This is a genomic window from Pseudomonas sp. LW8 (assembly GCF_041956865.1).
In the GTDB taxonomy this organism is placed as follows: domain Bacteria; phylum Pseudomonadota; class Gammaproteobacteria; order Pseudomonadales; family Pseudomonadaceae; genus Aquipseudomonas; species Aquipseudomonas siliginis.
Map to the genome: position 1 here is coordinate 4,447,484 of NZ_CP168138.1, position 56,664 is coordinate 4,504,147.

A 56,664-nucleotide genomic window follows, 5' to 3' on the forward strand; every position below is an offset into this window, starting at 1 on the left:
CCGGAAGAACCGATCCTCGCCGTGCGCCTCGACATCGACCCGACCGAAATCACCGCGCTGATCGCCGACGCTGGCCCGATGGGCGTACCGACGCGGCCGACCGGACGCGGTCTGTACGTGGAGAAAATCGACAGCGCCATGCTCGACGCAGTGCTGCGGCTGGCCCGGCTGCTCGACGCGCCGAAAGACATCGCCATGCTCGCGCCGCTGATTCGCCGGGAGATTCTCTATCGCCTGCTGCGCAGCCCACAGGGCCATCGTCTGTATGAGATTGCGATTGCCAACAGTCAGAGCCATCGCATCAGCCAGGCCATCAAATGGCTCAACGGCAATTTCGAGCAACCACTGCGCATCGATGATCTGGCGCGGGAAGTGAACCTCAGCGTGTCGACGTTGCATCATCGCTTCAAGGCGATGACTGCGATGAGTCCGTTGCAGTATCAAAAACAGTTGCGCCTGCAAGAGGCGCGTCGGCTGATGTTGACCGAAGGGCTGGAAGCGTCGGCGGCGGGGTATCGGGTGGGCTATGAAAGTCCGTCGCAGTTCAGCCGCGAGTACAGCCGACTGTTTGGTGCGCCACCGTTGCGGGACCTGGCGCGGTTGCGGCTGTCGGTGTGACTCCATAGAAGCCCCTCACCCTAGCCCTCTCCCAGAGGGAGAGGGAACCGATTGGGGGATATTGGAGAGGTTCAGCGACTTGCGATATCGGTGCTGAATCCGGAATCAGCCAAGCCAGGCCAACCCGCCGTTGGATTGATGACCTTCAAATCCATAATCGACTCGGTTTTTCAGGTCGACGGAGAACGCAAGACACCTCGGTCAGCTCCCTCTCCCCCCGGGAGAGGGCTGGGGTGAGGGCAGGCTTCTACACCGCGCGCACGACGTGCTTGATCTCCAAAAACGCCGCCAACCCCCAAGGCCCCAGCTCACGCCCGACACTGCTCTGCTTGTACCCACCCCATGCCGCCTGCGGGAAGATCACCTGCGGTGCATTGATCCACACCAGCCCTGCCTGCAAGGCATTGGCCACACGATCTGCTGCGGTGGCATCGCGTGTCACTACGCTCGCGACCAGGCCGAACTGGCTGTCGTTGGCCAAGGCAATCGCTTCAGCCTCACTGGCGAAACTGCGCACACACACCACCGGCCCGAAAATCTCTTCACGCCATAACGCGCTGTCCAGCGGCACGTCGGTGAACACCGTCGGTTGCAGGAAATAACCGCGCGGCAAATGCGCCGGACGATTACCGCCGCACACCAACCTCGCCCCGGCGCTCAAACCGCGATCAATATGCCCAAGCACCCGCTGGTACTGCGCCTGATTGACCAGCGCGCCCATCTCCACGTCCGGATCGAACGGATCGGCCACTCGAATCGCCTCTGCGCGCTTTTGCAGACGCTGAAGAAACTCATCCATCAATTCCTCGGCAACCAGCACCCGACTGGTGGCCGAGCACATCTGCCCGGCGTTGAAGAACGCCCCGCCACAAGCCAGTTCCACCGCCAGCTGCAGATCAGCATCCGCCAGCACCAGCAACGACGATTTGCCACCCAGCTCCAGGCTCACACCCTTCACGGTTTCGGCAGCGCGTTGCATCACCTGCACACCAACAGCGTTGCTGCCGGTAAAGGAGATCTTGGCGATGCGAGGATCGGCCGACAACGGCGCGCCTACCGCCAGACCAGTGCCGCAGACCAGATTGAACACGCCGTCGGGCAAACCGGATGCAGCGATGATCGCGGCCAGTTCCAGCTCCGGCAACGGCGTCACTTCAGAAGGTTTCAGCACCACGCAGCAACCGGCGGCGAGCGCCGGGGCGAGCTTCCAAGCGGTGGTGACCATGGGGAAATTCCACGGCACGATCAGCCCGACCACACCGCATGGCTCACGACGCAGGCGTGCGCTGAAGTCATCGCTGGGCAGCAGCACGTTGCTGTCCTGCCCGGCGTCGAGGCCTTCGGCGAGTTCGGCGTAATAGTCGAAAGTGGCGATCACGTCATCGACATCGATGGCCGCTTCAAACTGCGGTTTACCGTTATTACTCGACTGCAGATTCATCAAGTGATCGCGACCGTTGCGCACGCCGTTGGCAATGTTGCGCAGGATCGCAGCGCGTTCGGCGCCGGTGGTTGTCGACCAGTGTTTGAACGCCTCGGTCGCCGCGCTGATCGCCTGGTCGACGGCCTGTTCGTCGCCGCCATTGACGGTGGTCAGCAGCGCTTCGGTAGCGGGGTTGATCACCCGCAGATGTTCGCGGCCTGACGACCATTGGCCGTTGATGTAGAGGCCGTCGAGTGTGGTTGGAAAGCTGATCATTGGGCCACCGCCTGCATCCACTGGTTCTGGTCGATTTCAATCAGCGTCGGGCCTTGCCGGTCCGTCGCTTTACGCAGCGCTGCGCGCAATTCGTCGATATTGCTGATGGCTTGCGCGGCGCAACCGAGGCCCTTGGCCACGGCGACGAAGTCCGGGGTGTAGATGTCCACGCCAACCGGTTCGATGGCGCGGTTGACCATGTACTTTTTGATCTCTTCGTAACCCTGGTTATTCCACAGCAGCACGATCACCGGCACCCGTGCTTCAACGGCGCTGGCCAGTTCCGGCAGGGTGAATTGCAAGCCGCCGTCACCGATCAGGCACACCACCGGCGGGCGCGCGCCGTTGTCGTGTTGTCCACCGAGCCACGCACCGATCGCCGCCGGCAACGCATAGCCGAGGGTGCCGTAACCGGTGGATGCGTTGAACCAGCGGCGTGGACGCTCGGGGTTGAACGTGAGGTTGCCGGTGTACACCGGTTGCGTGGAATCGCCGACGAACACCGCTTCGGGCAATTCGTGCAACACGGTTTCGAGGAAACGCGTTTGCGCCAGCGTCGGCGCATCCCAGCTCGCCGCCAATTCATTACGCAGGCGCGCGGCGCGAACATGGCCCCAATCATTACGGCGCTCGGCCAGCGGCTTTTGCGTCAGCGTGCTGAGCAAGGCTTGCGCGGCGTTGCGCGAATCAGCGACCAGTGCGACGTGCGGCGGGTAGTTGCGCACGGTCTGATCGGCATCGATGTCGATGCGCAGCAGCTTGCCGGGAATCTCGAAGCCGCCGGCGAAGGTCACGTCGTAATCGGTCTCGGCCAGCTCCGTGCCGATCGCCAGCACCACGTCGGCTTCAGCGACCAGTGCGCGAGTGGCGACCAGGCTTTGCGTCGAACCGATCAACAACGGATGGCTGGTCGGCAGCATGCCTTTGGCGTTGATGGTCAGCGCCACTGGAGCGTCGAGCAGTTCGGCGAGTCGGGTCAGCTCCGGCGCCGCGTCGATAGCACCGCCGCCAGCAAGAATCAGTGGACGTTGCGCGCTGGCCAGCATTTCGCTCATGCGGCTCACGGCAGCCGGTGCGGCGCCGGCGCGATCGATATTCACCGGCAGGCTGGCGAGCAATTCATCGGCCTCTTCCACCAGCACGTCCAACGGAATTTCGATGTGCACCGGACGCGGTCGCCCGGCCTGGAACAGCGCGAAAGCGCGAGCAAGCACCACCGGCAGTTCGGCAGCGGACATCAGCGTGTGCGAGAACGCTGCGACGCCGCCGACCAGTGCGCTCTGGTTCGGCAGCTCATGCAACTTGCCGCGCCCACCGCCCAACTGACTGCGCGACTGCACGCTGGAGATCACCAGCATCGGAATCGAATCGGCGTAAGCCTGGCCCATGGCCGTGGTGATATTGGTCATGCCCGGGCCGGTGATGATGAAACACACACCGGGTTTGCCGCTGGTACGCGCATAGCCGTCAGCCATGAACCCGGCGCCCTGTTCGTGGCGAGGCGTGACGTGGTTGATGCTTGAACGCGCGAGGCCTCGGTACAGCTCGACGGTGTGCACACCGGGAATGCCGAACACCTGCTCGACCCCGTAATTTTCCAACAGCCTGACCAGTACTTCGCCGCACGTTGCCATATTGATTGCCCTTTCATTCACTGAACACTCCCTGTGGGAGCGAGCCTGCTCGCGAATAAGCGGTCCAGCCAACATCCGTGTCGAACCTTGAACCGTCTTCGCGAGCAGGCTCGCTCCCACAGGGTCCGTGGAGTGCCCATTGGAACGGTGCGCAACTGGCAGCAACAATCGATTAAAAGTCATACTAGCCATGTCCCCACGTCATACCTCGGATCGCCATGAAACGCCTGCCACCCCTGCCCGCTCTGCATACGTTCTGGATCACCGCGCAATGCTGCAATTTCACTCGCGCCGCCGAGCAGTTGCACATCACTCAGGGCGCGGTGAGCCGGCAGATCGCCGGGCTGGAAGAACAGCTCGGTTATCCGCTGTTCATCCGTCTGGCCCGAGGTCTGGCGCTGACGGCTGAAGGCCGCGAATGGCTGCCACAAGTGGAGAAGGTTTTCGGGCTGATCAGTGAAGCGACCGAGCAGATCGGGCTCAAACACCAGACGTTGCAACTCAAGGCCCCAAGCTGCGTGATGCGTTGGCTGCTGCCGCGTCTGCTGCAATGGCAGAAGGAACGCCCGGACGTGCCGGTGAAATTGACGGCCTCGCTGCAACACGGTGTGGATTTCCAGCGCGAGCAATTCGACGCCGCCGTGATCTACGGTCCGCCGCCGGACAATTCGCCAGGCGCACTGCATCTGTTCGACGAGCAACTGACACCGGTCTGCTCACCGCAACTGCTCAAAGGTTCGCCGGCGCTGAATTCACCGCAGGATTTGCAGGAGCATCTGTTATTGCACCCGACCCACGACATTCAGGACTGGTCGGTGTGGCTCGATGCAGCGGGATTGCGATTGGGCAACCTTGGCAGCGGGCAGCATTTCGAAACGCTGGATCAGGCGATGTCGATGGCCTCGCACGGCACGGGGGTGGCGATCGGGGACTGGTCGCTGATTGGTGATGATCTGAACGCTGGAAGACTGGTGATGCCGTTTGCGTTGAAGGTGAAGACGGGGTTGGCGTATTACGTGGTGGTGCCTGCTGGAGCCGAACCCTCGCCGCAACTTGAGGAGCTGATGCTCTGGCTGGTTGAGCAGGCTCATTTGCGCTGAAGCCTCTCCCCTCACCCTAGCCCTCTCCCCAGGGAGAGGGAACTGATTGGGGATACTCAAGAAATTCATCGACCTGACACAGCCACGCCAAATCCATAATCGACACGGCCGTTCAGGTCAATGCGTGACCCAAGACAACTCGGTCGGCTCCCTCTCCCCAGGGAGAGGGAACTGATTGGGGATACTCAAGAAATTCATCGACCTGACACAGCCACGCCGAATCCATAATCGACACGGTCGTTCAGGTCAATGCGTGACCCAAGACAACTCGGTCGGCTCCCTCTCCCCCGGGAGAGGGCTGGGGTGAGGGGAAAAGGCTTGACTCAATACCCGACGGTAAAACGCTGGCGCGAATGCTTCGGCGTTTCCACTTCGTCGATCAGTGCAATCGCGTAATCGGCAAAGGTGATCCAGCTGCGCCCTTCGGCACTGACCAACAGATGATCCTTGCCGACGCGGAATGTGCCACTGCGCTCACCCTCGACGAACTCCGCCGACGGCGACAAAAAGGTCCAGTCCAGTTCCTGCTCGTGACGCAACGCATCAAGAAACTCAGCACCTGCGCTCGCCTCGGCTTTGTATTCGGCCGGGAAACCGGCACTGTCGATCACTCGCGTGTCATCCGGCAGCAACAGCGAACCGGCGCCGCCGACCACCAGCAAGCGCTTCACGCCCGCCTGCTTCACCGGTCCGACAATCGCCGAGGCCGGGACGGAGGCGAAATGCGCTGCGCTGATCACTGCGTCGTGACCGGCCACCGCCGCTTGCAGCGCCGCCGAATCCAGTACGTCGAGGCTCTTGCTGACGACACCGGCACGGCTGCCGATCTTCGAGGTATCGCGGGCAATGGCGGTGACGCTGTGGCCGCGACGCAGGGCTTCTTCCAGCAATTGGCTACCGGCACGGCCGGTGGCACCAATGATTGCGATCTTGCTCATGACATTCTCCAGTTGGCTTGAAAATGCTGCGTGTTCAGGTTCGGCTTACCACTGCATCTCGCCCTTGGCGACTTTTGCGCTGAGTTCCAGCGAGCTTTCCTCGCCGAGTTGCGGGTAGCGTTTTTTCATCGCAACGATCAGTGCAGCAGAGTCTTTGGCCTTGGCGGTTTCGGCATCGAAGGCCTTGATGTAATCAGCGGTGAATTTCACGCTGGCCAGCGAGCGGCTGCTGTCACCCAGGTAATGACCGGGCACCACGGTTTGCGGTTTCAGGCTTTCGATGGTGTGCAGGGTGTGCAGCCAGTCGGCGTGGGATTGCGCGGTCTGGGTGTCGGCCATCCACACATGAATGTTCTCGGCGACCACTACGCCACCGACCACTGCTTTGAGCGACGGGATCCATACGAAGCTGCGATCCGGTTGCTTGCCGTCGAGGCCGATCACCTGCAATTGCTTGCCTTCGAGGGTCAGGCTGTCGCCCTTGAGCACGTCCGGGACGATGGTTTTCGCCGGCACGTCGGCGCCCATTTTCGGCCCCCAGTAGGCCAGTTTGCCGTCGACGGTGTGCTTGATGTGATCGACGGTCGGCTGCGAAGCCAATACTTTGGCTTGCGGGAATGCCTTGGTCAGGGTGTCGAGGCCAAAGTAGTAATCCGGGTCACCGTGGCTGATGTAGATGGTAGTCAACTGCTTGCCGCTGGCGCGGATTTTTTCCACCACTTGCTCGGCCTGGGAATTGCCGAATTGCGCATCGACCAGAATCGCTTCTTTCTCACCGCTGACCAGCACCGAGCTGACCGGGAAAATCGCCTGGGTGCCCGGGTTGTAGACATCGAGGCTCAGCTCGGCGGCGGATGCGTGGGCGGCAAAGCCGAAAAATGCTGCGGCGAGCAGAACGCGTTTGAAGGGGGTAAAGCCGATCATGTGTTGCTCCGGATTGCGAATGCCAGTCTGGCGATGCAACAGAGCTTAGTTGCCAGACTCAGTACAAAAAATGCGATGCTTGGACATAGTTTGTTTCTGAAAGCGGGCAAATCATGGATCGGCTTCAAGCAATGCGGGTATTCGTCACGGTCGTGGACCTGGGCAGCCAGTCGGCGGCGGCCGACCACCTCGACCTGTCGCGGCCGGTGGTGTCGCGCTATCTGGCGGAGCTGGAAGACTGGGTCGGCGCGCGGCTTATGCACCGCACCACGCGCAAATTGAGCCTGACCGCCGCCGGCAGCGAAATCCTCCCGCGCTGCCGGCAGATGATCGACCTGTCGCACGACATGCAGGCCGCCGTCAGTGAACCCCATGACGCGCCGCGCGGATTGCTGCGGATCAGCGTCAGCACCTCGTTTGGCCAAGCGCAACTGGCCGATGCGATGGCGGCATACGTCAAGCTTTACCCCGGCGTGAGCATCGATCTGCAGATGCTCGACCGCACGGTGAATCTGGTCGATGAGCGCATCGATCTGGCGATTCGCACCAGCAATGATCTTGATCCGAATCTGATCGCCCGGCGCCTGACCGTGTGCCGCTCGGTGGTCTGCGCAGCACCGGCGTATCTGCTTGAGCATCCGGCGCCGCTGCGGGTGGAGGAACTGAGCCGACACAACTGCCTGACCCATTCCTATTTCGGCAAGAGCCTGTGGCATTTCGAGGAGGATGGCGAACCGGTTTCGGTGCCGGTGCAGGGCAATATCAGCGCCAACGAGGCCAGCACCCTCCTGCGCGCAACCCTGGCCGGCGCGGGCGTGGCGATGCTGCCGACCTACCAGGCTGGCGTGCATATTCACAGCGGCGAACTGCTGCGTTTGCTGCCACACGCAGAACCGCGCCAGATGAATATCTACGCGGTGTACGCCTCACGCAAACACATGCCGGCGGCACTGCGCAGCATGCTCGACTTTCTTGTGCAGCGCTTTCCCGAGGCCCCGGCCTGGGATGCCGGCCTGTAAACCCGATCCCTTGTGGGAGCGAGCCTGCTCGCGAAGAGGCCAGTACATTCAACATTGATGTCGCTTGGACCACCGCCTTCGCGAGCAGGCTCGCTCCCACATAGGCATCAATTCGCTGAATGGCCGGCTAAATCCTCAAGCGCACTCGCTGGCAAGTGCGCGCCGCTGACCTATGCTCAAAGTAATACCGCAAGGTAGACGTTCAGAGGTCGAACACCATGAACATCAAAACAAAAAGATACGCCGCCATCTTCATCACCTGCGCCGCCACGCTGGCGCTGTACGGCACCGCTGCCTGGCGGGTCGAGCAGTTGCGCCAGCTGCCGCGTGAGTATGCGAGCTGCAACTATGAGCGGTGTATTCCGCACAATGCCACGCTGAACGCATTGCGCTGATAGACCTGCGCTGGAATGCAACTGCTGTGGGAGCGAGCCTGCTCGCGAATGCGCTGTGTCAGCCAGCCTAGTTGCTGAATGAAAGACCGTATTCGCGAGCAGGCTCGCTCCCACAGGGCTCATCAGCGCATCAGGATTGTTGCTCGGCCTTCAAGCGGTCGCGGAATGCCTTTGGCGAAATCCCCACCCGGCGACGGAACAGGCGCGTGAAGTTGGTCGGATCGGAAAACCCCAACAGCTCCGACATCTCGTAAATCGTCATGCTGGTGTAGGTCAGCAGGCGCTTGGCTTCCAGCAACTGACGCTCGTGCATGATCTGCAACGCCGGTTGCCCGGCCAGTTCACGGCAGGTGCCGTTGAGATGCGACACGGAGATGCCCAGGCGATGGGCGAGGTCTTCGACCTTGACGTGCTGGCGGTAAGTCTCTTCCACCAACTGAATGAAACCGTTGAGGTATTCGCGCTGGCGTTGCGGCCGTTGGCTGGCCTTGTGGCGGACGATCGCCTGGCGGCTGACCCAGACCATGATCACGCTGACCAGCGAATGCATGAGCATTTCCCGCGCCGGTTGATGGCCGTTGTACTCGGCCTGCAAGGCTGAAAACAGGCTGTTGAGATAATCGCCATCCTTGCCCGCCGGGTAGTTTTCCGCCCGAGCCAAGGCGTGTACCGAATCACCCAATTGCGCCTGCAAATGATTGATCAGCGGTGTGGCCAAGGTGACGATGAAGCCTTCAACATCCTCGGAAAAACGAAACCCGTGCACCGATAACGGTGGCAGCACCTGAATCGCTGGCGTCTCGAGTTGCGTGCGCTGGCCTTCGATTTCAAGCTCTGCCTGACCTTTGAAAACGAACAGCAGCTGGCACAGATCCGCGTGGCGGTGAGGTTTGATTTCCCATTGATGTTCGCGACTGCGCGAGGAAATGGTTTCACAGTGCAGCAAGTCCGGGGTCGGCCAGTCCAGGCTTTCACCGTAGAGCTTGAACACCGGAATAGAAGGCAGGGCAGGCTTGTTCATACTTCAATCCAGGCCTCTGGTTTTTGGGCGATAATCGCACCGATTGGCAGAATGTACAGGTATCGGCTCAGTTTTCACCTTCAATTGACAGACCCGCAAGGGAAAAATGCAAGCACTCGATCCATAAAATCATTCACCGGCTGTTGCTGCGTGAAGCTTGCGAGTCATAAAAACAATGAAAACCCTGAAAACCCAAGTCGCCATTATCGGCGCCGGTCCTTCCGGACTGCTCCTCGGCCAGCTGTTGCACAACGCTGGCATCGAAACCCTGATCCTCGAACGCCAGACGCCTGATTACATTCTTGGGCGCATCCGTGCCGGTGTGCTTGAACAAGGCATGGTAGAGCTGCTGCGTGAGGCGGGCGTCGGTCAGCGAATGGATGCCGAAGGCCTGGTTCATGGCGGCTTTGATCTGGCGCTGGACGGGCGTCAGGTGCACATCGATCTGCACGCTCTGACCGGCGGTAAAACAGTAATGGTCTACGGTCAGACCGAGGTCACCCGCGACCTGATGGCCGCTCGTCGGGATGCGGGGGCGCCGACAATTTATCAGGCAAGCAATGTCGTTCCCCACGGCATGAAAAGCGACGAAGCTTTCGTCACCTTCGAAAAGGACGGTGAAAGCTGGCGCGTCGATTGCGATTACATCGCCGGTTGCGATGGTTTCCACGGCGTCGCCCGGCAGTCGATTCCGGCCGATTGCCTGAAGATCTTCGAGCGGGTCTACCCGTTCGGCTGGCTGGGCATTCTCGCCGACACACCGCCGGTTCACGACGAATTGGTCTATGCCCGCCACGAGCGTGGCTTCGCTTTGTGCAGCATGCGTTCGGCCACCCGCACCCGCTATTACCTGCAAGTCCCGGCAGATGAAAACGTCGATGACTGGAGCGATCAGCGTTTCTGGGATGAGCTGAAAAAACGCCTGCCGGATGCCCTCGCGGAAAAACTGGTGACCGGCCCTTCGATCGAAAAAAGCATCGCGCCGCTGCGCAGTTTTGTCGTCGAACCGATGCAATACGGCCGGATGTTCCTGGTCGGCGACGCCGCCCACATCGTCCCGCCCACTGGCGCCAAGGGCTTGAACCTGGCGGCCAGCGATGTCAGCACGTTGTTCAATATTCTGCTGAAGGTCTATCGCGAAGGCCGCACTGATCTGCTGGAAAAATACTCGGAAATCTGCCTGCGCCGGGTGTGGAAAGCCGAACGGTTTTCCTGGTGGATGACGTCGATGCTGCATCGCTTCGACGATCACGATGAGTTCAGCCAGCGCATCAGCGCTTCGGAACTGGACTATTTTGTCAGCTTGCAAGCCGGGCAAAAAACCATTGCAGAAAATTACGTCGGGCTTCCGTACGAGGCTATCGAATAGCTTCCTACCGACTTACACTGCGAGCATCCACCCGCGCGCGATGGCCGCGCGGGTCCATCAATGCCCGCAGGCTCGCCCGTGACCACTCTCAATCAACCTGAAACGCCCAAACCGGCCATTCGCAGCGTGCTGGTCGCCTTGATGATGGCGATCTTCCTCGGTGCGCTGGACCAGACCATCGTCGCCGTATCGATGCCGGCGATCTCCGCGCAATTCAAGGACGTCAGCCTGCTGGCCTGGGTGATTTCCGGTTACATGGTGGCGATGACCGTGGCGGTGCCCATCTACGGCAAACTCGGCGACCTGTACGGGCGGCGCAAACTGATGTTGTTCGGCATGGGCCTGTTCACCCTCGCCTCGCTGTTCTGCGGTATGGCGCAGAGCATGGAGCAACTGGTGCTGGCGCGGATCCTTCAGGGCATCGGCGCCGGCGGCATGATCTCGGTGAGTCAGGCGATCATCGGCGACATCGTCCCGCCACGTGAACGCGGGCGCTATCAGGGTTACTTCAGCAGCATGTACGCCGTGGCCAGCGTCGCCGGCCCGGTGCTCGGCGGCTACATGACCGAATACCTGTCGTGGCGCTGGGTGTTTCTGATCAACCTGCCGCTGGGGCTTGGCGCGTGGTGGGTGGCACGGCGCAACCTGCGCGGCTTGCCGATTCCGCAGCGCAAACCGGTGATCGATTACCTCGGCACGGTGCTGATGATCATTGGTCTCACGGCGTTGCTGCTCGGCATCACCGAAGTCGGCCAGGGTCATTCATGGCGCAGCGGCGAAGTGCTCGGCCTGTTCGCCTGCGCCGTGGTGGTGCTGGCGCTGTTCGTCTGGCATGAACGCCGTGCACGTGAGCCATTGCTGCCGATGCACTTGTTCACCAATCGCAGCGCGCTGCTGTGCTGGTGCACGATCTTCTTCACCAGTTTCCAGGCCATCTCGCTGATCGTGCTGATGCCATTGCGTTTCCAAAGCGTCACCGGCGCTGGCGCCGACAGCGCAGCGCTGCACTTGCTGCCATTGGCGATGGGCTTGCCGATCGGTGCCTATTTCGCCGGCCGCCGCACCTCGATTACCGGACGCTACAAACCGCAGATTCTCACCGGGGCGATCCTCATGCCGATCTCGATTCTCGGCATGGCCTTCAGTCCGCCCCAAGCAACCTTGCTCAGCGGTCTGTTCATGCTGCTCAGCGGCATCGCCGGCGGCATGCAGTTCCCGACCTCGCTGGTCGGCACGCAAAACTCGGTGGAACAACGCGACATCGGCGTCGCCACCAGCACCACCAACCTGTTCCGCTCACTGGGCGGCGCGGTGGGCGTGGCTTTGATGTCGGCGCTGCTGCTGGCGTTGCTGCACCATTCCAGTTTCGCCCACCTGGCGAACAGTTCGCTGATCAGCGAAGGGCATTCGGGCAACGTCCTGCTCGATGGCCTGAACGCCGCACCCGGTGAAGCGCAGAACGCTTTGCGCGCGGAGCTGCTGGTGACCTTCCGCCACTTGCTCTGGGTCAGCACGGCAGTGTCGTTGCTGGGGCTGGCAGCGGCGATTGCCATGCCGAACAACCTGCTGCGCGGACGGGAGCACGGCGCGAAATAATTGCCGCAACAAATACCACTGTGGGAGCGAGCCTGCTCGCGAATGCGCGGTGTCAGCCGACACATAGCTGAATGACACACCGCTTCGCGAGCAGGCTCGCTCCCACAAGGGAACGGTGTTCTCTCAAGGGCTGTAGTAGCCCACCGCGACGAGGAAATGCCCGACCTTTTTCAGGTACGCATGCTTGTCCTCGATCTTGCCGGTCACCGGGTTTTTCCAGCGGTATTCATATTCGCCTTCATCCTGCTTGCCGATCAGCGCCAGAATCGGCTCGCCCACCGGTTTGCCTTCCGGGTCCTTGACCTTGCCAAAATCAGTGTTGATCAAGCGCAGATTGGTGCCGTGGGCGACATAACGCTGGTTGTTCAGATCGACCACGAAGACATACAGGTCATCCTGCAGATATCCGCCCTTGAGCGAGTTGATCGCAACCAGCGTGCCCTTCTCGTCCTTGCCCAGATCCGTCGCGGCTTTGTCCAGCAAGGCCTTGGCCTGCTCAGCCGAAGCCCGTGGCAAGTAGTAACCCACCGCGAGAATGCGCTGCCCGACGCGCTGATAAAACACATGCTTGCGCTCGACCTTGCCGTCGGCCCAATTCTGCCAGCGGTATTCGGCCTGCTGGATGCCGTTGCCTTCCGGCACTTTCAGCGCATCCTTGAACGCCTTCTGCAGATCCGGCCCGAGCACTTCGCTGACATCACGGCCGATCAGCGCCGATGACGGCCCGCCACTGGCAAGCATGACGCCTTTGGTGTCGAGGACGAACACGTAGCGATCCTTGTCGACGAACTCACCCTGGCGGCTGAAGGCGGCGAAGGCCTTGTCGCCATTGTCGTGGTAGTAGGCCAAGGCTTTTTCCAGCAGGGCGATGGCCGCCTGACTGTCATCCTTGGCGGCGGTGGCGGCGCTGGCCTGGCCGAAACCGGCCAACAGAATCAGGCCGAGCCAGGCCACTTTATGCAAAAACCCCATAGCGCATCCCTCGTTCTTTTTGGTGTCTCAAGAGCGTAGACGGCTTGGGCTGATGTACGAGTATTCAGAATGATGCAGGGGATTACAGGCCCCTGTGGTGAGGGGACAAAGCCCTCCGGGCAACAGATCAGTCGCTACGGGCGGGAATTGATCTGCTGCTGGAGATTCTGGATCTGCGCCTGCAAGGTGTTGAGGTTGCGGGTCATCTGCGCGCGGAACGCATCGAACTCGGCGGTATTGCCGCCACCCTGCGGCGCTGCCGGGCGATTGTCCTGCTGACTTTTCAGCACCACGATGTCCTGCTCCAGACGATCGATCGCCGCGCTCGGGTTGCCCTGTTTCTTCAGCGCGGCGATATCGGCACCGAGGCTTTTGAACTGGGCGTCGAAGGCTTTCAACTGCGCATCGACCTTGCTGGTATCGGCGGGGGTGCTTTTGATGGTCGCCAGCTCGGCACTCAAGGCTTTGACCTGAGCCTGCAACTGCGTATTGGCGTTCTGTTGTTCGGTGGTCTGCGCGGTCATCTGCGCCAGCCGCTTGTCCAGTTCGCTGGCCTGCCCGGCCACGCCTTGCTGCTGCTTGCTCTGGTCAAGCAGCTTGCCTTCGAGTTGCTTGATCTGCAGCTTCAGCGCTTCGCTGTCGCTGCTGACGTTGCTCTGGCTGGCGACAACCTTGCCGGAAATATCCTGCAGGCGCCCCGCCGCTTCTTCGCTGATGCGGGCGAAGCTTTCCTGGGTGGCGACCAGTTGCTGTTCCATCAACGAAATCTGCTGGAAGCTCCACCAGGCCAGACCGATGAAGGCGAAAAACAACGCACCGACCAGCGCCCACAGCGGCCCGGTGCTGGCGGCCTTGACCTTGACCACTGGCGCGCTGCGCGAATGCACGGAAGTGCGGGGGCCGGGCGCGATGTCATCGTCATCGAACGGGTCGGCGCGCAGGCTTGGCACGTTATCGAAATCGTCGTCGTGGGCATCGTTTCGCATGGACATTGAGGCAACCTTTGGCAAACGCGGTGATGGCTAAATGCTGCGAAGTATAACCGCCGCAGCCGCAGGCATTGACCCTCAACCCGCAAGGCGGTTCATTGCCGCCCGGCCGAATCGTTTCAACGGATGTCCTGGGCTTTCCACCACGCACAGAACTCATCGAGGGCAGCCCAGAGGCTGACTTTCGGATCGTAGTCGAGATAATGCCGGGCGCGGCTGATGTCGAGGGTGAAATTTTTTTTCATGACCTGCATGCCCAGACGCGACAGGGTCGGCTCCGGGCGTCCCGGCCAGAGCATGCACGCGCCTTCATTGAGCGCCGCGACGCTGTACGCGAGACCGTAGGAGCGATATTTGCGCACCTGATCGACGTCCATCCGGCGCATCACGTAATTGACCACGTCCCACAGCGGCACCGGCGTACCGTTGCTGATGTTGTAGGCCTTGCCCAGCGCAGAACCTTGCGCCAACAAGCTGCAGAGCATGGCTTCGTTGAGGTTCTGCACGCTGGTGAAATCGACCTTGTTCAAGCCGTCGCCGATGATCGCCAGCCGGCCCTTGCGCTGCATCTTCAGCAGGCGCGGGAAGATGCTCATGTCACCGGCACCGGTGACGAAACGCGGGCGCAGGGCGATGGTTTCCAGACCGAATTCCTGGGCACCGAAGACTTTCTGCTCGGCCAGATACTTGGTCGCGGCGTAGGGATGCTTGAAGCGTTTGGGCACTTGCTCTTCGGTCAGGCCTACATGGTCGCGGCCATCGAAATAGATCGATGGCGACGACAGATGCACCAGCCGCCGCACCCGCTGCTTGAGGCAGGCTTCGACGACGTTTTCGGTGACTTCGACGTTGCCCTGATGAAAGTCCTGATAACGCCCCCACACACCGACAGCACCGGCGCAATGCACCACGGCCTCGACATCGCTGCACAGATCCCGCACCAGATCGGCGTCGCTCAGATCGCCCGGCACGAACTCCGCGCCCCGGCGCACCAGATGTTCGACGCTCTCGGCCCGGCGACCGTTGACCCGCACTTCAAGGCCCTGCTCCAGGGCGAAACGCGCAAAGCGCCCGCCAATAAAGCCACTGGCGCCGGTAACCAAAATCTTCATCAAAAACTCCAGGGAAGCAGCTGCAAGCTTCGAGCTTTCAGCTGCAAGTTGAAACGGTACGTGTTCTTGCCGCTTGCAGCTTGACGCTTGTTGCTGCGTTCAAGCCACTAGCCATTGCTTTGAGGAGCGCAGCAGTTGTTCGGTCAGTAGATTGAGCAACTGGCCGCCATTGCGCCAATGATGCCAGTACAGCGGCACGTCGATCGGTTTATCTGGCAGCAATTCGCGCAGCACCCCGCGTTGCAATTGCTCGCGCACTTGCAGTTCCGGCACCAGCCCCCAACCCAGACCGGCTTCGGTCAGGCGGATAAAGCCTTCGGAGGACGGACATAAGTGATGTTCAAACGCGCCGTCGACGCCCAACAGCGCCAGATAGCGATGCTGAAGGAAATCGTCCGGACCGAACACCAGCGCCGGGGTGCGCGGCAGCTGTTCGGCGCGCACGCCATCGGGAAAATGCCGAGCGATGAAGGCCGGACTGGCCAGGGCGCGATAGCGCATGGCGCCGAGCAACACGCTGCGGGCTCCCGCCACCGGCCGCTCGCTGGCACACAGGCATGCGGCCACTTCACCGGCACGCATGCGCTTGAGGCCAACGGTCTGGTCTTCGACGATCAGGTCGAGCAACAAATGCTGCTCGGCGCAGAAATCGCCGACGGCCTCGGCCCACCAAGTGGCGAGGCTGTCGGCGTTGAGGGCGATGCGCAGGCGATCGGGCAGGCCTTCTTCGTCCAGCGCCGGCACCACTGATTGCAAGTCGCGCTCCAGCAGACGCACCTGCTGCACATGGTTGAGCAAGCGTCGGCCGATCTCGGTCGGCGATGGCGGTGTTTCGCGCACCAGCACCGGCTGGCCGACCCGCGCTTCAAGCAATTTGATGCGCTGGGAGATCGCCGACTGCGACAGGCCGAGCACCTGTGCGGCGCGATCGAATCCGGCCTGCTCGACCACAGCGGCGAGCGCGGAAAGCAACTTATAGTCGAACATCAGTTTTCCTAATGGGCGATCAGCACTATTGGTTTTTCTTATACAGCGTCACACCGGAGAATAGCCAGCAAGCACTCTCTTTCAAGGATCTCTCCCATGTGGCAAAGCTACGTAAACGGCCTGTTGGTGGCGTTCGGCCTGATCATGGCGATCGGCACGCAGAACGCTTTCGTCTTGGCGCAAAGCCTGCGCCGTGAACACCATTTGCCGGTGGCGGCATTGTGCGTGGTGTGTGACGCAATTCTGGTCGCGGCCGGGGTGTTCGGCCTGGCGACGATCCTCGCGCAGAACCCGACCCTGCTGGCGATCGCCCGTTGGGGCGGTGCGACGTTTCTGATCTGGTACGGCAGCCAGGCACTGCGCCGGGCCTGCTCGAAACAGAGCCTTGAGCAAGGCGAAAACCAGAGCGTGCGTTCGCTGCGCGCAGTGATGCTCAGCGCGCTGGCGGTGACCTTGCTCAACCCCCACGTTTATCTCGATACGGTATTGCTGATCGGCTCGCTGGGCGCGCAGCAATCGGTGCCGGGCGCTTATGTGGTCGGCGCGGCGAGTGCATCGTTGCTGTGGTTTTTCACCCTGGCCCTCGGCGCGGCGTGGCTGGCACCGTGGCTGGCCCGCCCGAGCACGTGGCGCATTCTCGATCTGGTGGTGGCGTTAATGATGTTCACCGTCGCCGCGCAGTTGATCATCGCCGGATGATTTATTCGCAAAGGCTCTGGAACCTCTATCCCACACAGTTGTTGCGTGGTTAAGGCGCGACCCCGGTGCTATGATCCGAACCCTGCGCCGCAAAGAGTAAAAACTCGCCGGTGCATTTCCGGCCGCCCGTGATCGGCCTTGCGCTCACCGCAACAGACCTGATTAGGAGAATCATCATGGCTTTCGAATTGCCGCCGCTGCCTTACGCACACGATGCCCTGCAGCCGCACATCTCCAAGGAAACCCTGGAGTTCCACCACGACAAGCACCACAACACCTACGTCGTGAACCTGAACAACCTGGTGCCAGGCACCGAGTTTGAAGGCAAGACCCTGGAAGAAATCGTCAAGACTTCTTCGGGCGGCATCTTCAACAACGCCGCTCAGGTCTGGAACCACACCTTCTACTGGAACTGCCTGGCGCCAAACGCCGGCGGTCAACCAACCGGCGCCCTGGCAGATGCCATCAACGCAGCGTTCGGTTCGTTCGACAAGTTCAAGGAAGAATTCAGCAAAACCTCGATCGGCACCTTCGGTTCCGGCTGGGGCTGGCTGGTGAAAAAGGCTGACGGTTCCCTGGCCCTGGCCAGCACCATCGGCGCCGGCAACCCGCTGACCAGCGGCGACACCCCGCTGCTGACCTGCGACGTCTGGGAACACGCTTACTACATCGACTACCGTAACCTGCGTCCGAAGTACGTTGAAGCGTTCTGGAACCTGGTCAACTGGAAGTTCGTGGCCGAGCAGTTCGAAGGCAAAACCTTCACCGCTTAAGCTGCGCGCCAGATGAAAAACCCGGCTTCGGCCGGGTTTTTTTATGCCCGGCGCATGGCGTTTCTCGCACGGTAAAAGCAGCTTCGCGCCGTTTGCCGCCAGCCCCCAGCGGTCTACCATCACAGACAGGAAAAAATCTTTGGCCCAGTGCTCAAGTTGAAGCCAATTGCAACCGACACAGTTAATTCAGAGCTATTACTCAAATGGCGACATTGCGGCCAGGATCACGGCGACTTTTCCCGTGCCCGATTGTCCCTTTGACTGCCAACCCGGGATTGCCAATACTCATGGCAACTTGACGCTACCCGCACGGAACAAGGAATAACCCTTTGAAGCTGGAACTCAAGAACAGCTTGTCGGTGAAGTTGCTCCGGGTCGTGCTCCTGTCGGCATTGATCGTAGGCGTAGTCTTGAGCTGCGCGCAGATTGTCTTCGATGCCTACAAGACCCGTCAGGCGGTTGCCGGCGACGCCGAGCGCATCCTCGACATGTTCCGCGATCCATCGACCCAGGCCGTGTACAGCCTGGACCGGGAAATGGGCATGCAGGTGATCGAAGGGCTGTTCCAGGACGACGCCGTGCGTCAGGCCTCCATCGGCCACCCCAACGAAGCCATGCTGGCGCAGAAATCCCGCGAACTGCAGCATTCCAATAGCCGTTGGCTGACCGACCTGATTCTCGGCCAGGAACGCACCTTCACCACGCAACTGGTCGGCCGTGGCCCCTACAGCGAATATTACGGCGACCTGAGCATCACCCTCGACACGGCCACTTATGGCGAAGGGTTTATCGTCAGCTCAGTGATCATTTTCATTTCCGGCGTGCTGCGCGCACTGGCGTTGGGCCTGGTGCTGTATCTGGTCTATCACTGGTTGCTGACCAAACCGCTGTCACGAATCATCGAGCACCTCACCGAGATCAACCCGGATCGTCCCAGCGAGCACAAGATTCCGCAGATCAAGGGCCACGAAAAAAACGAGCTGGGCCTGTGGATCAACACCGCCAACCAGTTGCTCGAGTCCATCGAACGCAACACCCACCTGCGCCACGAAGCGGAAAACAGCCTGCTGCGCATGGCCCAGTACGACTTCCTCACCGGCCTGCCGAACCGCCAGCAATTGCAGCAGCAACTGGACAAGATTCTGGTGGATGCCGGCAAGCTGCAGCGCCGCGTCGCGGTGTTGTGCGTCGGCCTGGATGACTTCAAGGGCATCAACGAGCAATTCAGCTACCAGACCGGCGACCAATTGCTGCTGGCCCTGGCCGATCGTCTACGTGCCCACAGCGGTCGCTTGGGCGCCCTCGCTCGCCTGGGCGGCGATCAGTTCGCGCTGGTGCAGGCCGACATTGAACAGCCTTATGAAGCAGCAGAACTGGCGCAGAGCATTCTCGATGACCTCGAGGCGCCCTTCGCCCTCGACGATCAGGAAATCCGCCTGCGCGCGACCATCGGCATCACCCTGTTTCCGGAGGACGGCGACAGCACCGAGAAGTTGTTGCAGAAAGCCGAGCAGACCATGACCCTGGCCAAGACCCGCTCGCGCAATCGCTATCAGTTCTATATCGCCAGCGTCGACAGCGAGATGCGCCGTCGTCGCGAGCTGGAAAAAGATTTGCGCGATGCGCTGATCCGCGACCAGTTCTACCTCGTCTATCAGCCGCAGATCAGTTATCGCGATCACCGCGTGGTTGGCGTCGAAGCGCTGATTCGCTGGCAACATCCGGAACACGGGCTGGTGCCGCCGGACCTGTTCATTCCGCTGGCGGAACAGAACGGCACGATCATCGCCATCGGCGAGTGGGTGCTCGATCAGGCCTGCAAGCAATTGCGCGAGTGGCACGATCAGGGTTTTGTCGATCTGCGCATGGCGGTCAATCTGTCCACCGTGCAGCTGCACCACGCCGAGCTGCCGCGGGTGGTCAACAACCTGTTGCAGATGTACCGTCTGCCGCCGCGCAGTCTGGAGCTGGAAGTCACCGAAACCGGCCTGATGGAAGACATCACCACCGCCGCCCAGCATCTGCTCAGCCTGCGCCGCTCCGGTGCGCTGATCGCGATCGACGACTTCGGCACCGGCTACTCGTCCCTCAGTTATCTGAAAAGCCTGCCGCTGGACAAGATCAAGATCGACAAGAGCTTCGTGCAGGATCTGCTCGATGACGACGATGACGCGACCATCGTTCGCGCGATCATCCAGCTGGGCAAGAGCCTGGGCATGCAGGTGATTGCCGAGGGCGTGGAAACCGCCGAGCAGGAAACCTACATCATTTCCGAGGGTTGCCACGAAGGTCAGGGCTACCACTACAGCAAACCGCTGCCGGCGCGGGAGCTGGGTATTTACCTCAAGCAGGCGCAACGCAGCAACGCAGCTATTTTATAAGATCGCAGCCTTCGGCAGCTCCTACATTTGAAATGCGTTCCTCCTGTAGGAGCTGACGAGTGAAACGAGGCTGCGACTTTTGATTTTCATGCGCAAATAAGAAATATTTCCAAGCACGCCTTTACACATAATGCGAAAGATTTGCATTATGTCGCAGTTTTGCGCGCCCCCGGCGCCAGTCCATTCAACTACCGAAGCAGGATGTTCGCCATGATTCGTATGCCTCTGGCTACCGCCAGTCTGCTGGCCATCGCTATTTCCCTCGCCGGTTGCGGCGAAGGCAAGGACAAAGAAAAAGCCTCCGAAATGACTCCGGCTTCCAGCAGCGCTGCTCCAGCCCCTGCCGCTGCACCGGCTCCTGCTGCCGGTAAAGTTGACGATGCTGCCGCCAAGGCCGTGGTCGCGCACTACGCCGACATGGTCTTCGCCGTTTACAGCGATGCCGAATCCACCGCGAAAACCCTGCAAACTGCGGTCGACGCGTTCCTCGCCAAGCCGAATGCTGACACCCTGAAAGCCGCCAAGGCTGCCTGGGTTGCCGCGCGCGTGCCGTACCTGCAGAGCGAAGTGTTCCGCTTCGGCAACACCATCATTGACGATTGGGAAGGTCAGGTTAACGCCTGGCCGCTGGACGAAGGCCTGATCGACTACGTCGACAAATCCTACGAGCACGCACTGGGTAACCCGGGCGCCAGCGCCAATATCATTGCCAACACCGAAGTGCAGGTCGGCGAAGACAAAGTCGACGTGAAAGAGATCACCCCGGAAAAACTCGCCAGCCTCAACGAGCTGGGCGGTTCCGAAGCCAACGTCGCCACCGGCTACCACGCGATCGAATTCCTGCTCTGGGGCCAGGATCTGAACGGCACCGGCCCTGGCGCTGGCAACCGTCCGGCTTCGGACTACCTGGAAGGCGCCGGCGCCACCGGTGGTCACAACGAGCGTCGTCGCGCCTACCTGAAAGCCGTGACCCAACTGCTGGTCAGCGATCTGGAAGAAATGGTCGCCAACTGGAAGCCGAACGTCGCCGACAACTACCGCGCCACCCTGGAAGCCGAGCCAGGCGAAACCGGCCTGCGCAAAATGCTCTTCGGCATGGGCAGCCTGTCCCTGGGTGAACTGGCGGGCGAGCGCATGAAGGTTTCCCTGGAAGCCAACTCCCCTGAAGACGAGCAGGATTGCTTCAGCGACAACACCCACTACTCGCACTTCTACGACGCCAAAGGCGTGCGTAACGTTTACCTGGGCGAGTACACCCGTGTTGACGGCACCAAGATGACCGGCGCCAGCCTGTCGTCGCTGGTGGCCAAGGCCGATCCGGCTGCCGACACCGCGCTGAAAGCCGACCTGGCCGCGACCGAAGCGAAGATCCAGGTCATGGTCGATCACGCCAACAAGGGTGAGCACTACGACCAGTTGATCGCTGCCGGCAACACCGCTGGCAACCAGGTCGTTCGCGACGCCATCGCCGCGCTGGTCAAGCAGACCGGCTCGATCGAAGCCGCTGCGGGCAAACTGGGCATCAGCGACCTGAACCCGGACAGCGCCGATCACGAATTCTGATCGCAGCGTCCGCGTCAAAAAGAGGCGACCTTCGGGTCGCCTTTTTCATTATTGGCACACCACTATCCCTGTGGGAGCGAGCCTGCTCGCGAAGGCTTGATCCGGCGCAGCATTTTCAGCGCGTCGGGCATCGCTTTCGCGAGCAGGCTCGCTCCCACAGTGTTGGCATGCGCTTAAAGGCTTGCGCGATATCAAGCAAACGATAATTCCTCTTATTCAAACTCTTCCGCCCTGTTAGACTTTGCGCCTTCATTTTTGCCCTTCCGCAGGATGTCTGATGCCCTCGCTGCCTCTTCGCTTGTCCGCACTGTTGCTGGCCCTGGGCCTGAGTGCCTGCGATGACGCCCCGCGTTTCACCAAGGCCGAGCCGGGGGAAGCGCGTTCGGGCGGTGCGGCGACTGTGCGCAAGAGCGATCAGAACGCCTTTTCCCTGCCATCGGCCAACCTGCCGCCCTCGCGGCGCGTGGACTTCAGTGTCGGCAACAGTTTCTTTCGCAGCCCGTGGGTGATCGCGCCGTCGACCACCACGGCGCGCGACGGCCTCGGCCCGTTGTTCAATACCAACGCCTGCCAGAACTGCCACATCAAGGACGGTCGCGGGCATCCGCCGGCACCTGATGCAAGCAATGCAGTGTCGATGCTGGTACGCCTGTCGATTCCCGACGCGCCGCCCTACGCCAAAGTCATCGAACAGCTCGGCGTGGTTCCGGAGCCGGTGTATGGCGGGCAGTTCCAGGATATGGCCGTGCCCGGCGTTGCCCCGGAAGGCAAGGTGCGGGTGGATTACACGCCGGTGCCGGTACGCTTCAAGGACGGCACTGAAGTCGAGCTGCGCAAACCGACCTTGCAGATCACTCAACTCGGTTACGGGCCGATGCACCCGGACACGCGTTTTTCCGCGCGGGTGGCGCCGCCGATGATTGGTCTGGGCCTGCTCGAAGCGATCCCTGAAGAGGCGATCCTCGCCAACGCCGCCGCCCAGGCGAAAGAGAACAACGGCATCAATGGCCGACCCAACCAGGTCTGGGATGACCAGTTGCAGAAAACCGTCATCGGCCGGTTCGGCTGGAAAGCCGGGCAACCGAATCTCAATCAACAGAATGTTCACGCGTTCTCCGGTGACATGGGCCTGACCACCAGCCTGCGGCCGTTCGACGATTGCACCGAGGCGCAGACTGCCTGCAAACAGGCGCCGAACGGCAATGGCCCGGACGGTGAACCGGAGGTGAGCGACAACATTCTGCGGCTGGTGCTGTTCTACAGCCGCAATCTCGCAGTGCCGGCGCGCCGTGGCGTCAACGATCCACAGGTGCTGGCCGGCAAGAATCTGTTTTTCCAGGCCGGTTGCCAGTCGTGCCACACGCCGAAATACACCACGGCCGCCGATGCCGCCGAACCGGAATTGGCCAATCAGGTGATTCGTCCATACAGCGACTTGCTGCTGCATGACATGGGCGAAGGCCTGGCGGACAACCGCACCGAATTTCAGGCCTCCGGCCGCGACTGGCGCACGCCGCCGTTGTGGGGGATCGGTCTGACGCAAGCGGTCAGCGGTCACACCCAGTTTTTGCATGACGGTCGCGCACGCAACCTGCTCGAAGCGGTGCTCTGGCATGGCGGCGAGGCGACGGCGGCGCAGCAACAGGTTTTGTCTTTCAATGCCGAGCAGCGCGCTGCGTTGCTGGCTTTTCTGAACTCACTTTAAATACTGTAAAAGCATCGGGAGCCCGACATGTTCCGTCCCAAGTTACTGTTCACCAGCCTTGCCGCGCTCGCCCTCGGCGCCTGCTCGCCGCAGGACCCGCAAGCGGTCACTTCGGCGGCGATCGCCAAATCGGTGATCCTGCCGACCTACACTCGCTGGGTCGAAGCCGACAAGCAACTGGCGGTCAGCGCCCTCGCCTACTGCCAGGGCAAAGAGACCCTGGAAACCGCCCGTGCCGACTTCCTTCACGCGCAGAAAGCCTGGGCCGAGTTGCAACCGCTGTTGATCGGGCCGCTGGCCGAGGGCAATCGCTCGTGGCAAGTGCAGTTCTGGCCGGACAAGAAAAATCTCGTCGGCCGTCAGGTCGAGCAACTGGTCGTCGCCCAGCCGCAGATCGATGCCGCAGCGCTGGCCAAATCCAGCGTCGTGGTGCAGGGCCTGTCGGCTTACGAATACATCCTCTTCGACGCCAGGCCTGACGTCGCCAACGATGCGCAGAAAGCCAAATACTGCCCGCTGCTGATCGCCATCGGCGAACGCCAGAAGCAACTGGCCGAAGAAATCCTGCAGGGCTGGAACAACACCGACGGCATGCTCGCGCAGATGAGCAAGTTCCCTAACCAGCGCTACGCCGACTCCCACGAAGCGATCGCCGATCTGCTGCGCGTACAAGTGACTGCACTGGATACCCTGAAGAAAAAACTCGGCACGCCCATGGGCCGGCAGAGCAAAGGCGTGCCGCAGCCATTCCAGGCGGATGCGTGGCGCAGCCAGTCGTCGCTGACGGCGCTGGAAGCCAGCCTTGCCGCCGCCAAAACCGTCTGGGAAGGCGTCGACAACAAAGGCCTGCGCGGTCTGCTGCCGGCCGAGCAGAAACCTTTGGCGGACAAGATCGATGCCGCTTATGCCGCTTCGCTGAAGCTGTTCGACAGCACCCAGCGTTCGCTCGGCGAAATGCTCGAGGACGACGCCGGGCGCCAGCAACTCAACGATATCTACGACAGCCTCAACGTCGTCCATCGCCTGCATGAAGGCGAGCTGGCCAAGGCGCTGGGCATCCAACTGGGCTTCAACGCCAACGACGGTGACTGATGAGGGCGAGTGCCATGCTGCGACGTCAGGTTCTGACTTTAGGTAGTGCACTGCTGGGAGCAGTGACGCTGGGCGGCTGGACGCTGTTCAAACGCAAGGATCAGAGCCCGCTGCTGCTGTCGGCGCGCGACGATACTGACGGCAAGCATTACGCCGTCGGCTATCGGCTCGACGGTACGCGGGTGTTCGCCACCCACGTCGGCCAGCGTTGCCACGACATCATCAATCATCCGACGCAGCCGCTGGCGCTGTTCGTCGCGCGGCGTCCGGGAACCGAGAGTTACCTGATCGACCTGCGCGACGGCAAGCTGCTGCAGACCGTGACCTCGCAGCCGGACCGGCACTTCTACGGCCACGCCGTGGTGCACAAGGACGGCGAATACCTGTACGCCACCGAGAATGACACGAGCGATCCCGGCCGTGGCCTGCTCGGTGTGTACAAGTTCGAAGGCGAACGGCTGGTGCACACGGGCGAGATTTCCACTCACGGTCTCGGCCCGCATCAGGTGTCGTGGATGCCCGACGGCGAGACGCTGGTAGTGGCCAACGGCGGGATTCGCACCGAGGCGGAAAGCCGCGTCGACATGAACCTTAACGCCATGGAACCGAGCCTGGTGCTGATGCAGCGCGACGGCACATTGCTGAGCAAGGAAACCCTCGCCCAGCAGATGAACAGCGTCCGCCACCTGGGCATCGCCAGTGACGGCACCATCGTCGCCGGTCAGCAATTCATGGGGCCGTCCCACGAGCGTTCGGAGCTGCTGGCGATCAAGCGACCGGGACAAGCGTTCGTGGCGTTCCCGGTGGCCGAGCAGCAGTTGCAGGCGATGGGGCACTACACCGCCAGCGTCGCGGTGCACAGCGATCTGCGTCTGGTCGCGTTGACGGCACCGCGCGGCAATCGCTTCTTTATCTGGGATCTGGACAGCGGCGAACTGCGCCTCGATGCGCCTTTGCCTGATTGCGCCGGCGTCGGTGCGGTAAAGGATGGCTTTGTCGTGACCTCGGGGCAGGGCCGTTGCCGTTACTACGACTGCCGCCAGGAACAACTGCTGGCCAAGCCGCTGGAATTGCCGGCGGGGCTCTGGGACAACCATCTTCATCTGATGGCCTGATACCCTCCCATTTTTGAGATGGCCCCCCATCCTGTGGCGAGGGGATTTATCCCCGTTGGGTGGCGCAGCCGCCCTTAAAACTGCAATTGCGGTATGACTGATGGATTCAGGGGGCCGCTTCGCAGCCCAACGGGGATAAATCCCCTCGCCACAGGGTTCATATCCGGCCTTCACGTAATAACTGCCAGTTGGAATCCCCACCTGACTCGGAGTAATGTGCCCGCCTGTCTCATGATTTATCCAAGGAACTGGAAATATGCTGCGTCGCCGCATGCTGATCATGTTGGGTGTTGTTTTGCTGATCGTCCTGGTACTGGGCGGATACAAAGCCTTTTCGATCTACACGATGATCCAGGGCTTTTCCAAGCCCAAGCCGCCGATCAACGTCGCCGTGGCCACTGCCGGCGAACAGCCGTGGCAGATGCGCCTGCCCACCGTCGGCACGCTCAAGGCGCTGCAAGGTGTCGACTTGAGTCTGGAAGTCGCCGGCACTGTCACTGAACTCAAATTCGAATCCGGGCAGAAGGTCAAGGCCGGGCAACCGTTGCTGCAACTCGACAGCGCCGTCGAATCCGCCCTGCTGGAAACTGCCCGCGCCGACCTCGGCCTGGCGCAGCTTGATTTCGGCCGTGGCGCGCAACTGGTCGACAGCCGCGCGATCTCCAAAGGCGAGTACGACCGCCTCTCCGCCGTGCTGCAAAAGAACAAGGCCACGGTCAATCAGCTCAACGCATCGCTGGCGAAAAAGCGCATCCTCGCGCCATTCAGCGGCACCATCGGCATCCGCCAGGTCGACGTCGGCGACTACCTCGCCAGCGGTACCAAAATCGCTACGTTGCAGGATTTGAGCAGCCTTTACGCTGACTTCTATGTGCCGGAACAAGCTGTGCCGAAACTCGCTATCGGCCAGCGCGTGCAGTTCACCGTCGCCGCTTATCCGGGACAGAACTTTGTCGGCAAGATCAGCGCGATCAACCCGATCGTCGAAAGCACCACGCGTAATATCCTGGTCCGCGCCACCCTCGCCAACCCCGACGGCAAGCTGTTGCCGGGCATGTTCGCCAGCCTTGAAGTGCTGCTTCCCGATCCGCAGAAGCACATCGTCGTGCCGGAAAGCGCGATCACCTACACCCTGTACGGCAACTCGGTGTACGTGGTCGGGCAGAAGAAGGCCGAGGACGGCAGCGTCGCCAAGGATGACAACGGCCAACCGCTGCTGATTGCCGAGCGGCGCTTCGTCGAGACCGGTGAACGCCGCGATGGCCTGGTGATGATCAACAAGGGCGTGCAGAGCGGCGAACAAGTGGTGACGGCGGGCCAGATCAAACTGGACAACGGCGCCCACATTGCCATCAGCGACGACAAGACCCTCGGCGAGCAGAACAGTCCGCCTCGCGCCGACTGATCAAGGAATCCCCATGGCTTTTACCGATCCGTTCATCCGCCGCCCGGTGCTCGCCACCGTGGTCAGCCTGCTGATTGTGCTGCTGGGCTTTCAGGCCTGGAGCAAGCTGCCGCTGCGCCAGTACCCGCAAATGGAAAACGCCCTGATCACGGTGACCACCGCTTATCCCGGGGCCAACGCCGAAACCATTCAGGGCTACATCACCCAGCCGATGCAACAGAGCCTGGCCAGCGCCGAAGGCATCGATTACATGACCTCGGTCAGCCGGCAGAACTTCTCGGTGATTTCGATTTACGCGCGCATCGGTGCCAACACCGACCGCTTGTTCACCGAACTGCTGGCCAAGGCCAACGAGGTGAAGAACAAGCTGCCGCAGGACGCCGAAGACCCGGTGCTGAGCAAGGAATCCGCCGACGCTTCGGCGCTGATGTACATCAGTTTCTTCAGCAAAGACCTGAGCAACCCGCAGATTACCGATTATCTGTCGCGGGTCATCCAGCCGAAACTGGCGACGCTGCCGGGCATGGCCGAAGCGGAGATCCTCGGCAATCAGGTGTTCGCCATGCGCCTGTGGCTCGACCCGGTGAAACTCGCCGGCTTCGGCCTCAGCGCCGCCGACGTGACTGCGGCGGTGCGCCAGTACAACTTCCTCTCCGCTGCCGGCGAAGTGAAAGGCGAGTACACCGTCACCAGCATCAACGCCAACACCGAACTGAAATCCGCGGAAGCCTTCGCGGCGATTCCGCTCAAGGTCGATGGCGACAGCCGCGTGCTGCTGCGTGATGTGGCGCGGGTGGAAATGGGCGCGGAAAACTACGACTCGATCAGCTCGTTCGGCGGCACGCCGTCGGTGTACATCGGCATCAAGGCCACCCCCGGCGCCAACCCGCTGGACGTGATCAAGGAAGTGCGCAAGCTGATGCCCGAGCTGGAAGCGCAGCTGCCTCCGAACCTGAAAAGCGAAATCGCCTACGACGCCACGCTGTTCATTCAGGCCTCGATCGATGAGGTGGTGAAGACCTTGTTCGAAGCGGTACTGATCGTCATCGTCGTGGTGTTCCTGTTTCTCGGCGCGTTGCGCTCGGTGGTGATCCCGGTGGTGACCATTCCGCTGTCGATGATCGGCGTGATGTTCTTCATGCAGATGATGGGTTACTCGATGAACCTGCTGACGCTGCTGGCAATGGTGCTGGCCATCGGTCTGGTGGTGGACGATGCGATTGTCGTGGTGGAAAACATCCACCGGCACATCGAGGAAGGCAAGACGCCGTTCGATGCAGCCCTGGAAGGCGCCCGGGAAATCGCCATGCCGGTGGTGTCGATGACCATCACCCTGGCGGCGGTGTATGCGCCGATCGGTTTCCTCACCGGGCTGACCGGGGCGTTGTTCAAGGAGTTCGCCCTGACCCTGGCCGGCGCAGTGGTGATTTCCGGCGTCGTCGCCCTGACGCTGTCGCCGATGATGTGCGCGTTTCTGCTGCGCCACGAAGAGAATCCCAGCGGCCTGGCCCATCGTCTCGACCGAGTCTTTGAAGGCCTCAAGCGCCGTTATCAAAGCATGCTGCATGGCACGCTGAATACTCGGCCGGTGGTGCTGGTGTTCGCGGTGATCGTGCTGTGCCTGATTCCGGTGTTTCTCAAGTTCACCAAGTCGGAACTGGCCCCGGACGAGGACCAGGGCATCATTTTCATGATGGCCAGCGCGCCGCAGCCGACCAACCTCAACTACCTGAGCACCTACACCGACGAATTCATCACCATCTTCAAGGAGTTTCCCGAGTACTACTCCTCGTTCCAGATCAACGGCTACAGCGGCGTGCAGGCCGGTATCGGCGGTTTCCTGCTCAAGCCATGGAATGAGCGCAGCCGCACGCAGATGGAAATCCTCCCCGAGGTGCAGAGCAAACTGGAGAGCATTCCCGGCCTGCAGATCTTCGGTTTCAACCTGCCCTCCCTGCCCGGCACCGGTGAAGGCCTGCCCTTCGAATTCGTGATCAACACCGCCAATGACTACGAGCTGCTGCTGCAAGTCGCCGAGCGCATCGAGAAACGCGCCATGGAGTCGGGCAAGTTCGCCTTCGTCGACCTCGATCTGGCGTTCGACAAGCCGGAAGTAGTGGTCGATATCGACCGCGACAAGGCTGCGCAGATGGGCGTGTCGATGCTCGACCTCGGCAGCACGCTGGCGACCTTGCTCGGCGAGGCGGAGATCAACCGCTTCACCATCGACGGGCGCAGCTACAAGGTCATCGCCCAGGTCGAACGGGCCTACCGCGACAACCCGGACTGGCTGAACAATTACTACGTGAAAAACACCCAGGGCGAATTGCTGCCGCTGTCGACCTTGATCAAGGTCAGCGACCGCGCACGGCCGCGCCAGCTCAATCAGTTCCAGCAGCTCAACGCAGCGAAGATTTCCGGTTTCCCGCTGGTGAGCATGGGCGAAGCCATCGATACCGTGCTGCAGATTGCCCGCGAAGAAGCACCGGCCGGGTTTGCCTTCGATTACGGTGGTGCCTCGCGCCAGTACGTGCAGGAAGGCAGCGCATTGTGGGTCACATTCGCTCTGGCGCTGGCGATCATCTTTCTGGTGCTGGCCGCACAGTTCGAAAGCTTCCGCGATCCGTTGGTGATTCTGGTCACCGTACCGCTGTCGATCTGCGGCGCGCTGATCCCGTTGTTCCTCGGCTGGTCGAGCATGAACATCTACACCCAGGTGGGGCTGGTGACGCTGATCGGCCTGATCAGCAAGCACGGCATCCTGATCGTCGAATTCGCCAACCAGTTGCGCAAGGACAAGGGCCTGAGCGCCCGTGACGCGGTGGAGGAAGCGGCAGCAATTCGCTTGCGCCCGGTACTGATGACGACGGCGGCAATGGTGTTCGGCATGGTGCCGCTGATTCTGGCAACCGGCGCGGGCGCCGTGAGCCGCTTTGATATCGGCATGGTGATTGCCACAGGGATGTCGATTGGCACGTTGTTTACGTTGTTCGTGCTGCCGTGTGTTTATACCTTCCTTGCTAAGCCAGATGCCAGATAAGCACATTTCCCTGTGGGAGCGAGCCTGCTCGCGAATGCGGTAGTTCAGTTGAATCGATGTTGATCGTTCCCACGCTCTGCGTGGGAATGCAGCTCGGGACGCTCCGCGTCCCATTGGAACGCGGAGCGTCCTTTGAGGCGTTCCCACGCAGAGCGTAGGAACGATCAAGCAAGATCAAAAGATCGCAGCCTTCGGCAGTTCCTACACAATCCGTATTCCAAATAAAAGGCCTCGCAATTGCGAGGCCTTTTATTTGGGCTTGAATCGTTTCAACTGGCTGGCCTCATCCCTTGAGACAGTCCGAACATGAACAACAGCAGATCATGATCGGGCTGGGTCGCCACGGAAGCCTTGGCCACCCGTGGAACCGAACAATGAGCGTCGTTCCCGGACGCCCCTATGACCTGCATGCGCGGCTGCTCCCAGGCAGCCACCGCCAGTGAAGCAACTGCCAAGGCCCCGATCAGGAACAAACCTCGTGCAATTTCGAGTTTCATCGCTATAAACCTTTGATAGCGCTGCCAAACGCCGTCTCATAAAAGTAGACGAGTTTCTTCCAGTCGGCATCGCGGAACGACGAATGGCGACGCAGTTGCTTCATGTCATGCTGCGCGGCGCGATAGGGGGTCAGACGCTGGCGGCACTTCTCCAGATCGATCAACGCCACTTCAACCTGCGCCGCTTCGCCCTCGCCGGTGACCCGAACGAAAACGTGCTTGATGTAAATGCAGCTGTGCTGCCAGCGGCCCTTGTGCATGCGCGCCAGGTTCTCGGCGAGGTCCTTGAGGACTTTCTCGTAAACCACGTCGCCACACTGATCGCGACCACCGGCGGCGGCCAGCCAGTGTTCCAGTTCCTGGAAACCGTCGAGGGATTTGGTGACGAGCAGTGCGCGCCATTTGTGCTGCGGATCAGGCTGAGCGCCACAAAAGACGATTTGCGGTACGCGCACGCCGAGTTTGCTAACGCCAGTCAGGGCGTCGAGTTCGCGCAATACGGTCGGGCGACCGAAGGGGTGCAACCAACTGCGATAGATGTGCCCGGTCTGGCGCTTGGCGTACAAGAGTTGACCGTCACGGTCGACGATGCGCTGCACCCCGCTTTCGCCACCACGGCGCACATTGGGTTCTTCAACCCATTCGCCGCGCTGGTTCCAGTAATAATCGAAACGATCCTGGGGAGCGCCATCCGCTTCAACCGCTGCTTGCACTGCCATCCTCTACCTCTTGCGTAATACGTAAACTCGCCACATCGCATAGAGCGGTATGAAGTCCAGTTGTTCCTGAATGCGGAAACCCGCCTGTTCAAATTCTTTCTCGATCGTCGCCGCCGGAATCAGAAACCGATTCTGGTAATCATGACTTGGCCGATCCCGCTCGGCACGCTTGCGCTTCCAGGCCTTGAAATTGCCGTCGACCCACAACGAAACAATCACGCTGTCGCGGGTCACCCGCTCGAACTCGCGCAGGATCACCCGGCGGTGCTCGGCCTCGCCGATGTGGTGCAACAGACGCATGCAAAAGATGCTGTCGACCGAGTTATCCGGCAGAGCGATATCGAATGCCGAGGTGTGCAGCGGTTGTACACGCTTGACCACCTCGGCCGGTTGTCCCTGCATCGCGGTCTTGATCATCGACTCGGAATTGTCCGCGCCGATGATCACCCGGTTGGGTTTCTCCGCGAGCATTGGCCAGAAACGCCCGGCACCGCAGGGCAGATCCAGCACCAGCCCGGGATCTCCCGCCAGCGCCAAGGCCTTGCGACCGACTTGCTCATCGCGCAGGTGCGACAGGCGGCGACCAAGGCTTTGCTGGTGCTTGCGCAGATATCGTTGTGCGTGTTGGTCGTCGTACTTTTCGGAAAAATCGAGCTTGATCGGGCCGGCCATCATCTGGACTCCTGTTCTGATGACGCCACCTTAAACAGCGGCGTGTCAGCGTCAGGTCATCCAATTGTGAAAAATCTGTCAGGTAAATCCGTAAATTATTACAACGTTATACAGGATTCAGACAGGTGTACGGGAGTAGCCTCGAGCCACTATTTGCTGGCATTCACGCCAAGATCTACCTCGAATCGGCAGCCATTGGGGTCCATCGTGCTCAAGCTGACCGTCCAGCCCTGGTTTTCGCAGATACGCTGCACCAGCGACAAACCCAGGCCCAGGCCTTCGCCACGCTTCTCGCTGCCGCGCACAAAGGGCTCGAACATCGCCTCGCGTTTTTCCTCGGGAATGCCCACGCCCGAATCCTCAACGACGAAACCGTTGGCGGTGAGCGTCAGGCGAATGAAACCCTGTTCGGTGTAATGCAGTGCGTTACGCAAAAGGTTACCCATCACCGCGTTCAGCAAGGTCGCGTTGTAGCGAGTATCCGCTGGTGTGCCCGGCTCGAATATCAGTGTCAGCCCCTTGCGCTCGATCGGCTCACGCCACAGGCACAGCAGGCTCTCGGCCACTTGTGTGAGGTTCTGCTGGGGCGCCGCTGCGGCCTCTTCGTTCTGCGTGCGCGCCAGCATCAGGAAGGTCTGTACCAGTTCGCGCATCTCCTCGCTGGCCCGGGCAATGCGCTCGACCTGGGCGCGACCGCGCTGATCGATTCCGGGGTTTTCCAGCAGCAGTTCGCAGGAACTGGCCAGGACCATCAGCGGCGTGCGCAATTCATGGCTGACGTCGCTGGTGAACAGACGTTCGCGGGTCAGTGCCTGACGCAAGCGCCCCAGGGTGGCATCGAACGCCACCGCCAGTTCACCGACTTCATCCGCCGCGTAGTCCGGCGCCAAGGGTGGCGCCAGCCCGAGCAGCTGGTCGCGATGCCGGACCTGCCGCGCCAGGCGCACCACCGGCGCCATCACCTTGCGCGCGAGCACCCAGCCGAGAAATACCGCCAAGGCCAGACTGAGCACGAAGCCCACCAGCACCACCGCAAACAGCACGCGCTCGCGCTCTTCGAAATCGCTTTGGTCCTGCAGCAAGACATAACGCCGACCATCCACCACTTCGACCATGGCGTGATAGGACAGCTGCTCGCGAAAGACCTCATGGAAACCGGCATCGAGGTGACGCAGATCCTTGGGCAGGTCGAAATCCCCAGGCCCGCCACTGAAATAGAACAACTGATCCGGCTCGGGCCGATGGCTCCAGTCGGAGACATTGTCCATCAGCAGCAAACGTTGCAGGTCGCCGCCCAATCCCGCCGAAATCAGTTTCTCTTCCACCAGGTGCACCGTCGCGACGATGCCCATGGCGAAAGCGCCGGCGACCAGTGCGCTCATCAGCGCAAAGGCGATGATGATCCGCTGGGAAAGACTCTGCTTAAACTCCATCTCGGCCCTCGGCCAAGCGATAACCGACACCGTGCACGGTGTGCAGCAGTGGCTTGGCGAATGGCTTGTCGATCACCTGGCGCAATTGGTGAACATGGCTGCGCAGGCTGTCGCTGTCCGGGCAGTCATCACCCCAAAGCGCTTCTTCGAGAATCTCCCGACGCAGCACGTGCGGGCTCTTCTGCATCAACACCGCGAGCAGCTTGAGACCCACCGGGTTGAGTTTGAGCAGCTTGCCTTCGCGGGTCACTTCCAGGGTGTCGAGGTCGTAGCTCAGGTCACCGACCTGCAACGCCCGGCGACCGCCGCCCTGAGCACGGCGCATGACCGCTTCGACGCGGGCCGCTAGCTCGGACAGCGCAAACGGTTTGATCAGGTAATCGTCGGCGCCGGACTTGAAGCCCTGCAGACGGTCGTCGAGTTGATCACGGGCGGTCAGCATGATCACCGGCGTGTCACGCCGGGCGTCTTCGCGCAGGCGTTTGCACAAGGTGTAGCCGTCGATGCCGGGCAGCATGATGTCGAGCACGATCAGATCGTAATGCTCGGTCGCCGCCAGATGCAGACCGGACAAGCCGTCTTGTGCGCAATCGACGGTATAGCCCTTGAGGCCCAGGTAATCGGCCAGATTGGCCAGGATGTCACGGTTGTCTTCGACCAGCAGAATTCGCATGGACATCTCCTCCGAACGGGGTAACGGCCGTCTTGGCCCGCGCAGCTTACGGCCAAGAGCGGCTGAGGGCTAGGGGCGTTTTTCGATAAACCTGCGCTGCGCGCTGCGACGTTTTTTTCACTTTCGGTTAACAAATCGCCGACGCCAGCGCGCGCAGACTCCGCGCGATTACGCTCTCTCCTCCGTTCATCGACCAAGGAACCTGCCATGGTGTCGACCTCTGCCCTTCCCGCTGCAAGACCGCTCAACTGGTGGTTGTGTCTGGGCATTCCCGCAGCGGCGGCGATCATTCTGCTGTTGCTCGAACTGACCGATCTGGACATGGTTCTGGCGCAGATGTTCTACGACCCGGTCGCGGGGGATTTCATCGGGCGGCACAGCTATGTGCTTGAAGACATCCTGCATGACCGGGCAAAACAGCTGGTGATCGGCTTCTCGGTGTTTGCCATTCTGGGTTTCATCGGTGCGTTTTTCATCGAACGGCTGAAACCGTTCAAGCGTGAATTGGGCTGTCTGGTGCTGTCGCTGGGGCTGGCGACTTCGTTTGTCACTCCGGTCAAAGCCGTCACCGCTGTGCAGTGCCCATGGAGCCTGGAGCAATTCGGCGGCCACGAGACCTACAGCAAACTCATGGAACATCGCCCCGCCACGGACAAGCCGGGACGTTGCTGGCCGGGTGGCCATGCGGCGACCGGGTTCACCCTGTTTGCACTGTTCTTCGTGCTGCGCGACCGCCGTCCACGACTGGCGCGGCAGGCGTTTGTGTTCGCCTTTGCGCTGGGTTCGGTGTTCTCGATCAGTCGCATGATGCAAGGCGCGCACTTCTTTTCGCACAACGTGTGGACGGCGATTTTCTGCTGGCTGATTTGCCTGGGGGCTTATTACTGGGTGCTGTATCGCCCGGCTGGCAAGACTTCGACGGCGATGAACACACAGCCGATCAATGCCTGAAATAAAGCACCTGTGGGAGCGAGCCTGCTCGCGAATTGTCGGCTCAACTGGCTTGCATGTCGGATGACAGACCGCTTTCGCGAGCAGGCTCGCTCCCACAGGGGGATACCAGTGAGCTTCGAAATTGGGGTAATAAAAAACCCCGCTGACTTTCGCCAGCGGGGTTTTGCGTTACAGGGCCAGGGCTGGCTTACATCATGCCGCCCATGCCACCCATGCCGCCCATGTCTGGCATACCGCCGCCAGCTGCACCTTCTTTCTTCGGTGCGTCGGCAACCGCTGCTTCGGTGGTCAGGATCAGACCGCCGATCGAGGCTGCAGCTTGCAGAGCCGAACGGGTTACCTTGGTTGGGTCCAGGATGCCCATTTCGATCATGTCGCCGTATTCGCCGGAAGCAGCGTTGTAACCGAAGTTACCTTTGCCGTTCTTCACTTCGTTGACGACGACGCTTGGCTCGTCACCGGAGTTGGCAGCGATCTGACGCAGCGGCGCTTCAACAGCGCGACGCAGCACAGCGATACCGACGTTCTGGTCAGCGTTGTCGCCGGTCAGCTCGGTCAGTGCTTCCAGAGCACGGATCAGCGCCACGCCGCCGCCAGGTACCACGCCTTCTTCAACGGCTGCGCGGGTTGCGTGCAGGGCGTCTTCAACGCGGGCTTTCTTCTCTTTCATTTCAACTTCGGAACCAGCGCCAACCTTGATCACTGCAACGCCGCCGGACAGCTTGGCCAGACGCTCTTGCAGTTTTTCACGGTCGTAGTCCGAGGAAGTTTCGGCAACCTGGGCGCGGATCTGAGCGATACGGCCTTCGATGTCTGCCTGCACGCCAGCACCGTCAACGATGATGGTGTTTTCCTTGGACAGGGTTACGCGCTTGGCGTTACCCAGGTGCTCCAGGGTGGTGCTTTCCAGGCTCAGACCGATCTCTTCGGAGATAACGGTACCGCCGGTCAGAACAGCGATGTCCTGCAGCATGGCCTTGCGACGGTCGCCGAAGCCCGGTGCCTTGACGGCAGCGACTTTGACGATACCACGCATGTTGTTCACAACCAGAGTCGCCAGGGCTTCGCCTTCAACGTCTTCGGCCACGATCAGCAGCGGACGGCCGGCTTTGGCAACGGCTTCCAGCACTGGCAGCATTTCGCGGATGTTCGAGATCTTCTTGTCGACCAGCAGGATCAGCGGGCCGTCGAGCTCGGCAACCATGGTGTCCGGCTTGTTGACGAAGTATGGCGACAGGTAGCCACGGTCGAACTGCATGCCTTCTACAACCGACAGTTCGTTTTCCAGGCCCGAGCCTTCTTCAACGGTGATCACGCCTTCTTTACCGACTTTTTCCATGGCTTCGGCAATGATGTCGCCGATGGAGTTGTCGGAGTTGGCCGAGATGGTGCCGACCTGAGCGATGGCTTTGAAGTCAGCGCATGGCTTGGACAGGGCTTTGAGCTCTTTGACAATGGCGATGGTCGCCTTGTCGATGCCGCGCTTCAGGTCCATCGGGTTCATGCCGGCAGCGACGGCTTTCAGGCCTTCGTTGACGATCGACTGAGCCAGAACGGTAGCGGTGGTAGTACCGTCACCAGCGTCATCGTTGGCACGGGAGGCAACGTCTTTGACCAGCTGCGCGCCCATGTTTTCGAAGCGGTCATCCAGTTCGATTTCTTTGGCGACGGAAACGCCGTCCTTGGTGATGGTCGGAGCGCCGAAGCTCTTCTCGATAACCACGTTACGGCCTTTCGGGCCCAGGGTCGCTTTTACCGCGTCAGCCAGAACGTTGACGCCTTTGAGCATCTTGGTGCGGGCGGCATCGCCGAACTTAACTTCTTTAGCAGCCATGATCGATATTCCTTAAATACTTTGTAGTAACGGGAAAATGAACGGGAGTATCAGCCTTCGATAACCGCGAGAATTTCGTTCTCGCTCATTACCAGCAGGTCTTCGCCATCGACTTTCACAGTGTTGCTGCCGGAGTAAGGACCGAACACAACCTTGTCGCCTTCCTTCACGGACAGTGCACGCACTTCACCGTTTTCCAGAGCTTTGCCCGGGCCTACAGCGAGAATCACACCGTGGTTGGCTTTTTCAGCAGCCGAACCTGGCAGGACGATACCGCCAGCGGTTTTCTTTTCTTCTTCGCTGCGACGGATGACGACGCGGTCATGCAGAGGACGAAGCTTCATTGTCGATCTCTCCTAATTGTGGTTTTCATCGGCCGGTGTAGTCCCGGCGGGTTTAACGAATCCGGCCTGCGCCGGTTGCGGTCCGTCGAGCGAACCGCGCAAGTCTGTCCGGTTTGAATACCGGAAACCTTTCGGTGACCGATACATAGGGGCGTACAAGCCGATTACAAGGGCTGGCGGAAAAAATTTTTCATCGCCACACCGTAAAAAAGCGCCATAAACGAGCACGGCACCCGAGGGTGCCGTGTCGATGCTGATATCACTTGTTGTCGCGGTGTTCGAACTCGCCTTCGATCACATTCGGCTCTCGACCGAGCGGCTCGCGCGGGGCCGGGCCGCCACGGGGTTGCAGGTCGTCGGCGAAGGCGCGCTGACGCATGGCCTGATCTTCGGCGCGCTGGCGCATCTTGTTCGCCAGCAGACGACGGGTGACCGGCAACAGCATCACCAGACCGACCACGTCACTGATGAAGCCGGGAATGATCAACAGGCCACCGGCGAGTGCCAGCATCAGGCCTTCGAGCATGGTCTGCGCGGGCAACTCGCCGCGATTCAGGCTTTCCCGGGCACGCAATGCGGTGGCCAGACCGGCGACGCGCAGCACGAACACACCGAACATCGAGCCGAGAATGATCAGCAGCAGGGCCGGGAAGAACCCGATAGAGCCTGCCACTTTGACGAATACGAACAGCTCCAGCACTGGAAACAGCAGAAAGAGCAACAGAAAAGGGCGCATCAAAGTTTCCTCAACGCAAGAAATGCCTTGCAGTAAGCCCTAGATGACGTCGCCCTTGCGTGAATTCAAGCTTAACTTTGCGCTTTTTTCGGCCAGGACTGGGCGTGAGCCAGAGAAACCAAGGCCTCGCGCACTTGTGTCGGCGTATTACATGGCGCCGCGAAGGGCAACCAGTAGACGGCCTGACCGATGCGCAGGTGCATGCCCTCGCTGTCGATGCCGGCCAGTTGCGCCGGCGTGCTGTTGGGCAGCCCGGCCAGCTCGACGTAATGGGCGATGGCTTTGGCATGGTCGCTGTTCATGTGCTCGACCATGCTGATTTCAGCCTTGCCGGCGAACGGGTTGGCCAGGGTCAGATCGTCGATCCAGTGAATCGCACCAAAGCCGCCGATGTAGCGATGGCGCACCGGATCGAGCACCCAGAAATCGAAATCGTGGGCCTGGTGATAATTCTGCGAGTCGGGGAAATAGCGGTAGTAGCGTTCGGCGGCAGCCTCAATCGCTGCCGGTTCTGCGAGCTTCTGCGCTTCGGCCAGATAAGTCAGCCGCCCGACCGCCTGCACATCGTCGGCCTCGCGCTCGCCCACCAGCATCGAACACTTCGGATCTTTCTGCAGGTTATGCGTGTGCTGGGCGATGCGGCTGATCAGGATCAGCGGCCGGCCCTGCTCGTCCAGGCAATACGGCACAACCGAGCCAAAGGGAAAACCCGGCATCGATTTGGAGTGGGTCGACAGCACTCCCCGGTATTCCTTGAGAAGCAATTCTCGGGCATTCTTCGCCACTTCAGCGCTCAATTTGTGACTCCTTAATTAGGTTCCGTCTAGAAAACGGACAGGCGCGCAGCGAAAAGTAACCGGCGCGCATCGGGCAAATGTTCGTGTGCTACCAGGCCTGACCGGTGCCGATCGAGCGTTGCCGACAACAAAAACAACTCAGACCTGCCAGCGGGACATGCGAATGCAACTCAACGACAAAGTAATCATTATCACCGGCGGTTGCCAGGGTTTGGGCCGTTCCATGGCCGAGTATTTCGCCGGCAAGGGCGCGAAGCTGGCCCTGGTCGATTTGAATCAGGAAAAACTCGACGCCGCCGTGGCCGCCTGTAAAGCCAAGGGTGTCGAAGCGCGCAGCTACCTGTGCAACGTCGCCAATGAAGAACAGGTCGAGCACATGGTCGCGCAAGTGGCCGCAGACTTCAGCGCCATCCACGGCCTGATCAACAACGCCGGGATTCTGCGCGATGGTCTGTTGTTGAAGGTCAAGGACGGTGAGATGACCAAGATGAGCCTGGCGCAGTGGCAGGCAGTGATCGACGTCAACCTGACCGGCGTGTTCCTCTGCACCCGTGAAGTCGCGGCGAAGATGGTCGAGCTGAAGAACAGCGGCGCGATCATCAATATTTCGTCGATCTCCCGCGCAGGCAACGTCGGGCAGACCAACTATTCCGCAGCCAAGGCCGGCGTCGCAGCGGCGACCGTGACCTGGGCGAAGGAGCTGGCGCGTTACGGCATTCGCGTGGCGGGCATCGCACCGGGCTTCATCGAAACCGAAATGACTTTGGGCATGAAACCGGAAGCGCTGGAGAAGATGACGTCGGGGATTCCGCTCAAGCGCATGGGCAAGCCCGAAGAGATCGCCCATTCGGCGGCGTATATCTTCGAGAACGACTACTACACCGGGCGGATTCTGGAGATGGATGGCGGGTTGCGTATCTAAGTCCCATTACACAAGCCAATGTGGGAGCGAGCCTGCTCGCGAAGGCGTCGTATCAGGCAACTGATGAGTTGGATGACACACCGCTTTCGCGAGCAGGCTCGCTCCCACAGGTTTTTCAGCGCTGCCGATGGATCAATCGTCGCTGATGGTGATGTTCGGCATCGCCGGCGTGGCGGCTTCCTGCAACACGATCCGCGCGCCGACGTGGCGGGCCAGTTCCTGATAGACCATGGCGATCTGGCTGTCCGGCTCGGCGATTACGGTTGGCTTGCCGCCATCGGCCTGTTCGCGGATCAGCATCGACAGCGGCAGCGAGGCCAGCAATTCGACGCCGAACTGGGTCGCCAGTTTCTCGCCACCCCCTTCACCGAACAGATGCTCGGCATGCCCGCAGTTCGAGCAGATGTGCACGGCCATGTTTTCCACCACGCCCAGCACCGGAATGTTGACCTTGCGGAACATTTCCACGCCTTTGCGCGCGTCAAGCAGCGCCAGATCCTGCGGCGTGGTGACGATCACCGCACCCGCCACCGGGACTTTCTGCGCCAGAGTCAGTTGAATGTCGCCGGTGCCTGGTGGCATGTCGATGACCAGATAATCCAGATCGCCCCACGCGGTTTGCGTAACCAGTTGCAGCAGCGCCCCGGAAACCATCGGCCCGCGCCAGACCATCGGCGTGTTGTCGTCGGTCAGGAAGGCCATCGACATGACTTCCACGCCGTGAGCCTTGAGCGGCACAAACCACTTCTGATCCTTGACCTCAGGACGGGTGCGCTCGGGAATGCCGAACATGATGCCCTGGCTCGGGCCGTAGATATCGGCGTCGAGGATGCCGACTTTGGCACCTTCCCGGGCCAGCGCCAGCGCGAGATTGGCAGCGGTGGTGGATTTGCCCACGCCGCCCTTGCCGGAAGCGACGGCGACGACGTTCTTGACGTTGGCCAGCCCGGGAATCTGCGCCTGGGCCTTGTGCGCGGCGATCACGCTGGTGACCTCGACGCGAGCGATGACCACGCCGTCGAGGTTTTCGATGGCCAGTTGCAGCAATTGCGCCCAACCGCTCTTGAACAGTCCGGCGGCGTAGCCGATTTCCAGCTGCACATTGACGCGGTCACCGATGATCTCGATGTTTTTCACGCAACCGGCGCTGACCGGGTCCTGGTTCAGGTAAGGGTCGGTGTATTGGCTGAGGACGGCTTCCACCGCTGCGCGAGTGACGGCGCTCATGGGCAACTCCGATAACAAGACTGGAAAGAATGGCGGCTATCGTACGCTGGACACCGATTTGAGGCGAACAGATTACTTGCGCTGAAAAGCCACCGTGGTGAGGGGATTTATCCCCGTTCGGCTGCGCAGCAGTCGTAAAGCCATTGCACTCGGACTATCTGATACATCGAAGTTTGCGGTTTTCGGGCGGCTTCGCCACCCAGCGGGGATAAATCCCCTCGCCACAAGAACACTCAAAGTACCCAGTGGCGCAGGGGTGAAAAATATGCGCCGGCGCTTTATAGTGGCCGACCTCCGTTTCATCAAGTAGCGAAGCCCCATGTCCGAGCCACGCAAGATCCTCGTCACCAGCGCCCTGCCCTACGCCAATGGTTCGATTCACCTTGGCCACATGCTGGAATACATCCAGACCGATATGTGGGTGCGCTTCCAGAAGCATCGCGGCAACCAATGCATTTATGTCTGCGCCGACGACGCCCACGGTTCGGCGATCATGCTGCGCGCGGAAAAGGAAGGCATCACCCCGGAACAACTGATCGCCAACGTGCAGGCTGAACACAGCGCCGACTTTGCCGACTTCCTTGTCGATTTCGACAATTTCCACTCCACTCACGCCGAAGAAAACCGTGAGCTGTCGAGCCAGATCTACCTCAAGCTGCGCGACGCCGGGCACATCGCCCAGCGCTCGATCACCCAGTATTTCGACCCGGAAAAGAAAATGTTCCTGGCCGACCGCTTCATCAAGGGCACCTGCCCGAAATGCGGCACCGAAGACCAGTACGGCGACAACTGCGAAAAATGCGGCGCGACCTACGCACCGACCGACCTGAAGGATCCGAAGTCGGCGATCTCCGGCGCCACCCCGGTGCTCAAGGATTCCCAGCACTTCTTCTTCAAGCTGCCGGATTTCCAGGAAATGCTTCAGGCCTGGACCCGCAGCGGCACCCTGCAGGACGCCGTGGCCAACAAGATCGCCGAATGGCTGGATGCCGGCCTGCAGCAGTGGGACATCTCGCGCGATGCGCCGTACTTCGGCTTCGAGATCCCGGGCGAGCCGGGCAAGTATTTCTACGTCTGGCTGGATGCGCCGATCGGTTACATGGCCAGCTTCAAGAACCTCTGCAACCGTACGCCGGAGCTGGACTTCGACGCGTTCTGGGGCAAGGACTCGACCGCCGAGCTGTATCACTTCATCGGCAAGGACATCGTCAATTTCCACGCGCTGTTCTGGCCAGCCATGCTCGAAGGCGCCGGCTACCGCAAGCCGACCGGCATCAATGTGCACGGCTACCTGACCGTCAACGGCCAGAAAATGTCCAAGTCGCGCGGCACCTTCATCAAGGCCCGCACTTATCTGGATCATCTGTCGCCGGAATACCTGCGCTACTACTACGCGGCCAAGCTTGGCCGTGGCGTCGACGACCTCGACCTGAACCTCGAAGACTTCGTGCAGAAGGTCAACTCCGACCTGGTCGGCAAAGTGGTCAACATCGCCAGCCGTTGCGCCGGGTTTATCCACAAAGGCAACGGCGGCCTGCTGGTCGACAACAATGCCGCGCCGGAGCTGACCGAGGCCTTCCTCGCCGCCGCGCCGAGCATTGCCGACGCCTACGAGGCCCGCGATTTTGCCCGCGCCATGCGTGAAACCATGGCTCTGGCTGACCGCGCCAACGCGTGGATCGCCGACAAGGCCCCGTGGTCGCTGAACAAGCAGGAAGGCAAGCAGGATGAAGTCCAGGCGATCTGCGCCACCGGCATCAACCTGTTCCGCCAGTTGGTGATCTTCCTCAAACCGGTACTGCCGCTGCTGGCCGCAGATGCCGAGGCGTTCCTCAACGTCGCGCCGCTGACCTGGAATGACCACACCACCCTGCTGGCTAATCACCAGCTCAACGAATTCAAGCCGTTGATGACCCGCATCGACCCGGTAAAAGTGCAAGCCATGACCGACGCATCGAAAGAAGACCTGACCGCCAGCCAGACCGACACTGGCGAAGCCAAGCCTGCGGGCAACGGCGAACTGGCCAAGGATCCGCTGTCGCCGGAAATCGATTTCGACGCCTTTGCCGCCATCGATTTGCGCGTCGCTTTGATCGTCAAGGCCGAACACGTCGAAGGCGCCGACAAGCTGCTGCGCCTGACCCTCGACATCGGTGACGAGCAACGCAACGTGTTCTCCGGGATCAAGAGCGCCTACCCGGACCCGTCCAAGCTCGACGGTCGCCTGACCATGATGATCGCCAACCTCAAGCCACGGAAAATGAAGTTCGGTATTTCCGAAGGCATGGTGATGGCGGCGGGCCCTGGTGGTGAAGAGATCTACCTGCTGAGCCCGGACAGCGGCGCCAAGCCGGGTCAGCGCATCAAGTAAGACGTTGCCGCAAAACGATCCCACCGACGTGCTCTGCATGCCGGTGGGATTTTTCATATCTGGCCCGATAGTGCCTACCCTTAAGAGACACCCGCCCGTTTCGCTGGCAGAACCATGACCGAACTCGTGTTAACGCTGATCAGTGCTGCGCTGCTCAACAACTTCGTGTTGCACTGGCCGCTGGGCGTCGCTCCGCTGCTGGCGGGCAGCCGACGCCAGGTGCATGCGCTGGGGTTGGCGACGTTGTGCCTGATGGTGGTGGTCGGCGTTATCGGTCAGGCGATCTGGCAGTGGATATTGGTGCCGTTGCAGCTTGAAGCGCTGCGCCTGTTCGTGTTTCTGCCATTGAGTGTGTTGTTGATCGCGCCGCTGCTGAAACTGCTGGCGCGCGGCCTGCCCGATTGGCCGTTCGCTGGATTGTGGCCGCTGCTGCTGGGCAATGCCGGGGTACTCGGGCTGGCCTTGATCAATGCGCAAAACGATCATGGCCTGCTGCACGCGACAGCTTTGAGTCTGGGTGCAGGGCTGGGTTTCTGGCTGGTGCTGAGTGTGTTCTGCGACCTGCGCGAGCGCACGGTCGACAACGATATTCCCCTGCCCTTTCGCGGCCTGCCGATCGATCTGATCAGCGCCGGACTGGTCGCAGTGATTTTTCTCGGATTCAGTGGATTGATCAAAACATGAGTCTGATTCAACGCATCGATGCCCTGCTGCCGCAGACCCAATGCGGCAAGTGCGGCCATCCCGGATGCAAACCGTATGCGCAAGGCATTGTTGACGGCGAGCCGATCAACAAGTGCCCGCCGGGCGGCGAGGAGACCATCGTCGCCCTGGCCGAGCTGTTGAAAATACCGGTCCTGGAACTGGACATCAGCCGTGGCCCGGCACCGCCGCAAATCGCCTTCATCCGCGAGGCCGAATGCATCGGCTGCACCAAATGCATTCAGGCCTGCCCGGTCGACGCCATCGTCGGCGCGGCAAAACTCATGCACACGGTGCTGATCGACGAGTGCACCGGTTGTGATCTGTGCGTTGCGCCGTGCCCTGTCGACTGCATCGAAATGCATCCTTTGCCTGCGAACACGATCCCAGTGGTTGGCGGTCTCGCATTCGATCTCGAAGAACAGCGCGCCCGCGCTGAAAAGCGTGACCATGCGCGCCAGCGTTTCGAGCGCCGCAACCAGCGCTTGCTGCATGAAGAACAGCAAAAGAAGGCTGAACGTGAAGCGCGAGCCGCGCGTGCGGCACAACCGCAAGTATCGACCGCCGACCCGGTGCAGGCTGCGCTGGAGCGGGTGCGTGCGCAAAAAGCCGCGAACGCTGATGCGGCGCTGAAGAAGGCCAAGGTCGATGTGGCGATGAGTCGAGCGCAACTGCACAAATCGCTGAAAGCCTTCGGTCACCCGCCGACGTTCGAGCAGCAGTCGCAATTGATCGTCCTGCAGCAACAATTCGAAGCCGCCGAGCAAGCGCTGGCGAACCTGGAAAGCAGCCAACCGGCAATTCCCGCCGTTCCCGCACCGACCAACGACGCCGAACTGAAGCGAGCCAAGATCCAGTTGGCCATGCGCCGCGCCGAGTTGAAAAAGGCTCAGGCAGCGGAGGCTGCGCCGGAGCAGATCGCAGCACTGGAGCAAGCCGTGAGTGACGCCGAGCGCCGGGTGCAAGACCATGCCGCCCCTTGAGCCAGTGGACGATCGCCTGCAACAGGCGATGAACACCGTGCTGCTGGCCGCTGTGCCGGGTCTGCTCGCTTTATTCTGGCTGTATGGCTGGGGCGTGTTGATCAACCTTTCCCTGGCGGTTGTCAGTGCTTTGCTCGTCGAAGCGGGCGTCGCCTGTCTGCGTCGGCAAGCGGTGCAAGCGGCAATGCGTGATGGCAGCGCGCTGGTCAGTGCGATGTTGCTGGCCGCCGCGCTGCCGGCTTATTGCCCTTGGTGGCTGACGGTCATTGCGACCGCTTCAGGTCTGTTGTTCGGCAAACATCTGTATGGCGGCGTCGGCAAAAACCCGTTCAACCCGGCGATGCTTGGCTTTGTCCTGAGCATGGTGCTGTTCCCGCAAGCGATGACCCATTGGCCCGCTCATGGCCTGGATTTTCTTGCGGCGCTGCAACAGGTTTTCAGTCCAGCGCAGGCGCCGGACGCTTGGGTGCAAGCCACGGCACTGGACAGTCTGCGCATCAATAAAAGCCTGACCATGCAGGAGCTGTTCGCCAGCAACCCGGCCTTCGGCCGTTTCGGCGGGCGCGGTGTGGAATGGGTGAATCTGGCGTTTCTGCTCGGCGGCCTGTGGCTGTTGCAACGGCGGATCTTTTCCTGGCACGCACCGCTGGGGATGCTCGCCAGTCTGTTCGTCATCAGCCTGTTGTGCTGGAACGGCTCGGGGTCGGATTCCCATGGTTCGCCGCTGTTTCACCTGCTCAGCGGCGCGACCATGCTCGGGGCATTTTTTATTGTGACCGAGCCGGTGTCCGGCGCGAAAAGCGCCCTTGCCCGCCTGCTGTTCGGTGTTGGCGTCGGCCTGCTGACTTATCTGATTCGCACGTGGGGTGGTTACCCGGACGGCGTCGCGTTTGCGGTATTGCTGATGAATCTTCTGGTGCCGGCACTCGAACGCTTCGCCCTCAGCCGCCAGTCGAAGGTGAACGCGTGAATCGCTCAGCGAGTGTCGCGACGGTGGTGCTGCTGGCACTCGTTGGCATGAGTGCGACATACGTGTTGCAGCGCAGCAGTGCACCGCAGATTGCCAGCGAGCAGCGCTTGCTCGACAGCCGCAAATTGCTTGATGTCATGCCTGCCGCGCTCTACGACAATCAGCCGCTGGAGCTACCGCTGACGCTCGCCGAGCCTGCTTTGCGCCATAGCACGCTGTCAGGCGGCTATCGAGCGACCCGCTCCGGTCAGACAGTCGCGGTGCTGTTGCGCAGTCGCAGCGAAGGTTATGCAGGTACTCTGGAACTGCTGATAGCCATCGATGCAAACGGCAGAGTTCTAGGCGTGAAAACCCTTGAGCAGCGCGAAACGCCAGGATTGGGTGGTGCCATCGGTGCATGGCCGAATGCCTGGCTACAGGCCTTCATCGGTAAATCCCGTACTGAGCCGACAGACGCCGGCTGGGCGCTGAAAAAGGATCAGGGGCAGTTCGATCAGATCGCTGGCGCAACTATTACCTCGCGTGTCGCCATTGACGCAATTCATGACGCCCTGCGTTATTTCGATGAGCATCGGGCGCTGCTGTTGGGGACTGGGCCATGAAGCGCACGGTGAATTTATTGATGCTGGTGCCCCTACTGGGCGCCACACCAACATTCAGCGCTGCACTGGGGATAACCTTGATGCTCGGCGTGGTGCTCGGTGTATTTGCCGTCTGCATGTCGCCGCTGCGCGAGCGCCTGACGGGCACCCGTGCCTTGCTCGCCAGCCTGATAATCGCCGCGACGTTGACCAGTTGCGCGGATATTGTGGCGCAACGCTGGTTTTTGCCATGGCAGCAGACGTCTGAGCTCTACATAGGGCTGATCGCCTTGCACTGCGTCGTGTTTGAATACCACGGTGCCTTCCGCGAGCCCGTCGCTGTCAGCTTCAAACGCTGCGCAATGTTCGGCGCGCTCATGCTGGTAGTCGGCGGGCTGCGCGAGATCATCGGTTGTGGCAGCCTTGGCCGAGGCCTTTCGGGGCATTGGCCAGGTCTGGTTTTATTCCCCGAAGGGCTGCGTCTGATTACGCTGGTTCCCGGCGCTTTGGTTTTACTGGGCCTGCTTCTCGCCGCCCGTCAGGCGTGGACACGCCGCAATTCTGTCATCAAGGAAACGCATCGCCCATGAATGCTGCAAAACGTCTTGAGATATTTCGCCGACTGCACGAAGACAATCCCGAGCCGAAAACCGAACTGGCCTACTCTTCGCCGTTCGAGCTGCTGATTGCGGTGATTCTTTCGGCGCAGTCCACCGATGTCGGCGTCAACAAGGCGACTGCCAAACTCTTTCCCGTCGCCAATACACCCGCCGCGATTCATGCGCTGGGTGTCGAGGGGCTGTCCGAGTACATCAAGACCATTGGCCTCTACAACAGCAAGGCGAAAAACGTCATTGAAACCTGCCGTTTGCTGGTTGAGCGTCATGGCGGTGAAGTCCCGCAAACCCGGGAAGAACTGGAAGCCTTGCCGGGCGTCGGGCGCAAGACCGCCAACGTGGTGCTCAACACCGCTTTCCGCCAATTGACCATGGCGGTCGACACGCACATTTTTCGCGTCAGCAATCGCACCGGCATCGCGCCGGGGAAAAATGTGGTGGAAGTAGAAATGAAGTTGATGAAGTTTGTACCGAAAGAATTCCTGCTCGACTCTCATCACTGGCTGATTTTGCACGGTCGTTATGTTTGCCTGGCGCGTAAACCGCGCTGCGGCAGCTGCCGCATCGAAGATCTATGCGAATACAAACATAAAACTTCTGACGATTGAGCGGTCATCGGTTTTTCGCATCCATCGATTGAAAAAATCTTTTTTACCCGCCGCAGTAATGTCGATATAAGGAGCGCCAAAGGCAGTCTTAGCCGGGAGTTGACTTCATGAGTACCGACACAGAGCAACTGGATGTAGAAGAGGATCTTATTGCCACCGACGCCGATGAGGTCGAACCGGTGGTTGAAGTGGCCAAGACCAACCTTAGCAAGCGTCGCACAATCGACAACCTGCTTGAGGAGCGCCGACTGCAAAGGCAATTGGCCGACTACGATTATGATCTGTGATGTCTGAAGGCCTCCCTAGACGGAGGCTTTTCATTTTCTGCGACAACCGAGCTTGATCGGCCCATGACGTTCTCAGCTGTCGAATCGTTCAAACCAGGCCGTTGCGCTGCGCCAGCTCGATCAGATCAACCAGAGAGCGCGCATTGAGTTTCAGCAACAGGCGAGTCTTGTAGGTACTCACAGTCTTGTTGCTTAAAAACATGCCATCGGCGATTTCCTTGTTGGTCTTGCCGCGCGCCAACTGCTGCAACACCATCATTTCCCGCCCGGACAGACGATCAACCATGTCCGCTTCACTCGCATTGCCCAGACTGGTGCGCACGGTGTGCAGCGCCTGATTGGGAAAATAACTGTAGCCGGACAGTACTGCCTTGATCGCACTGAGCAATTCGGTCAGATCCTGCTGTTTGCACACGTAACCCGCTGCGCCCGATTGCATGCAACGCATTGAAAAATGGCCGGGAGCCTGGGAAGTCAGCACCAGCACTTTCACCGGCATGGCAGTGGAGGTCAGGCGCGCAATAACTTCCAGTCCGTCGAGTTTGGGTATTCCAATATCCAGGATGACAAGATCGGGTATTTGTTCACGAGCAATTTGTAGTGCATCAACGCCATTATCCGTTTCTGCAATGACTTCGTAGCCATGCCGTTCCATCAGCATACGTACCGCAAGTCGAATGACGGGGTGGTCATCCACGATCAGCACTTTATTCATGGGCAAGTCCAGTTTTCGCTGTTCGAATTTTTAGAACACGCACGATATCCCAGTCACTTGCTTCAAGGCATGGCAACTTTTACACGCATTTGCATCCAGAGACATTCCCTACAGGCATTGAGGATAATTCCCACAAATTCGCTGCCCTTGCCCCATTGCAACCGCCTTCCGATCTTTCATACACCGGCGGAGTTTGATCTTCATGCAGTCGAGTCCTACGCCATGGTGGGTCGTTGGAAAACTTCAACAGGCGCAATTACGAACCTTCATACACGATGATTTACCTGTCAAATTGGCCTTGGGCAAGCACTGGGACATACGACGTAACGAACCGACACAACCACCTGTTCGACACAACATCGTTGATTCTATAAAACTTTAGTTAACAGCCGCGCACTTACACAAGCGCCTTTACTATCGCTGAAACAACCAACTTAAACTAGACAAACCATGTAGAAGCAGAACAATGCTAAAGATAAAAAACAAAATCACCAACCCCATGACAGTCATCGCCATATTTGCAATTCTTTCGGAAACCTCGGCGGCGGTATCGTTACCATTTCTCGATAACAAGGACCGGGAAATTTACGTCTGGTTTCTGATCAGTTTCCCCTTTTACTTGTTATTCCTGTTCTTTATCACTCTCAACTTCAATCATCGCTCGCTTTACTCGCCTTCAGACTTCGGCAAAGACAAAAGCTTTTTGAAAACCACTCAAAATAACCAGAGGGACGAATCCTTTCGCGAAGCAGGCGAGCGTTGTGCTTTTGAGCTGACCAGTTGCATCGTGTCGGGTAAAACCGGGCCAGGCCGAGTGCCGATTCCCTGCAGAGTTCACAACGCGCCGGACCCACCGCTCGGTCCACGCGACCCATCCCATCCGGTTATGCAGAATATCAAGCTGTCACCCTGGGTAAGTGAACTGAACATCATTGACGCAAGAGAAGTTGATGCAGCGAAGGAATTCGATGCCATCTTCGAAACGCTAAAAGGCGTCGATAAAAAGCACGCGCGGGTTCTCGTATTTCTTTGTAATCATGCGTCGGACGCGCTTGCCCACTCCGCATTGCAACAGATCAGGCAGGCCAAGAAAGGCTCAGGAGCCACACTGTGCATCGTATATAACCTGTGTTCGCAGACGGTGACATTACTGGGACGAACCAGCTGAACCGGGTCAAGACTGCGCGCAGATACACGAGGGAGCCTGATGAACCAGAAAAAAAAGATGAAAAAAAGGCGGCCCTCAACAGGCCGCCATTTTTATTGCGCGTCGGTCTGAGCCACTCAGAACAACTTGCGGCCCTTGTTGGCAGCAATGCGCATGCGCAGCGCGTTGAGCTTGATGAAGCCCGCCGCATCGGCTTGGTTGTAAGCGCCGCCATCTTCTTCGAAGGTGGCGATGTTGGCGTCGAACAGCGAATCGTCGGACTTGCGGCCGGTGACGATGACGTTGCCCTTGTACAGCTTCAGGCGCACTACGCCGTTCACGTTGACCTGCGAAGCGTCGATCATCTGTTGCAGCATCAGACGCTCAGGGCTCCACCAGTAGCCGGTGTAGATCAGGCTGGCGTACTTGGGCATCAGCTCGTCTTTGAGGTGAGCGACTTCGCGGTCCAGAGTGATCGATTCGATGGCGCGGTGAGCGCGCAGCATGATGGTGCCACCCGGGGTCTCGTAGCAGCCACGGGACTTCATGCCGACGTAACGGTTTTCGACGATGTCGAGACGACCGATGCCGTGCTCGCCGCCGATCTTGTTCAGCGTCGCCAGTACGGTGGCCGGGGTCATTTCGACGCCGTCCAGCGCGACGATGTCGCCGTTGCGGTAAGTCAGTTCCAGGTATTGCGGGGTGTCGGGAGCCTTCTCCGGGGAGACGGTCCAGCGCCACATGTCTTCTTCGTGCTCGGTCCAGGTGTCTTCCAGCACGCCGCCTTCATAGGAGATGTGCAGCAGGTTGGCGTCCATCGAGTACGGGGATTTTTTCTTGCCGTGGCGTTCGATCGGGATCGCGTGCTTCTCGGCGTAGTCCATCAGCTTCTCGCGCGACAGCAGGTCCCACTCGCGCCAAGGGGCGATCACTTTCACGCCTGGCTTGAGCGCGTAGGCGCCCAGTTCGAAGCGCACCTGGTCGTTGCCCTTGCCGGTGGCGCCATGGGAAATGGCGTCGGCGCCGGTTTCGTTGGCGATTTCGATCAGGCGCTTGGCGATCAGCGGACGGGCGATGGAAGTACCCAGCAGGTACTCGCCTTCGTAAACGGTGTTGGCGCGGAACATCGGGAACACGAAATCACGCACGAACTCTTCGCGCAGATCGTCGATGTAGATTTCTTTGACGCCCATGGCCTGAGCCTTGGCGCGGGCCGGCTCGACCTCTTCGCCTTGACCGAGATCGGCGGTGAAAGTCACCACTTCACAGTTATAAGTATCCTGCAGCCACTTGAGGATCACCGAAGTGTCCAGGCCGCCGGAATACGCCAGAACGACCTTGTTTACGTCCGCCATGCCATCACTCCACGGGGTTCTACGGAAAGCCGGGGAGTCTACCGCTCAAACGCGATAATTTACAGAGGCGCGACAGCTTAAGACGACAAAGCGACAGAATCTGTCGAGAGCGCGACGATGACCGGCGAGTCAGGAAGTCGTTGCGGCGGTGGCTGGCGTACTCGCTTGCGGCGCTGGCGCAGGGGCTGTGGTCGGTGCCACACGTGACAGTTTCACATTGACCCGGCGATTCTTCGCACGATTGGCCTTGCTGGTGTTCGGCACGATCGGATACTGCTCGCCGTGGAAACGCACGGTGATCTGCGATTCCTGAATGCCGTTGGCCTTGAAGAAATCGACTACCGCCAGCGCGCGGCGGCGCGACAATTCGCGGTTGGTCAGACGATTGCCGCTGTTGTCGGAATGGCCGTCGAGGTCAATGTGGTTCACCGTCGGGTCGGCCTTCATGTATTCGAGCATCACTTGCAGCTTGGCCTTGGCAGCCGGGTCCAGCTCGACGCCCTCGCCGGGAAAGCCGATCTGCGACTGCTTGATCTGGTCGAAATTCTGCGGCAGCAATTTCGCCACGCAGCCTTGATAGTCGTTGAACGCCTTGCTGAACTTGACCGGCAGCAAACGCACTTCCGACACCCGGCCATCGCCAGACGCACGGCGAACTACCGGGCTGCGGCCGTCCAGCAGACCGCTGATCAGCCCACCGGCCTGGGATTGCGAGCTGTTGAACAACACATTGCCGCTGCCCAGCCGTACCGAGCCCAGATTGATGTCGCCGCGCCCCGGCTGCCACGGTGCAGCGGCAGCGAGCAACGTCGCCGAGCCGCCACCAAGCATGGCGTTGTAGGCATTCAGGCGAAAGATCGCCTGCTCACCGGCCTTGCGCACGAATTCGCCCGAGCCGAAATCAGTGATCGGTTGCGTCAGGCGGCATTCGAACTTGTCGCCGGCGACCGTCCACTCAATGTTCTCCAGACGCGTCTGGTAAGTCAGCGCCATCGCGGGAAGGCTGGCAAACACACTGAGCAGGGCTAAATAACGCTGGCGCACGGGAGGCTCCATTGGCTTGTGAAACACAAACACCGATTCACACAATGTTTACGGCATACCTTCGGGATATCGGACGCTTGTGGCAAAACTTGATAGCGGGTGCCTGCAAGAGTCTTTTCCGGTAGCATTCGCCTCAGTTTGACCCGCCTGGAATCCCCTCATGTCCGACCGCCTGACCCTGCTGCGTCCCGACGACTGGCACATTCATCTTCGCGATGGTGCCGTGTTGACCAATACCGTTGCCGATGTGGCCCGCACCTTCGGGCGCGCGATCATCATGCCGAACCTGGTACCGCCGGTGCGCAACGCCGCTGAAGCCGACGGCTATCGTCAGCGCATTCTCGCTGCCCGCCCGGCCGGCAGTCAGTTCGAGCCGTTGATGGTGCTGTACCTCACCGACCGTACCCAACCGGAAGAAATTCGTCAGGCCAAGGCCAGCGGTTTCGTCTACGCCGCCAAGCTTTACCCGGCCGGCGCGACCACCAATTCCGATTCCGGCGTGACCAGCATCGACAAAATCTTCCCGGCGCTGGAAGCCATGGCCGAAGTCGGCATGCCGCTGTTGATCCACGGTGAAGTCACCCGTGGCGACGTCGATGTATTCGACCGCGAAAAGATTTTCATCGACGAGCACATGCGCCGCGTGGTCGAGCGTTTCCCGACGCTGAAAGTGGTGTTCGAGCACATCACCACCGGTGACGCCGTGCAATTCGTCAACGAGGCTTCGGCCAACGTCGGCGCGACCATCACCGCGCACCACCTGTTATACAACCGTAACCACATGCTGGTGGGCGGGATTCGGCCACACTTCTATTGCTTGCCGATCCTCAAGCGCAACACCCATCAGGAAGCCTTGCTCGATGCCGCCACCAGCGGCAGCGCCAAGTTCTTCCTCGGCACCGACTCGGCGCCCCACGCCCTGCACGCCAAGGAAGCCGCCTGCGGTTGCGCCGGTTGCTACACCGCCTACGCCGCCATCGAGATGTATGCCGAAGCGTTTGAACAGCGTAATGCGCTGGACAAGCTCGAAGCCTTCGCCAGCCTCAACGGCCCGCGTTTCTACGGCCTGCCGGCAAACACCGATCGCATCACCCTGGTTCGCGAAGAATGGACTGCCCCAACCAGCCTGCCATTTGGCGAGCTGACCGTTATCCCGCTGCGCGCCGGTGAAAAACTGCGCTGGCGCCTGCTGGAGGAACACGCGTGAGTGAAGAGCATTTCGACGATGAGCTGGACGGTCAAAGTGGTGGCGGCGGTTCCCGTCACCCGATGGCAGCGCGTTTTCGCGGCTACCTGCCGGTTGTCGTCGACGTAGAAACCGGTGGCTTCAACGCAGCCACCGATGCCCTGCTGGAGATTGCCGCGACCACCATCGCCATGGATGAAAAGGGTTTCGTCTACCCGGATCACACCTACTTCTTCCGCGTCGAGCCATTCGAAGGTGCGAACGTTGAAGCGGCAGCGCTGGAGTTCACCGGGATCAAGCTCGATCACCCGCTGCGCATGGCCGTCAGTGAAGAAACCGCGCTGACCGATATTTTCCGTGGCATCCGCAAGGCCCTGAAAGCCAACGGCTGCAAGCGGGCGATTCTGGTCGGGCACAACAGCAGCTTCGATCTGGGCTTTCTCAACGCAGCAGTTGCGCGCCTGGACATGAAGCGCAACCCGTTCCACCCGTTCTCCAGTTTCGACACCGCGACCCTGGCGGGTCTGGCGTACGGTCAGACCGTGCTGGCGAAAGCCTGTCAGGCCGCCGGCATCGATTTCGACGGTCGTGAGGCGCACTCGGCGCGCTACGACACCGAAAAGACCGCTGAGCTGTTCTGCGGCATCGTCAATCGCTGGAAACAGATGGGCGGCTGGGAAGACTTCGACGACTGATCCTCGGCGAACAAATCCCGCGCATAAAAAAACCGGCCACATGGGCCGGTTTTTTTGTACCTCGACGTTGCGCCTTACAGGGCAGCAGCGTTTTCGGTCAGGTAAGCCGCAACGCCTTCTGGCGAAGCGTTCATGCCTTTGTCGCCTTTCTTCCAGTTGGCCGGGCAGACTTCGCCGTGCTCTTCGTGGAATTGCAGCGCGTCGACCAGACGGATCAGCTCTTCCATGTTACGGCCCAGCGGCAGGTCGTTGATGATCTGCGAGCGAACCACGCCTTTGTCGTCGATCAGGAACGCGCCACGGAAAGCCACGCCGCCTTCGGATTCAACGTCGTAAGCCTTGGCGATGTCGTGCTTCATGTCGGCAGCCATGGTGTATTTCACCTGGCCGATGCCGCCATTGTTCACTGGAGTGTTGCGCCAGGCGTTGTGGGTGAAGTGCGAGTCGATCGACACAGCGATCACTTCAACGTTGCGCGCCTTGAAGTCAGCCATGCGGTTGTCCAGAGCGATCAGCTCGGACGGGCAGACGAAGGTGAAGTCCAGCGGGTAGAAGAACACCAGGCCGTATTTGCCTTTGATGGCCGAGGACAGGGTGAAGCTGTCAACGATCTCGCCATTGCCGAGTACGGCCGGGACGGTGAAGTCTGGGGCTTGTTTGCCTACGAGTACGCTCATTGATATCTCCTGGTGTAGAAACTTGAAGTTCAGGGTCCGGGCCAGCCTGTCACCCTCAGGCGACAGCCCTGTGACACGAACCCTCTTCGCAAGGGACGACCATCATACACTGCGTGTTTGGCCTGTCCGTAACGGATTTTCCCTGTTCGGTTATCCACTGCGTATTCATGGGGTCAGACGCGCATTTGGAAAATACCGTTCGTCAGTCGCTGGGAAATTGGCTGGGAAGCGTTCCGAAAGCACTTTGACAATCATTCTCGTTAACATTAAGATCCATCGCAATTGAGTCACAACCAGCGACGGTTCTTACTTATGTATGTTTGCCTCTGCACTGGCGTCACCGACGGACAGATCCGCGAAGCGATCTATGAAGGTTGCTGCAGCTACAAAGAAGTTCGCCAGGCCACCGGCGTCGCCAGCCAGTGCGGCAAATGCGCCTGCCTTGCCAAGGAAGTGGTCCGCGAAACCCTGACCAAGCTGCAAACCGCCCAGGCCGCGATCCCCTACCCTGTAGAATTTACTGCTGCGTAAATGCCCCCATTTCAAAGAACCGGACTTCGCGTCCGGTTTTTTTATGCCTGAAAATCAATTGCTTAGCGTCCAGACGCGGAACACAAACATTCTTATTCCGATTAATTTTCATTTATTATTCAATAACTTAGGTTTGACACTTATAAACACCAAGCTCAAACTCCGCCTTATATACAGTTAATACAGGGCAGGACTCCGATCATGAAAGGCGACATTACAGTCATCCAGCATCTCAACAAGATCCTTGCCAATGAGCTGGTCGCGATCAATCAGTACTTCCTGCATGCGCGCATGTATGAAGATTGGGGTCTGAACAAGCTCGGCAAGCACGAATATCACGAATCCATCGACGAGATGAAACACGCGGACAAGCTGATCAAGCGCATCCTGTTCCTTGAAGGCCTGCCGAACGTTCAGGACCTGGGCAAGCTGCACATCGGCGAACACACCCGCGAAATGCTCGAATGCGACCTGCGCATTGAAAAGACCGGCCACGCCGACCTGAAAGCCGCCATCGCCCATTGCGAAACCGTTGGCGACTTCGGCAGCCGTGAACTGCTCGAAGACATTCTCGAGTCGGAAGAAGAACACATCGACTGGCTGGAAACCCAGCTCGGCCTGATCGACAAGATCGGCCTGGAAAACTATCTGCAGTCGCAGATGGGCGAAGAGTAGGCGCTGTCGAGTGAAACGAGGCGGCGATCTTTATCGATTTCAGCCTTGATACTCAGTCAACTCATATAACCAACAAAAAGCCCCGCCCTCTTTCGAGGTGCGGGGCTTTTTGTTGGCCGAAGATCAAAAGATCGCAGCCTCGTTTCACTCGACAGCTCCTACGGGAGACGCGTCGTCGAGCGAAACTCTATGAACGTAGAATCAGGCTTCGGACTTGTTCGCCGCTGCCGCTTCGACAGCCGCCTTGATGGTGCTTTGCAGCGAACCGTCTGCAGCCATCTCGGTCATGATGTCGCTGCCGCCGACCAGCTCACCGCCGACCCACAGTTGCGGGAAAGTCGGCCAGTTGGCGTACTTTGGCAGGTTGGCGCGGATTTCCGGGTTCTGCAGGATGTCCACGTACGCGAACTTTTCACCACAGGCCATCACGGCTTGCGCAGCTTTTGCGGAGAAGCCGCACTGCGGGGCATTCGGCGAGCCTTTCATGTAAAGCAGAATGGTGTTGTTGGCAATCTGCTCTTTAATCGTTTCGATGATATCCATGGAGCACCTCGGCTGAACTTTCC

Annotated in this window: 54 protein-coding genes (1 of these 54 running past the window's edge); 30 read left to right on the top strand and 24 right to left on the bottom strand. The window is 60.2% G+C overall.

Annotation, left to right across the window (positions count from 1 at the left end):
- A protein-coding gene (locus tag AB9L16_RS20025; protein WP_016773445.1) for an AraC family transcriptional regulator crosses the window boundary here: on the top strand, positions 1-618 show its 3' portion. Its footprint begins 312 nt before the window's first position; the window shows 618 of its 930 coding nt (coding positions 313-930); its start codon lies beyond the left edge, outside the window; it ends in the stop codon at positions 616-618.
- Positions 619-865: 247 nt separating this feature from the next.
- Here AB9L16_RS20025 and AB9L16_RS20030 read toward each other — a convergent pair whose 3' ends face one another.
- On the bottom strand, positions 866-2,314 hold the full coding sequence (locus AB9L16_RS20030) for an aldehyde dehydrogenase family protein (RefSeq protein ID WP_375123779.1): 1,449 nt from the start codon (positions 2,312-2,314) through the stop codon (positions 866-868).
- Positions 2,314-3,951, bottom strand: coding sequence for a 5-guanidino-2-oxopentanoate decarboxylase (locus AB9L16_RS20035; protein ID WP_375122597.1), 1,638 nt, complete (start codon positions 3,949-3,951; stop codon positions 2,314-2,316). Before AB9L16_RS20035 ends, AB9L16_RS20030 begins: the two co-directional genes overlap by 1 nt.
- Before the next feature lie 218 nt (positions 3,952-4,169).
- On the opposite strand from AB9L16_RS20035, the gene AB9L16_RS20040 reads away from it, so the two are divergent.
- Positions 4,170-5,051, top strand: coding sequence for a LysR substrate-binding domain-containing protein (locus tag AB9L16_RS20040; RefSeq protein ID WP_252868188.1), 882 nt, complete (start codon positions 4,170-4,172; stop codon positions 5,049-5,051).
- 323 nt (positions 5,052-5,374) lie between these two features.
- On the opposite strand, the gene AB9L16_RS20045 is transcribed toward AB9L16_RS20040, so the two are convergent.
- Together AB9L16_RS20045 and AB9L16_RS20050 are read right to left on the bottom strand one after the other, a co-directional pair.
- Entirely contained in the window at positions 5,375-5,989 is a 615-nt protein-coding gene (locus AB9L16_RS20045) for an NAD(P)-dependent oxidoreductase (protein ID WP_375122599.1), read from the bottom strand.
- 45 nt (positions 5,990-6,034) lie between these two features.
- A complete protein-coding gene (locus tag AB9L16_RS20050) occupies positions 6,035-6,913 on the bottom strand; it encodes an MBL fold metallo-hydrolase (protein WP_375122600.1) in 879 nt (292 codons plus the stop codon).
- A 113-nt stretch (positions 6,914-7,026) separates the two neighbouring features.
- Between AB9L16_RS20050 and AB9L16_RS20055 the strand changes: the two genes are divergently transcribed.
- Entirely contained in the window at positions 7,027-7,932 is a 906-nt protein-coding gene (locus tag AB9L16_RS20055) for a LysR family transcriptional regulator (RefSeq protein WP_218192304.1), read from the top strand.
- A 218-nt stretch (positions 7,933-8,150) separates the two neighbouring features.
- The gene (locus AB9L16_RS20060) at positions 8,151-8,327 is read left to right on the top strand and encodes a hypothetical protein (RefSeq protein WP_016773438.1); all 177 of its coding nucleotides are present in this window, start codon (positions 8,151-8,153) and stop codon (positions 8,325-8,327) included.
- A gap of 130 nt (positions 8,328-8,457) precedes the next feature.
- Here the strand turns inward: AB9L16_RS20060 and AB9L16_RS20065 are convergent, their stop codons facing one another.
- Entirely contained in the window at positions 8,458-9,348 is an 891-nt protein-coding gene (locus AB9L16_RS20065) for a helix-turn-helix domain-containing protein (protein WP_024014136.1), read from the bottom strand.
- Between the two features lie 175 nt (positions 9,349-9,523).
- On the opposite strand from AB9L16_RS20065, the gene pobA reads away from it, so the two are divergent.
- Positions 9,524-10,717: a 4-hydroxybenzoate 3-monooxygenase gene (gene pobA / locus AB9L16_RS20070; RefSeq protein ID WP_375122601.1), complete on the top strand. Its 1,194-nt coding sequence runs from the start codon at positions 9,524-9,526 to the stop codon at positions 10,715-10,717.
- Positions 10,718-10,795: 78 nt separating this feature from the next.
- Positions 10,796-12,313, top strand: a complete 1,518-nt coding sequence (locus AB9L16_RS20075; RefSeq protein WP_095181440.1) for an MDR family MFS transporter — start codon at positions 10,796-10,798, stop codon at positions 12,311-12,313.
- 123 nt (positions 12,314-12,436) lie between these two features.
- Here the strand turns inward: AB9L16_RS20075 and AB9L16_RS20080 are convergent, their stop codons facing one another.
- The 4 genes from AB9L16_RS20080 to AB9L16_RS20095 form a co-directional block, all read right to left on the bottom strand.
- Positions 12,437-13,285 carry a cache domain-containing protein gene (locus AB9L16_RS20080; protein WP_095181439.1) on the bottom strand — a complete coding sequence of 283 codons (849 nt, stop codon included), beginning with the start codon at positions 13,283-13,285 and terminating at the stop codon, positions 12,437-12,439.
- Between the two features lie 134 nt (positions 13,286-13,419).
- Positions 13,420-14,277, bottom strand: coding sequence for an ATPase (locus AB9L16_RS20085; RefSeq protein WP_076563987.1), 858 nt, complete (start codon positions 14,275-14,277; stop codon positions 13,420-13,422).
- Between the two features lie 116 nt (positions 14,278-14,393).
- Positions 14,394-15,386 carry an NAD-dependent epimerase/dehydratase family protein gene (locus tag AB9L16_RS20090; protein WP_375122602.1) on the bottom strand — a complete coding sequence of 331 codons (993 nt, stop codon included), beginning with the start codon at positions 15,384-15,386 and terminating at the stop codon, positions 14,394-14,396.
- 99 nt (positions 15,387-15,485) lie between these two features.
- The gene (locus AB9L16_RS20095; RefSeq protein WP_076563989.1) at positions 15,486-16,373 is read right to left on the bottom strand and encodes a LysR family transcriptional regulator ArgP; all 888 of its coding nucleotides are present in this window, start codon (positions 16,371-16,373) and stop codon (positions 15,486-15,488) included.
- Positions 16,374-16,469: 96 nt separating this feature from the next.
- On the opposite strand from AB9L16_RS20095, the gene AB9L16_RS20100 reads away from it, so the two are divergent.
- From AB9L16_RS20100 to AB9L16_RS20140, 9 genes are all read left to right on the top strand, one after another.
- Entirely contained in the window at positions 16,470-17,072 is a 603-nt protein-coding gene (locus tag AB9L16_RS20100; protein WP_150637403.1) for a LysE/ArgO family amino acid transporter, read from the top strand.
- A gap of 176 nt (positions 17,073-17,248) precedes the next feature.
- A complete protein-coding gene (locus AB9L16_RS20105) occupies positions 17,249-17,845 on the top strand; it encodes a superoxide dismutase (protein WP_016773431.1) in 597 nt (198 codons plus the stop codon).
- 329 nt (positions 17,846-18,174) lie between these two features.
- Complete coding sequence (locus tag AB9L16_RS20110) at positions 18,175-20,226, top strand: bifunctional diguanylate cyclase/phosphodiesterase (RefSeq protein ID WP_016773430.1); 2,052 nt, start codon at positions 18,175-18,177, stop codon at positions 20,224-20,226.
- Positions 20,227-20,436: 210 nt separating this feature from the next.
- Positions 20,437-21,789: an imelysin family protein gene (locus tag AB9L16_RS20115; RefSeq protein ID WP_056789973.1), complete on the top strand. Its 1,353-nt coding sequence runs from the start codon at positions 20,437-20,439 to the stop codon at positions 21,787-21,789.
- Positions 21,790-22,066: 277 nt separating this feature from the next.
- Entirely contained in the window at positions 22,067-23,494 is a 1,428-nt protein-coding gene (locus AB9L16_RS20120; RefSeq protein WP_375122603.1) for a di-heme oxidoredictase family protein, read from the top strand.
- Positions 23,495-23,521: 27 nt separating this feature from the next.
- Positions 23,522-24,586 carry an imelysin family protein gene (locus AB9L16_RS20125; protein ID WP_375122604.1) on the top strand — a complete coding sequence of 355 codons (1,065 nt, stop codon included), beginning with the start codon at positions 23,522-23,524 and terminating at the stop codon, positions 24,584-24,586.
- A gap of 14 nt (positions 24,587-24,600) precedes the next feature.
- Complete coding sequence (locus AB9L16_RS20130) at positions 24,601-25,701, top strand: DUF1513 domain-containing protein (protein ID WP_056789981.1); 1,101 nt, start codon at positions 24,601-24,603, stop codon at positions 25,699-25,701.
- Between the two features lie 256 nt (positions 25,702-25,957).
- Positions 25,958-27,106 (top strand): efflux RND transporter periplasmic adaptor subunit, encoded by a 1,149-nt coding sequence (locus AB9L16_RS20135; protein WP_375122605.1) that lies wholly within the window; start codon positions 25,958-25,960, stop codon positions 27,104-27,106.
- A gap of 13 nt (positions 27,107-27,119) precedes the next feature.
- A complete protein-coding gene (locus AB9L16_RS20140) occupies positions 27,120-30,146 on the top strand; it encodes a multidrug efflux RND transporter permease subunit (protein WP_252884770.1) in 3,027 nt (1,008 codons plus the stop codon).
- 269 nt (positions 30,147-30,415) lie between these two features.
- Here AB9L16_RS20140 and AB9L16_RS20145 read toward each other — a convergent pair whose 3' ends face one another.
- The 5 genes from AB9L16_RS20145 to colR form a co-directional block, all read right to left on the bottom strand.
- Positions 30,416-30,643: a hypothetical protein gene (locus AB9L16_RS20145; protein WP_041479852.1), complete on the bottom strand. Its 228-nt coding sequence runs from the start codon at positions 30,641-30,643 to the stop codon at positions 30,416-30,418.
- A gap of 2 nt (positions 30,644-30,645) precedes the next feature.
- Entirely contained in the window at positions 30,646-31,362 is a 717-nt protein-coding gene (locus AB9L16_RS20150; RefSeq protein ID WP_150637393.1) for a lipopolysaccharide kinase InaA family protein, read from the bottom strand.
- A 3-nt stretch (positions 31,363-31,365) separates the two neighbouring features.
- On the bottom strand, positions 31,366-32,034 hold the full coding sequence (locus AB9L16_RS20155) for a class I SAM-dependent methyltransferase (RefSeq protein ID WP_041480029.1): 669 nt from the start codon (positions 32,032-32,034) through the stop codon (positions 31,366-31,368).
- A 149-nt stretch (positions 32,035-32,183) separates the two neighbouring features.
- The gene (locus AB9L16_RS20160) at positions 32,184-33,467 is read right to left on the bottom strand and encodes a HAMP domain-containing sensor histidine kinase (protein ID WP_041479854.1); all 1,284 of its coding nucleotides are present in this window, start codon (positions 33,465-33,467) and stop codon (positions 32,184-32,186) included.
- On the bottom strand, positions 33,457-34,140 hold the full coding sequence (gene colR / locus AB9L16_RS20165; RefSeq protein ID WP_041479855.1) for a two-component system response regulator ColR: 684 nt from the start codon (positions 34,138-34,140) through the stop codon (positions 33,457-33,459). Before colR ends, AB9L16_RS20160 begins: the two co-directional genes overlap by 11 nt.
- Before the next feature lie 207 nt (positions 34,141-34,347).
- Between colR and AB9L16_RS20170 the strand changes: the two genes are divergently transcribed.
- A complete protein-coding gene (locus AB9L16_RS20170; protein ID WP_375122606.1) occupies positions 34,348-35,091 on the top strand; it encodes a phosphatase PAP2 family protein in 744 nt (247 codons plus the stop codon).
- 190 nt (positions 35,092-35,281) lie between these two features.
- On the opposite strand, the gene groL is transcribed toward AB9L16_RS20170, so the two are convergent.
- From groL to AB9L16_RS20190, 4 genes are all read right to left on the bottom strand, one after another.
- A complete protein-coding gene (gene groL / locus AB9L16_RS20175; protein ID WP_016773419.1) occupies positions 35,282-36,928 on the bottom strand; it encodes a chaperonin GroEL in 1,647 nt (548 codons plus the stop codon).
- 50 nt (positions 36,929-36,978) lie between these two features.
- Entirely contained in the window at positions 36,979-37,272 is a 294-nt protein-coding gene (locus tag AB9L16_RS20180; RefSeq protein ID WP_007916610.1) for a co-chaperone GroES, read from the bottom strand.
- A gap of 259 nt (positions 37,273-37,531) precedes the next feature.
- The gene (locus tag AB9L16_RS20185) at positions 37,532-38,008 is read right to left on the bottom strand and encodes an FxsA family protein (RefSeq protein WP_016773418.1); all 477 of its coding nucleotides are present in this window, start codon (positions 38,006-38,008) and stop codon (positions 37,532-37,534) included.
- A 71-nt stretch (positions 38,009-38,079) separates the two neighbouring features.
- Positions 38,080-38,805, bottom strand: coding sequence for a HugZ family protein (locus AB9L16_RS20190; RefSeq protein ID WP_095181796.1), 726 nt, complete (start codon positions 38,803-38,805; stop codon positions 38,080-38,082).
- A 163-nt stretch (positions 38,806-38,968) separates the two neighbouring features.
- On the opposite strand from AB9L16_RS20190, the gene AB9L16_RS20195 reads away from it, so the two are divergent.
- Positions 38,969-39,727 carry an SDR family oxidoreductase gene (locus AB9L16_RS20195; protein ID WP_375122607.1) on the top strand — a complete coding sequence of 253 codons (759 nt, stop codon included), beginning with the start codon at positions 38,969-38,971 and terminating at the stop codon, positions 39,725-39,727.
- 132 nt (positions 39,728-39,859) lie between these two features.
- Here AB9L16_RS20195 and apbC read toward each other — a convergent pair whose 3' ends face one another.
- Positions 39,860-40,954, bottom strand: a complete 1,095-nt coding sequence (gene apbC / locus AB9L16_RS20200) for an iron-sulfur cluster carrier protein ApbC (RefSeq protein ID WP_375122608.1) — start codon at positions 40,952-40,954, stop codon at positions 39,860-39,862.
- 319 nt (positions 40,955-41,273) lie between these two features.
- Between apbC and metG the strand changes: the two genes are divergently transcribed.
- From metG to AB9L16_RS20240, 8 genes are all read left to right on the top strand, one after another.
- Positions 41,274-43,325 carry a methionine--tRNA ligase gene (gene metG / locus AB9L16_RS20205; protein WP_095181794.1) on the top strand — a complete coding sequence of 684 codons (2,052 nt, stop codon included), beginning with the start codon at positions 41,274-41,276 and terminating at the stop codon, positions 43,323-43,325.
- A 114-nt stretch (positions 43,326-43,439) separates the two neighbouring features.
- The gene (locus AB9L16_RS20210) at positions 43,440-44,009 is read left to right on the top strand and encodes an Rnf-Nqr domain containing protein (RefSeq protein ID WP_150637387.1); all 570 of its coding nucleotides are present in this window, start codon (positions 43,440-43,442) and stop codon (positions 44,007-44,009) included.
- Entirely contained in the window at positions 44,006-45,010 is a 1,005-nt protein-coding gene (gene rsxB / locus AB9L16_RS20215) for an electron transport complex subunit RsxB (RefSeq protein WP_375122609.1), read from the top strand. The genes AB9L16_RS20210 and rsxB overlap by 4 nt, the downstream gene beginning before the upstream one ends.
- Complete coding sequence (locus AB9L16_RS20220; RefSeq protein ID WP_252878816.1) at positions 44,997-45,980, top strand: RnfABCDGE type electron transport complex subunit D; 984 nt, start codon at positions 44,997-44,999, stop codon at positions 45,978-45,980. The genes rsxB and AB9L16_RS20220 overlap by 14 nt, the downstream gene beginning before the upstream one ends.
- Positions 45,977-46,582 (top strand): RnfABCDGE type electron transport complex subunit G, encoded by a 606-nt coding sequence (locus AB9L16_RS20225; RefSeq protein ID WP_375122610.1) that lies wholly within the window; start codon positions 45,977-45,979, stop codon positions 46,580-46,582. The genes AB9L16_RS20220 and AB9L16_RS20225 overlap by 4 nt, the downstream gene beginning before the upstream one ends.
- On the top strand, positions 46,579-47,151 hold the full coding sequence (locus tag AB9L16_RS20230) for an Rnf-Nqr domain containing protein (RefSeq protein WP_375122611.1): 573 nt from the start codon (positions 46,579-46,581) through the stop codon (positions 47,149-47,151). The genes AB9L16_RS20225 and AB9L16_RS20230 overlap by 4 nt, the downstream gene beginning before the upstream one ends.
- Entirely contained in the window at positions 47,148-47,786 is a 639-nt protein-coding gene (gene nth / locus AB9L16_RS20235; protein WP_016773410.1) for an endonuclease III, read from the top strand. Before AB9L16_RS20230 ends, nth begins: the two co-directional genes overlap by 4 nt.
- A gap of 107 nt (positions 47,787-47,893) precedes the next feature.
- Positions 47,894-48,073, top strand: a complete 180-nt coding sequence (locus tag AB9L16_RS20240; protein WP_041479865.1) for a PA3496 family putative envelope integrity protein — start codon at positions 47,894-47,896, stop codon at positions 48,071-48,073.
- An 88-nt stretch (positions 48,074-48,161) separates the two neighbouring features.
- Here AB9L16_RS20240 and AB9L16_RS20245 read toward each other — a convergent pair whose 3' ends face one another.
- A complete protein-coding gene (locus AB9L16_RS20245) occupies positions 48,162-48,788 on the bottom strand; it encodes a response regulator transcription factor (RefSeq protein WP_016773408.1) in 627 nt (208 codons plus the stop codon).
- A gap of 466 nt (positions 48,789-49,254) precedes the next feature.
- On the opposite strand from AB9L16_RS20245, the gene AB9L16_RS20250 reads away from it, so the two are divergent.
- Positions 49,255-49,956, top strand: coding sequence for a hypothetical protein (locus tag AB9L16_RS20250; RefSeq protein ID WP_095181788.1), 702 nt, complete (start codon positions 49,255-49,257; stop codon positions 49,954-49,956).
- Between the two features lie 116 nt (positions 49,957-50,072).
- On the opposite strand, the gene AB9L16_RS20255 is transcribed toward AB9L16_RS20250, so the two are convergent.
- Together AB9L16_RS20255 and AB9L16_RS20260 are read right to left on the bottom strand one after the other, a co-directional pair.
- Entirely contained in the window at positions 50,073-51,290 is a 1,218-nt protein-coding gene (locus tag AB9L16_RS20255; RefSeq protein ID WP_007953201.1) for an argininosuccinate synthase, read from the bottom strand.
- A 129-nt stretch (positions 51,291-51,419) separates the two neighbouring features.
- Entirely contained in the window at positions 51,420-52,334 is a 915-nt protein-coding gene (locus tag AB9L16_RS20260) for an OmpA family protein (RefSeq protein ID WP_375122612.1), read from the bottom strand.
- A 160-nt stretch (positions 52,335-52,494) separates the two neighbouring features.
- Here AB9L16_RS20260 and pyrC point away from each other — a divergent pair, with 160 nt between their 5' ends.
- Positions 52,495-53,541, top strand: coding sequence for a dihydroorotase (gene pyrC, locus AB9L16_RS20265; RefSeq protein ID WP_353188138.1), 1,047 nt, complete (start codon positions 52,495-52,497; stop codon positions 53,539-53,541).
- On the top strand, positions 53,538-54,215 hold the full coding sequence (gene rnt / locus AB9L16_RS20270) for a ribonuclease T (protein ID WP_041479868.1): 678 nt from the start codon (positions 53,538-53,540) through the stop codon (positions 54,213-54,215). Before pyrC ends, rnt begins: the two co-directional genes overlap by 4 nt.
- Positions 54,216-54,289: 74 nt before the next feature.
- On the opposite strand, the gene AB9L16_RS20275 is transcribed toward rnt, so the two are convergent.
- Positions 54,290-54,892, bottom strand: coding sequence for a peroxiredoxin (locus AB9L16_RS20275; protein WP_003227723.1), 603 nt, complete (start codon positions 54,890-54,892; stop codon positions 54,290-54,292).
- Positions 54,893-55,204: 312 nt separating this feature from the next.
- On the opposite strand from AB9L16_RS20275, the gene AB9L16_RS20280 reads away from it, so the two are divergent.
- Positions 55,205-55,423 carry a bacterioferritin-associated ferredoxin gene (locus tag AB9L16_RS20280; protein ID WP_003227725.1) on the top strand — a complete coding sequence of 73 codons (219 nt, stop codon included), beginning with the start codon at positions 55,205-55,207 and terminating at the stop codon, positions 55,421-55,423.
- A gap of 201 nt (positions 55,424-55,624) precedes the next feature.
- Positions 55,625-56,098, top strand: a complete 474-nt coding sequence (gene bfr / locus AB9L16_RS20285; RefSeq protein ID WP_016773403.1) for a bacterioferritin — start codon at positions 55,625-55,627, stop codon at positions 56,096-56,098.
- Positions 56,099-56,299: 201 nt separating this feature from the next.
- Here the strand turns inward: bfr and grxD are convergent, their stop codons facing one another.
- Positions 56,300-56,641, bottom strand: a complete 342-nt coding sequence (gene grxD / locus AB9L16_RS20290; RefSeq protein ID WP_016773402.1) for a Grx4 family monothiol glutaredoxin — start codon at positions 56,639-56,641, stop codon at positions 56,300-56,302.
- Positions 56,642-56,664: the final 23 nt, after the last annotated feature.

Excerpts from the sequence above, each read along its gene's own strand:
- AB9L16_RS20055 (WP_218192304.1), top strand. The coding sequence starts at position 7,027 with ATGGATCGGCTTCAAGCAATGCGGGTATTCGTCACGGTCGTGGACCTG.
- AB9L16_RS20160 (WP_041479854.1), bottom strand. The coding sequence starts at position 33,467 with ATGGAGTTTAAGCAGAGTCTTTCCCAGCGGATCATCATCGCCTTTGCG.
- AB9L16_RS20185 (WP_016773418.1), bottom strand. The coding sequence starts at position 38,008 with ATGCGCCCTTTTCTGTTGCTCTTTCTGCTGTTTCCAGTGCTGGAGCTG.
- AB9L16_RS20115 (WP_056789973.1), top strand. The coding sequence starts at position 20,437 with ATGATTCGTATGCCTCTGGCTACCGCCAGTCTGCTGGCCATCGCTATT.
- AB9L16_RS20280 (WP_003227725.1), top strand. The coding sequence starts at position 55,205 with ATGTATGTTTGCCTCTGCACTGGCGTCACCGACGGACAGATCCGCGAA.
- AB9L16_RS20050 (WP_375122600.1), bottom strand. The coding sequence starts at position 6,913 with ATGATCGGCTTTACCCCCTTCAAACGCGTTCTGCTCGCCGCAGCATTT.
- pyrC (WP_353188138.1), top strand. The coding sequence starts at position 52,495 with ATGTCCGACCGCCTGACCCTGCTGCGTCCCGACGACTGGCACATTCAT.
- AB9L16_RS20105 (WP_016773431.1), top strand. The coding sequence starts at position 17,249 with ATGGCTTTCGAATTGCCGCCGCTGCCTTACGCACACGATGCCCTGCAG.
- AB9L16_RS20140 (WP_252884770.1), top strand. The coding sequence starts at position 27,120 with ATGGCTTTTACCGATCCGTTCATCCGCCGCCCGGTGCTCGCCACCGTG.
- AB9L16_RS20045 (WP_375122599.1), bottom strand. The coding sequence starts at position 5,989 with ATGAGCAAGATCGCAATCATTGGTGCCACCGGCCGTGCCGGTAGCCAA.
- AB9L16_RS20150 (WP_150637393.1), bottom strand. The coding sequence starts at position 31,362 with ATGGCAGTGCAAGCAGCGGTTGAAGCGGATGGCGCTCCCCAGGATCGT.
- pobA (WP_375122601.1), top strand. The coding sequence starts at position 9,524 with ATGAAAACCCTGAAAACCCAAGTCGCCATTATCGGCGCCGGTCCTTCC.
- groL (WP_016773419.1), bottom strand. The coding sequence starts at position 36,928 with ATGGCTGCTAAAGAAGTTAAGTTCGGCGATGCCGCCCGCACCAAGATG.
- AB9L16_RS20255 (WP_007953201.1), bottom strand. The coding sequence starts at position 51,290 with ATGGCGGACGTAAACAAGGTCGTTCTGGCGTATTCCGGCGGCCTGGAC.
- AB9L16_RS20130 (WP_056789981.1), top strand. The coding sequence starts at position 24,601 with ATGCTGCGACGTCAGGTTCTGACTTTAGGTAGTGCACTGCTGGGAGCA.
- AB9L16_RS20065 (WP_024014136.1), bottom strand. The coding sequence starts at position 9,348 with ATGAACAAGCCTGCCCTGCCTTCTATTCCGGTGTTCAAGCTCTACGGT.
- bfr (WP_016773403.1), top strand. The coding sequence starts at position 55,625 with ATGAAAGGCGACATTACAGTCATCCAGCATCTCAACAAGATCCTTGCC.
- AB9L16_RS20120 (WP_375122603.1), top strand. The coding sequence starts at position 22,067 with ATGCCCTCGCTGCCTCTTCGCTTGTCCGCACTGTTGCTGGCCCTGGGC.
- AB9L16_RS20040 (WP_252868188.1), top strand. The coding sequence starts at position 4,170 with ATGAAACGCCTGCCACCCCTGCCCGCTCTGCATACGTTCTGGATCACC.
- AB9L16_RS20240 (WP_041479865.1), top strand. The coding sequence starts at position 47,894 with ATGAGTACCGACACAGAGCAACTGGATGTAGAAGAGGATCTTATTGCC.
- AB9L16_RS20245 (WP_016773408.1), bottom strand. The coding sequence starts at position 48,788 with ATGAATAAAGTGCTGATCGTGGATGACCACCCCGTCATTCGACTTGCG.
- AB9L16_RS20155 (WP_041480029.1), bottom strand. The coding sequence starts at position 32,034 with ATGGCCGGCCCGATCAAGCTCGATTTTTCCGAAAAGTACGACGACCAA.
- metG (WP_095181794.1), top strand. The coding sequence starts at position 41,274 with ATGTCCGAGCCACGCAAGATCCTCGTCACCAGCGCCCTGCCCTACGCC.
- AB9L16_RS20195 (WP_375122607.1), top strand. The coding sequence starts at position 38,969 with ATGCAACTCAACGACAAAGTAATCATTATCACCGGCGGTTGCCAGGGT.
- AB9L16_RS20100 (WP_150637403.1), top strand. The coding sequence starts at position 16,470 with ATGTGGCAAAGCTACGTAAACGGCCTGTTGGTGGCGTTCGGCCTGATC.
- AB9L16_RS20135 (WP_375122605.1), top strand. The coding sequence starts at position 25,958 with ATGCTGCGTCGCCGCATGCTGATCATGTTGGGTGTTGTTTTGCTGATC.
- nth (WP_016773410.1), top strand. The coding sequence starts at position 47,148 with ATGAATGCTGCAAAACGTCTTGAGATATTTCGCCGACTGCACGAAGAC.
- AB9L16_RS20085 (WP_076563987.1), bottom strand. The coding sequence starts at position 14,277 with ATGTCCATGCGAAACGATGCCCACGACGACGATTTCGATAACGTGCCA.
- AB9L16_RS20230 (WP_375122611.1), top strand. The coding sequence starts at position 46,579 with ATGAAGCGCACGGTGAATTTATTGATGCTGGTGCCCCTACTGGGCGCC.
- rsxB (WP_375122609.1), top strand. The coding sequence starts at position 44,006 with ATGAGTCTGATTCAACGCATCGATGCCCTGCTGCCGCAGACCCAATGC.
- AB9L16_RS20090 (WP_375122602.1), bottom strand. The coding sequence starts at position 15,386 with ATGAAGATTTTGGTTACCGGCGCCAGTGGCTTTATTGGCGGGCGCTTT.
- grxD (WP_016773402.1), bottom strand. The coding sequence starts at position 56,641 with ATGGATATCATCGAAACGATTAAAGAGCAGATTGCCAACAACACCATT.
- AB9L16_RS20035 (WP_375122597.1), bottom strand. The coding sequence starts at position 3,951 with ATGGCAACGTGCGGCGAAGTACTGGTCAGGCTGTTGGAAAATTACGGG.
- AB9L16_RS20250 (WP_095181788.1), top strand. The coding sequence starts at position 49,255 with ATGCTAAAGATAAAAAACAAAATCACCAACCCCATGACAGTCATCGCC.
- AB9L16_RS20220 (WP_252878816.1), top strand. The coding sequence starts at position 44,997 with ATGCCGCCCCTTGAGCCAGTGGACGATCGCCTGCAACAGGCGATGAAC.
- AB9L16_RS20125 (WP_375122604.1), top strand. The coding sequence starts at position 23,522 with ATGTTCCGTCCCAAGTTACTGTTCACCAGCCTTGCCGCGCTCGCCCTC.
- AB9L16_RS20170 (WP_375122606.1), top strand. The coding sequence starts at position 34,348 with ATGGTGTCGACCTCTGCCCTTCCCGCTGCAAGACCGCTCAACTGGTGG.
- AB9L16_RS20275 (WP_003227723.1), bottom strand. The coding sequence starts at position 54,892 with ATGAGCGTACTCGTAGGCAAACAAGCCCCAGACTTCACCGTCCCGGCC.
- AB9L16_RS20080 (WP_095181439.1), bottom strand. The coding sequence starts at position 13,285 with ATGGGGTTTTTGCATAAAGTGGCCTGGCTCGGCCTGATTCTGTTGGCC.
- colR (WP_041479855.1), bottom strand. The coding sequence starts at position 34,140 with ATGCGAATTCTGCTGGTCGAAGACAACCGTGACATCCTGGCCAATCTG.
- AB9L16_RS20210 (WP_150637387.1), top strand. The coding sequence starts at position 43,440 with ATGACCGAACTCGTGTTAACGCTGATCAGTGCTGCGCTGCTCAACAAC.
- AB9L16_RS20180 (WP_007916610.1), bottom strand. The coding sequence starts at position 37,272 with ATGAAGCTTCGTCCTCTGCATGACCGCGTCGTCATCCGTCGCAGCGAA.
- AB9L16_RS20145 (WP_041479852.1), bottom strand. The coding sequence starts at position 30,643 with ATGAAACTCGAAATTGCACGAGGTTTGTTCCTGATCGGGGCCTTGGCA.
- apbC (WP_375122608.1), bottom strand. The coding sequence starts at position 40,954 with ATGAGCGCCGTCACTCGCGCAGCGGTGGAAGCCGTCCTCAGCCAATAC.
- AB9L16_RS20095 (WP_076563989.1), bottom strand. The coding sequence starts at position 16,373 with ATGTTCGACTATAAGTTGCTTTCCGCGCTCGCCGCTGTGGTCGAGCAG.
- AB9L16_RS20060 (WP_016773438.1), top strand. The coding sequence starts at position 8,151 with ATGAACATCAAAACAAAAAGATACGCCGCCATCTTCATCACCTGCGCC.